The sequence below is a fragment of the Chryseobacterium lathyri genome, from assembly GCF_003290185.1.
GTDB lineage: Bacteria > Bacteroidota > Bacteroidia > Flavobacteriales > Weeksellaceae > Chryseobacterium > Chryseobacterium lathyri.
The window spans coordinates 1-57,671 of record NZ_QNFY01000001.1; the positions used below are offsets into that span (position 1 = coordinate 1).

The 57,671-nt window shown below is 39.0% G+C and carries 37 protein-coding genes (1 of these 37 running past the window's edge); 36 read left to right on the plus strand and 1 reads right to left on the minus strand.

Going from position 1 to position 57,671, the window contains the following annotated elements:
- Positions 1-409 precede the first annotated feature (409 nt).
- The 27 genes from DRF61_RS00005 (at position 410) to DRF61_RS00135 (ending at position 44,071) form a co-directional block, all read left to right on the plus strand.
- Entirely contained in the window at positions 410-1,135 is a 726-nt protein-coding gene (locus DRF61_RS00005) for an NUDIX hydrolase (RefSeq protein WP_111952731.1), read from the plus strand.
- A gap of 17 nt (positions 1,136-1,152) precedes the next feature.
- Positions 1,153-2,637 (plus strand): xylulokinase, encoded by a 1,485-nt coding sequence (locus tag DRF61_RS00010; protein WP_111952734.1) that lies wholly within the window; start codon positions 1,153-1,155, stop codon positions 2,635-2,637.
- Positions 2,638-2,745: 108 nt separating this feature from the next.
- Complete coding sequence (gene xylA / locus DRF61_RS00015) at positions 2,746-4,074, plus strand: xylose isomerase (RefSeq protein ID WP_111952737.1); 1,329 nt, start codon at positions 2,746-2,748, stop codon at positions 4,072-4,074.
- Between the two features lie 79 nt (positions 4,075-4,153).
- Entirely contained in the window at positions 4,154-7,012 is a 2,859-nt protein-coding gene (locus DRF61_RS00020) for a SusC/RagA family TonB-linked outer membrane protein (RefSeq protein WP_111952740.1), read from the plus strand.
- 11 nt (positions 7,013-7,023) lie between these two features.
- The gene (locus tag DRF61_RS00025; protein ID WP_111952743.1) at positions 7,024-8,973 is read left to right on the plus strand and encodes a RagB/SusD family nutrient uptake outer membrane protein; all 1,950 of its coding nucleotides are present in this window, start codon (positions 7,024-7,026) and stop codon (positions 8,971-8,973) included.
- An 80-nt stretch (positions 8,974-9,053) separates the two neighbouring features.
- The gene (gene uxuA / locus DRF61_RS00030) at positions 9,054-10,229 is read left to right on the plus strand and encodes a mannonate dehydratase (protein ID WP_111953575.1); all 1,176 of its coding nucleotides are present in this window, start codon (positions 9,054-9,056) and stop codon (positions 10,227-10,229) included.
- Between the two features lie 37 nt (positions 10,230-10,266).
- Complete coding sequence (locus DRF61_RS00035) at positions 10,267-11,082, plus strand: SDR family oxidoreductase (RefSeq protein ID WP_111952746.1); 816 nt, start codon at positions 10,267-10,269, stop codon at positions 11,080-11,082.
- A 117-nt stretch (positions 11,083-11,199) separates the two neighbouring features.
- Positions 11,200-12,618 carry a glucuronate isomerase gene (gene uxaC / locus DRF61_RS00040; RefSeq protein ID WP_111952748.1) on the plus strand — a complete coding sequence of 473 codons (1,419 nt, stop codon included), beginning with the start codon at positions 11,200-11,202 and terminating at the stop codon, positions 12,616-12,618.
- A gap of 4 nt (positions 12,619-12,622) precedes the next feature.
- Complete coding sequence (locus DRF61_RS00045; RefSeq protein ID WP_111952751.1) at positions 12,623-13,630, plus strand: sugar kinase; 1,008 nt, start codon at positions 12,623-12,625, stop codon at positions 13,628-13,630.
- A gap of 5 nt (positions 13,631-13,635) precedes the next feature.
- Positions 13,636-14,262 (plus strand): bifunctional 4-hydroxy-2-oxoglutarate aldolase/2-dehydro-3-deoxy-phosphogluconate aldolase, encoded by a 627-nt coding sequence (locus DRF61_RS00050; protein ID WP_157963348.1) that lies wholly within the window; start codon positions 13,636-13,638, stop codon positions 14,260-14,262.
- Positions 14,263-15,537 (plus strand): MFS transporter, encoded by a 1,275-nt coding sequence (locus tag DRF61_RS00055; RefSeq protein WP_111952757.1) that lies wholly within the window; start codon positions 14,263-14,265, stop codon positions 15,535-15,537.
- Positions 15,538-15,605: 68 nt separating this feature from the next.
- Entirely contained in the window at positions 15,606-17,324 is a 1,719-nt protein-coding gene (locus tag DRF61_RS00060; protein ID WP_111952760.1) for a glycoside hydrolase family 43 protein, read from the plus strand.
- Positions 17,325-17,437: 113 nt separating this feature from the next.
- Positions 17,438-19,063 carry a glycoside hydrolase family 43 protein gene (locus DRF61_RS00065; RefSeq protein WP_111952763.1) on the plus strand — a complete coding sequence of 542 codons (1,626 nt, stop codon included), beginning with the start codon at positions 17,438-17,440 and terminating at the stop codon, positions 19,061-19,063.
- Between the two features lie 88 nt (positions 19,064-19,151).
- Positions 19,152-20,039 (plus strand): alpha/beta hydrolase, encoded by an 888-nt coding sequence (locus DRF61_RS00070; protein WP_111952766.1) that lies wholly within the window; start codon positions 19,152-19,154, stop codon positions 20,037-20,039.
- A gap of 15 nt (positions 20,040-20,054) precedes the next feature.
- Positions 20,055-21,422, plus strand: a complete 1,368-nt coding sequence (locus DRF61_RS00075; RefSeq protein WP_111952769.1) for a glycoside hydrolase family 43 protein — start codon at positions 20,055-20,057, stop codon at positions 21,420-21,422.
- 6 nt (positions 21,423-21,428) lie between these two features.
- A complete protein-coding gene (locus DRF61_RS00080; RefSeq protein WP_111952772.1) occupies positions 21,429-23,372 on the plus strand; it encodes a glycoside hydrolase family 97 protein in 1,944 nt (647 codons plus the stop codon).
- Positions 23,373-23,600: 228 nt separating this feature from the next.
- Positions 23,601-26,129 carry a glycosyl hydrolase 115 family protein gene (locus DRF61_RS00085; RefSeq protein ID WP_111952775.1) on the plus strand — a complete coding sequence of 843 codons (2,529 nt, stop codon included), beginning with the start codon at positions 23,601-23,603 and terminating at the stop codon, positions 26,127-26,129.
- A 142-nt stretch (positions 26,130-26,271) separates the two neighbouring features.
- Positions 26,272-29,010, plus strand: coding sequence for a T9SS type A sorting domain-containing protein (locus DRF61_RS00090; protein WP_111952778.1), 2,739 nt, complete (start codon positions 26,272-26,274; stop codon positions 29,008-29,010).
- A 193-nt stretch (positions 29,011-29,203) separates the two neighbouring features.
- Positions 29,204-31,831, plus strand: a complete 2,628-nt coding sequence (locus DRF61_RS00095) for a glycoside hydrolase family 3 C-terminal domain-containing protein (RefSeq protein WP_111952781.1) — start codon at positions 29,204-29,206, stop codon at positions 31,829-31,831.
- 152 nt (positions 31,832-31,983) lie between these two features.
- Positions 31,984-33,957: an alpha-L-arabinofuranosidase C-terminal domain-containing protein gene (locus DRF61_RS00100; protein ID WP_111952784.1), complete on the plus strand. Its 1,974-nt coding sequence runs from the start codon at positions 31,984-31,986 to the stop codon at positions 33,955-33,957.
- Between the two features lie 247 nt (positions 33,958-34,204).
- Positions 34,205-35,902 (plus strand): ribulokinase, encoded by a 1,698-nt coding sequence (locus DRF61_RS00105; RefSeq protein ID WP_111952787.1) that lies wholly within the window; start codon positions 34,205-34,207, stop codon positions 35,900-35,902.
- Between the two features lie 211 nt (positions 35,903-36,113).
- Entirely contained in the window at positions 36,114-36,812 is a 699-nt protein-coding gene (locus DRF61_RS00110) for an L-ribulose-5-phosphate 4-epimerase (RefSeq protein ID WP_111952790.1), read from the plus strand.
- A 163-nt stretch (positions 36,813-36,975) separates the two neighbouring features.
- On the plus strand, positions 36,976-38,472 hold the full coding sequence (gene araA, locus DRF61_RS00115; protein ID WP_111952793.1) for an L-arabinose isomerase: 1,497 nt from the start codon (positions 36,976-36,978) through the stop codon (positions 38,470-38,472).
- 21 nt (positions 38,473-38,493) lie between these two features.
- A complete protein-coding gene (locus tag DRF61_RS00120; RefSeq protein WP_111952796.1) occupies positions 38,494-39,654 on the plus strand; it encodes an aldose epimerase family protein in 1,161 nt (386 codons plus the stop codon).
- Positions 39,655-39,657: 3 nt separating this feature from the next.
- Positions 39,658-41,385 carry a sodium:solute symporter family transporter gene (locus tag DRF61_RS00125; RefSeq protein WP_111952799.1) on the plus strand — a complete coding sequence of 576 codons (1,728 nt, stop codon included), beginning with the start codon at positions 39,658-39,660 and terminating at the stop codon, positions 41,383-41,385.
- Positions 41,386-41,472: 87 nt separating this feature from the next.
- Positions 41,473-42,117, plus strand: a complete 645-nt coding sequence (locus tag DRF61_RS00130) for a 3'-5' exonuclease (RefSeq protein WP_111952802.1) — start codon at positions 41,473-41,475, stop codon at positions 42,115-42,117.
- A gap of 46 nt (positions 42,118-42,163) precedes the next feature.
- Positions 42,164-44,071 (plus strand): DUF294 nucleotidyltransferase-like domain-containing protein, encoded by a 1,908-nt coding sequence (locus DRF61_RS00135; RefSeq protein ID WP_111952805.1) that lies wholly within the window; start codon positions 42,164-42,166, stop codon positions 44,069-44,071.
- A gap of 2 nt (positions 44,072-44,073) precedes the next feature.
- Here the strand turns inward: DRF61_RS00135 and DRF61_RS00140 are convergent, their stop codons facing one another.
- Complete coding sequence (locus DRF61_RS00140; RefSeq protein ID WP_111952808.1) at positions 44,074-44,760, minus strand: NUDIX hydrolase; 687 nt, start codon at positions 44,758-44,760, stop codon at positions 44,074-44,076.
- Positions 44,761-45,281: 521 nt separating this feature from the next.
- Between DRF61_RS00140 and DRF61_RS00145 the strand changes: the two genes are divergently transcribed.
- The 9 genes from DRF61_RS00145 to DRF61_RS00185 form a co-directional block, all read left to right on the plus strand.
- Positions 45,282-47,654: a glycoside hydrolase family 127 protein gene (locus DRF61_RS00145; protein ID WP_111952811.1), complete on the plus strand. Its 2,373-nt coding sequence runs from the start codon at positions 45,282-45,284 to the stop codon at positions 47,652-47,654.
- Positions 47,655-47,709: 55 nt separating this feature from the next.
- Complete coding sequence (locus DRF61_RS00150) at positions 47,710-49,617, plus strand: sialate O-acetylesterase (RefSeq protein WP_111952814.1); 1,908 nt, start codon at positions 47,710-47,712, stop codon at positions 49,615-49,617.
- A 77-nt stretch (positions 49,618-49,694) separates the two neighbouring features.
- Positions 49,695-51,149, plus strand: a complete 1,455-nt coding sequence (locus tag DRF61_RS00155; RefSeq protein ID WP_111952817.1) for an MFS transporter — start codon at positions 49,695-49,697, stop codon at positions 51,147-51,149.
- A 239-nt stretch (positions 51,150-51,388) separates the two neighbouring features.
- Positions 51,389-52,510, plus strand: coding sequence for an endo-1,4-beta-xylanase (locus tag DRF61_RS00160; protein WP_111952820.1), 1,122 nt, complete (start codon positions 51,389-51,391; stop codon positions 52,508-52,510).
- Between the two features lie 42 nt (positions 52,511-52,552).
- Positions 52,553-53,521 carry a glycoside hydrolase family 43 protein gene (locus DRF61_RS00165; protein WP_111952823.1) on the plus strand — a complete coding sequence of 323 codons (969 nt, stop codon included), beginning with the start codon at positions 52,553-52,555 and terminating at the stop codon, positions 53,519-53,521.
- Between the two features lie 148 nt (positions 53,522-53,669).
- A complete protein-coding gene (locus tag DRF61_RS00170) occupies positions 53,670-55,703 on the plus strand; it encodes an alpha-glucuronidase (RefSeq protein ID WP_111952826.1) in 2,034 nt (677 codons plus the stop codon).
- A 130-nt stretch (positions 55,704-55,833) separates the two neighbouring features.
- On the plus strand, positions 55,834-56,487 hold the full coding sequence (gene fsa / locus DRF61_RS00175; RefSeq protein ID WP_111952829.1) for a fructose-6-phosphate aldolase: 654 nt from the start codon (positions 55,834-55,836) through the stop codon (positions 56,485-56,487).
- Positions 56,488-56,491: 4 nt separating this feature from the next.
- A complete protein-coding gene (locus tag DRF61_RS00180; protein WP_111952832.1) occupies positions 56,492-57,340 on the plus strand; it encodes a transketolase in 849 nt (282 codons plus the stop codon).
- An 11-nt stretch (positions 57,341-57,351) separates the two neighbouring features.
- On the plus strand, positions 57,352-57,671 hold the start of the coding sequence (locus tag DRF61_RS00185; RefSeq protein ID WP_111952835.1) for a transketolase family protein. 637 nt of this gene lie beyond the right edge of the window; the window shows 320 of its 957 coding nt (coding positions 1-320); it begins with the start codon at positions 57,352-57,354; the stop codon falls past the right edge of the window.

The following is a 57,671-nucleotide window of genomic DNA, read 5'->3' on the forward strand; positions in this document are numbered from 1 at the left end:
TTCCTTAGCTGTGTATAGAAAAATCCTATGATATGATAACTTTTTACCTTTTAGGTTGAATAATTGTAAAAAATACACGTCTTAAATATATGGGTTTAAACAGAAAATGGACATTTTTCTTATAACTTTTTTAAAAAATATCAATAAAATTTAAAATTTTCTTATCATAAATTAGATAAAAATAAATATTAATTTTTTAAGTGTCAATTTAACATTTAAATAGCTATATATTAAGGTATTCTGAAATAATAATCATGAAATTAATGATAACCTTATCATATTTTTTACATCATTCTTATCATAAAAAAATGATATATAATCTATTGATATATAGCCTGTAATGTAGATTTTATTTTTTTTTCTCAATTGAATTTTTATATTTGTGATGTTACGCTAATGTTAATAAAAGATGAACCAGGATTTTATTCATACCTATGTTTCTGTTGATTGTGTGGTATTTGGATTTGACCATGACAACAGACTCAATATCTTACTTGTGCAACGTCATGTAGATGATGTACCAGTGGATAGGCAAAGAAAATTGCCGGGTAGCTTGATTTTCAGTAATGAAGATGTGGATGATGCAGCCCATAGGGTTCTTCATGAGTTAACAGGAATAAAAAAAATGGTTCTCAAGCAGTTCAAATGCTTTGCTGATCCATTTCGCGCAAGCAATCAGATTGATATCAAGTGGATGGGGACCGAGTATATGCATAATATCGACAGGATTATTACGGTGGCCTACCTTTCTCTATGTAAAATCGATCATAAAATTAACAGCACCAAATATGAAACAGTCGACTGGTATCCTGTAGATCAGGTCCCGGCATTACCCTTTGATCATAATAAGATCATTAATGAATCTTTAACAGAAATAAGAAGATGGATTGAGACCGATTTTTCTATTATTTTTGAATTGCTGCCGAAAAAATTTACGATAAGACAGCTGTACCAGCTGTACAGCGCGTTAAGTGAAAAACAGATCGATATCAAGAATTTTCATAAAAAAATTTCATCATTTAATTATATCATTCCTTTAGAAGAGATAGAGCAAAACGTATCGCACCGGGCAGCAAGATACTATCGGTTCGATGCCAAGATCTATAAGAAAAACAACACTAAACTAATTAAATAAATCCCCCTTTTCAAATTATGTATTTGCTAGGATATGACATAGGCAGTTCTTCTGTTAAAGTTTGTCTCATTGAGGCATCCAGTGGAAAAATTATTGCATCAGACTTTTCTCCAAAAAAGGAAATGAAAATCATGGCAGTCAACCCAGGCTGGGCAGAACAGAACCCTGCAGAATGGTGGCTGAATTTAAAGCTGGCACATGAATCTGTAATGCATGAATCCGGAATCAATCCTGAAGATATCAGAGGAATTGGTATTACCTGGCAGATGCATGGACTGATCCTGGTCGATAAAGACCAGAATTTGCTTCGTCCTTCGATTATCTGGTGTGACAGCCGTGCTGTGCCTTATGGTGAAAAAGCTTTTCAGGAAATTGGAACTGAGAAATGCTTATCCCATCTTCTTAATTCTCCCGGAAATTTTACAGCATCAAAACTAGCCTGGGTAAAGGAAAATGAACCTGAAATTTTTGAAAAGATTGATAAAATAATGCTGCCGGGAGATTATATTGCCATGAGGCTTTCCGGTGAAATAGGAATGACGATTGAAGGACTTTCTGAAGGCATATTCTGGGACTTTAAAAACAACTGTATTTCTGAGGACGTGATTAATTATTATGGAATCCCTAAAAGCTTTTTCCCTGAAATCATTCCTACTTTCGGTATCCAGTCAACGGTTTCTGCACCGGCGGCTCAGGAATTAGGATTAAAAGAAGGAACCCCAATTTCATACAGGGCAGGAGATCAACCCAATAATGCGCTCTCTCTGAATGTTTTCAATCCCGGAGAAATTGCTTCAACAGCCGGCACTTCGGGAGTGGTATATGGGGTGTTGGATAAATTGGAATATGATACCCTGTCACGGGTAAATACATTTGCCCATGTCAACTACAGTCCTGAGCAAACCAGATTGGGAGTTTTGCTGTGTATTAACGGAACAGGAATTTTAAATTCCTGGCTAAAGCATAATTTTGCAACCTCACTGTCTTCCTATGGTGATATGAATGATCTAGCATCCCTTTCCCCGATAGGATCAAAAGGATTAAGTATCATCCCTTTTGGAAACGGGGCAGAAAGAGTCTTGGAAAACAAAGATACCAGCTGTTCTATGCACGGGATTAATTTCAACATCCATACAAAAGGAGATATTCTGCGTGCGGCACAGGAAGGAATTGTCTTTTCATATGAATATGGAATGGATATTATGAGAAATATGGGAATGGACATCCAGGTGATCCGGGCAGGCAATGCCAATATGTTTTTAAGTTCAATTTTCCGACAGTCGCTTGCCAGTGTAAGCAATGCAGTGATTGAGCTTTACGACACAGACGGAGCGGTAGGAGCTGCCAGAGCTGCCGGAATGGGAATCGGTTTTTATGCAGATTCAACAGAGGCATTTTCATCCCTCGAAAAAATAGCAGTTATAGAACCTGAACCAGAAAAAAGAGAACAATATTTAGAAGCATACTCAAGGTGGAAACAGCATCTTAACGAAATCATTTAATCATCCTGCAACGAAGCTATTCATTGTACCTGCGGACCTATTAAATCAGCAGGCAGGGGATTCCTATATTAAATTATAAAGAACAAACTAAAAATAAAATCAAATAATATGAACATTTTAACAGAAACAAAAGCATTTTTTCCAGGTATTGAAAACATCAGATTCGAAGGTAAAGAAAGTAGAAACCCTATGGCATTCCGTTATTATGATGCAGATAGGATCGTGATGGGAAAACCAATGAAAGAATGGATGCGTTTTGCAATGGCATGGTGGCATACTCTGTGTGCAGACGGAAGTGATCCGTTTGGCGGAGCAACGATCCACCATCCTTGGGATATTGGCAATGATGCGGTTTCCAGAGCTAAACATAAAATGGATGCAGGTTTTGAATTCATGTCTAAAATTGGATTCCAGTATTACTGTTTTCATGATGTAGACTTAGTTGCCCCGGCAGATAACTGGAAAGACTATGAAAAAAACCTTCAGGCTGTTGTGGAATATGCCAAAGAAAAGCAAAAAGAATCTGGGATTAAGCTTCTGTGGGGAACAGCCAATGTTTTCACGCATGAAAGATACATGAACGGAGCTTCTACCAATCCAAATTTTGATGTGGTAGCCTGTGCAGGAACTCAGGTGAAAAATTCTATTGATGCAACGATTGCTCTCGGTGGCGAAAACTATGTGTTCTGGGGCGGTAGAGAAGGTTATATGAGTCTGCTGAATACTGAAATGAAAAGAGAAAAAGACCATCTGGCCCGCTTCCTTTCAATGTCCCGTGATTATGCCCGTAGTCAGGGCTTCAAGGGAACATTCCTTATTGAGCCAAAACCAATGGAGCCAACTAAACATCAGTACGATTACGATTCTGAAACAGTGATTGGCTTCCTGAGACATTACGGTTTAGACAAAGATTTTAAACTTAATATTGAAGTTAATCATGCTACCCTGGCGGGACATACCTTCGAGCATGAACTTCAGGTAGCAGTTGACGCAGGATTATTAGGAAGTATTGATGCCAATAGGGGAGATTACCAAAACGGATGGGATACAGACCAGTTCCCTGTGGATTATCGTGACCTGGCTCAGGCTTGGCTGGTACTTCTTCCTGCAGGAGGATTAGGAAATGGCGGAGTTAATTTTGATGCGAAAATCAGAAGAAATTCTACCGATCCGGAAGATTTATTTATCTCCCATATTTCTGGAATGGATGTTTTTGCCAAAGGATTATTAGTTGCTGCAGATATACTGGAAAACTCTGATTATAAAAAATTACGGACAGAGCGCTATGCTTCTTTTGATAGCGGTAACGGAAAAGCTTTTGAAGAAGGGAATCTTACACTGGAAGACCTTCAGAGAATTGCTCATGAGTTGGGTGAACCTCAGGCCAAAAGCGGAAAACAGGAATTGTTTGAAGCAATCGTGAACATGTATATCTAATAATTATAGAAGGCTTTCATTATAACACTAAGGATTTATTAATAGCCTTTCTATTAATGTAATATTAAAAATAATAATTATGAACAGATTTCATTTTGCTAAAACCAACAGGGCTGCGATATTTTTCGCCATGGCTCTGTTACCGTCAAGCTTAGCTTATTCTCAAAGTAAAAAAGATACTGTTGCCAAAGAAAATAAGATAGAAGAAGTTATTGTAATTGGATATGGGACACAGAAAAAAGAAGCGGTTACCGGGTCAGTATCGTCCCTGGGTGGTACTGCTCTCAAAGAAGTTCCTTCAGCCAATATAACCGATGCGATACAGGGACGTCTTCCGGGAGTTGATATTGGCAGAACCTCTACAAAACCCGGCGCTGTACAACAGATCCGTATTAGAGGAGAACGTTCATTAACAGGCTCTAATGACCCCTTGATTGTATTGGATGGAATTCCTTTTGTAGGTTCTTTAGGAGATATCAGCCCATCAGATATTAAAAGCTTGGATATTCTTAAAGATGCTTCTGCCACAGCGATTTATGGATCACGTGGTGCAAACGGAGTCATTTTAATAACAACAAACAGAGGATCAAAAGGTCAGAAAGCAAGATTTACCTATAACGGATATACTGGATTTCAGACTATTTTCTCTAAATATCCGGTGATGGATGGGCCTAAGTTTGCCAAATTACGTGCAGATGCCAAAATGTTTACCAACGCGCAAGATGAATTCAATGATATAAATACAGACTGGCAGGATAAATATTACGGTGTGGGGCTGATGATGAACCATGATGTAGGGGTTACAGGAGGAAGCGAAAAAGGGAATTACAACTTTGGTGTCGCGTATTTTCAGCAAAATGGAGTTGTCCCTTTGCAAAGTTATAAAAGACTTTCTATTAGGGGTTCCTTAGATCAGGAAGTAAGTAAGTTCATAAAAATAGGCTTCTCTACCAACTCAAACTTTTCTATCAACGACTTTAACGGCGTTAGCGGTGCCCCTATGTTAGGGTATTCGCCATTGGTTAGTCCCTATAAGGCTGACGGGAGTCCTAAAACTGTCATGTATAGTGCCATCGATCAGACGGCTCTCCAGACCAGAGGTATTCTCGAAAATCTAGGTGATACCTATGCTGACCGTACGAATGCTTTTAGCTCATACAATAACCTTTATGGAGAATTAAAAATACCAGGAGTTGAAGGTCTTAAATACAGGCTTAATGTTGGTCTTACCTATAGAAATTCAAATAGCGGAACCTATACAGGAACCGGTATACTCAATGTAAATCCTGCTACTGAGTCTTCGGCTGGAATCGGAAACTCGTTGACGACGCAGTGGGTTTTGGAAAATATCCTGTCTTATGACCGAACTTTTGGTAAACACAAAATTAGTGCAACGGCATTATATTCTGCGGAACAGACCAAGTATAACAGCTCTTACATATCAGCGAGAGATGTTCCTATCGATGCCTTTCAATACTTTAATTTAGGCCATGCACAAGGTGAGGTAACCATTGACCCAAATAATCAGGGATATTATAAAAGAGGCCTTATGTCTTTTATGGGAAGAGCCTTATATCAATATGATAACCGTTATATGCTTACGGCTACTGTCCGTTCAGACGGAGCCTCAGTTTTAGCGAAAGGGCACCAGTGGCATACCTATCCTGCAATTTCTGTGGGTTGGAATATTGCCAATGAAAACTTTCTTAAAGATTCAAAATATATCAATGTGCTTAAGCTGAGAGCCGGTTTTGGACAGACTTCCAACCAGTCTGTCGGGCCTTATACCACTTTTGGGAGTTTAAGTACGGTGCCTTATAATTTTGGAAATGAATTTGTCATCGGGAATTATGTAAATACAGCTTCAAATGCAAATTTGGGCTGGGAGTTTTCAAAAACCTGGAATTATGGATTAGATTTTACTTTATTCAACAGAATCATCAGCGGTACCGTAGAATATTATGTTACGAAGACAGAACAGTTATTGTTAAGTAAAGGGTTGCCATCATCCAGCGGTTTGGGATCTGTGACCGAGAACGTGGGAGCATCAGAGAATAAAGGTTTCGAAATATCTCTTAATGGTACTATTTTCAATAATCCTGATGGGTTTAGCTGGGAAGTTGGAGGTAATTTATATGCCAACAGAAATAAAATTACAGCATTAGCTTCCGGAACTGACAGAAACGAGGGGAATTTATGGTTTGTAGGTCATAATATCAATGCATTATATGATTACCAGTATATAGGTTTGTGGCAGCATGGAGATCCTTATCTGAGCGTATTGGAACCTGGAGGAAATGTGGGAATGATCAAAGTTTTATATACAGGTGGATACAATGCAGACGGAACTCCGACCAGAGCTATCGGGCCGGCTGACAGACAGATTATCGATACCAATCCGGATTTTATGGGAGGTTTCAATACAAGGTTAGCATATAAAAATATTGATCTTAGTGTGGTTGGAGCATTTCAGAAAGGGGGAGTGTTAATCAGTACACTATACGGCTCTTCAGGATATCTCAACAGATTATCGGGAAGAGGAAATAACGTGGATGTTGATTACTGGACTGAAGAAAATCCAGACGTGCGCTATCCGAAACCAGGTGGAATGATGAGCGGAGATAACCCGAAATACGGTTCAACTTTAGGTTTATTTGATGGCTCATACGTAAAAATAAGAACCATCACATTGGGGTACAATTTTAATAAAAATACCCTGGATGATTTAGGCGTAAGCAGTCTGAGACTGTATGTAACAGTACAGAATCCATTTGTTTTCGGTTCTCCTTATTACAGAGAATCAGGGATGGATCCTGAACCGAATTCGAGAGGGAATGAAAATCAGGCTGTAAACTCATACAAAAGCAATCAGCTGGTAATTGGTACGAATAATCCTTCTACAAGAAACTATATGATGGGGCTAAATCTAACCTTTTAAAAGAAAAAATCATGATCAATTTAAATAAAAAATTTATCGCTGCTCTGTTTTTAGCATCATTAACATTCAGTACAGGATGTAATGAGATATTGGATGAACAGCCAAGAGGTATTTATACACCGGAAGATTTTACTACAGAAAGAGGAATTACACAAGGGGTTACGTCTTTGTATAGACAACTGAGAATGCTGTATGGAAACGGCTACTTCTTAAATTCTACCATGACGGGTACTGATGAGGCAACCTGGGGAAAAGATGCCGATGGCAACTTTAAAGCTATGGATATGTCCAATAACGGGAATATTGACAGTTCAACTTTCCCAACAAGTATGGTGTGGGGATCTGTTTTTCCTGCCATCAATTCTGCAAATGGAGTTATACAAAATGGTCCGTTAATTAATGTATCCGAATCACTGATTTCAGAAGCAAGATTTTTCAGGTCATTTTATTATTTCTTACTGGTTCAGACGTACGGTGGCGCACCCCTTGATTTAGGTTCAGGAGAACTGGCCTTCAATATTTCGCCAACCACCACTTCAGTTAGAAATACGGTTTCAGAAGTTTACACAAAGGCCATTTTCCCTGATTTGATCAAAGCCATTGAAAATCTTCCTGCAAGCCCAAGAGTAACCGGCGGTGTTACCAAAAATGTTGCAAGATTATATCTTTCAAAAGCCTATTTAACGTATGCATGGTGGCTGCAAAATCCAAACAACATTCCAACCTATCCGGAGGCAACAAGAATAGATCCTGATGGTCACAATGCACAATGGTACTTCCAAAAAGCTTATGATATTGCATTAGATGGGATCAACAGTCCCGGACCGTATGCTTTACAGCCTACCTATTATAATTTAAATGTAGGATCAAATGACCGTAACAAGGAATGTATGCTGTATGCAGACCATACAGAGACAAGTGCTTATTATAATGAAGGGGTTATTCAGGCAAGTTACGGCGATGGCTGGTCTCCAAATAATTTTGCTGCCTGGATGATGACCTGGAATTACCCTAATATCAGAAGCAGTACTTCCAGTACATCCTGGTCTGCTGTCAGTTCTGTACAAAGAGCAGCTACACAAGATCTAGGGCGTCCCTGGACACGTATGGCTCCTACCATTGAAGTTATTAAAAATACGTTTGCTGATAAAACCAATGATTCCAGATATGACGGTACATTCGTTACGACCTACCGTGGTAACTGGGACAAAGCAGGGATGACTCAGACTACCCTGTATAATGCCAACAGTCTTCCCGTGCATCCTGGTGACCCTATTTTAACGTTTCTCAATGATGATTCTGCAGTGCCGGCTTATAGTTCCAATGCAGGGAATAGTAATATTGGAGCAGGAACGCTTCCGGGAAGAGCAGACTGGGTAGTGGCACCAAATGGAATCAGCAGAGTGGTATATCCTGGTATATGGAAAATAGGAACTTACCGTACAGATAACGGTAACGGTTTAGGCTATCCAAATCCAAGTTTAACCCGTCCGTTTGTAGCCGCTAAATTTTCAGAATTTTATTTCCTGGCAGCTGAGGCAGCAGTTAAAGGAGCTTCCGGATCTATGAGTCCTAGAGATCTTATTAATGTAATCAGAGCCAGAGCAGGAAAATGGGTTTGGAGTGTTAGCGGAAATGTTGCAAAAGTACAGGATAACAGTGCTGCAATGATTGCTGCTACACCCAATACCATTACCATAGATTACATTCTGGCAGAAAGATCCCGTGAGTATTATGGCGAAGGATACAGATGGTATGATCTGGTACGTACACAGAAGTGGGAAGAATATGCAGCTACTTATAAAATTGCAGGAACTGCTTACGGAGATCATACCCCGCAGACTGTAACGCGTAATATTCAGAAATTTCATTATCTGAGACCAATCCCTCGGGGGCAATTGGATGCTATGGAAGTCTCTGCAGATATCAAGGACAAATATCAGAATCCTGGTTACAATTAATATTATATGCATTCATGTTAACAGAAGCAAAGTAGGTGTTCTATTACACCTGCTTTGCTTTAATGAAAAAAATAAAATTTATGGAAAAAACCTGGCGTTGGTTCGGTAAGAAAGACAAAATAAAATTAGATATGCTCCGTCAAATTGGGGTAGAAGGTATTGTTTCTGCGCTTCACGATATTCCGAACGGAGAAGTTTGGCCGTTGAACGCAATTAATGATTATAAAAATTATATAGAAAGTTTCGGACTTCGCTGGTCTGTTGTAGAAAGTTTGGCCGTAAGTGAGGCCATAAAATACGGAGGCGAAAACAGAGATCAATTAATAGAAAATTATATCCAGAGTCTTGAAAATCTGGGAAAATCTGGAGTAACAACGGTTTGCTACAACTTTATGCCGGTTCTAGACTGGGCCCGTACAGATTTGTTTTATCAGTGGGAAGACGGCTCGTCATCATTATATTTTGATAAAGCTAAATTTGCTTATTTTGAAATTCATATTCTGCAAAGAAAAGGTGCAGAAAACGATTATAATTCAGAGATTCTTCAAAAAGTAGAACAATTAAAAAATACTTTAACGGAAGAAGATAACAATGATCTGATAGACTCGATCATTGTAAAAACACAGGGTTTTGTTAACGGAAACATCAAGGAAGGAGACCAGAATCCGGTAGCTATTTTCAAAAGTTTACTGGCATTATATGATGGTATTGATAAAAACCAACTCCGTCAGAATATGAAATATTTCCTTGAAAAAATAATGCCCGTTTGCGAAAAATGGAATATCCAGATGTGTGTACATCCCGATGATCCGCCGTTTTCATTGTTAGGCTTACCGAGAATCGTGACCAACGAAGAAGATATCGACTGGCTCTTAAATGCTGTCGATAATCCTCACAACGGGCTCACATTCTGTACAGGTTCTTTAAGTGCGGGTCTTCAGAATGATGTTCCGAAACTTGCCCAAAAATATGCCCACCGCACAAAATTTGTCCATTTAAGAAGCACTAATGTTTTTGAAAACGGAGATTTCATCGAAGCCCATCACTTGGGTGGAAGAGGAAAATTGATAGAGGTCATCCGGATATTTGAAAAAGAAAATCCGGACTTGCCTATGCGTATAGATCATGGAAGATTACTGACAGACGATATTGATAAAGGTTACAATCCCGGATATTCATTTCTCGGAAGAATGCTTGCATTAGGGCAAATCGAAGGAGTAATGGCAACCGTACAGTCAGAATTGCAAAGAAATTAAATCTAAGGTTTGCAATAAATTATTATAAAAAGTAAAAATGAACGAAATATTCAGCATAAAAGATAAAGTAGCCGTAATTACAGGCGCCTCAGGGGTGTTGGGTGGAAGTCTGGCTAAAAGTTTCATAGAAGCCGGAGCCAAAGTTGTAGCATTGGGAAGAAACCAGGAAACTCTGGACGCTCGTGTTAAAGAACTGACAGAATCGGGTGGTGATGCATTTGCCGTAGAAGCCAATGTAATGAATGTGGAAAGTCTTGAAGCTGCTTCAAAGACAATCCTTGAAAAATACGGTAGAATTGATATTTTGCTCAATATTGCCGGAGGAAATATACCTTCTGCAACATTAGCTCCCGACCAATCTTTTTTCGACCTGAAAATGGAAGCCTGGAACGAAGTAACCGATTTGAATATCAACGGAACCGTTTATCCAAGCTATGTTTTCGGAAAAGTGATGGCAGAGCAAGGAAATGGAAGTATTGTGAATATCTCCTCAATGGCAGCTTATTCTGCAATCACAAGAGTTGCCGGTTATTCAGCGGCAAAATCTGCAATTACCAATTTTACCCAATGGCTCGCTTCGGATGTAGCGTTGAAATTTGGCGATAAAATCCGTGTCAACGCAATTGCTCCCGGATTTTTTATAGGAGATCAAAACCGGGCGATTTTATTGAATCCGGATGGTTCTTTAACTGATCGAAGCAAAAAAGTCATCGCCAAAACACCAATGGGACGCTTTGGAAATGCAGATGAACTCAACGGAGCTGTCCAGTTTCTTTGTTCAGATGCTGCAAGTTTTATCACGGGTGCATTATTGCCTATTGACGGTGGTTTCAGTGCATTCAGTGGTGTTTAATATTAATATTATTTTTCTTCATACAGTAGTTACAAGGCCTTAGATGATTTTATAGATTTCAATTAAGGTCTTGTTTTTAAAGATTTTGACAAAATCAAATCACTTTTAAATTGAATAATGGCTCATTCCCTTAAAAATAAAGAAGTTTTCGGAGAATCGTTTTTGCTGGAATCGGCAAAGGCAGAAAATCTCTATTTCGGCTTTGCGAAAGAAATGCCGATTATTGATTATCATAATCATCTTGAGCCTGACGTGATTTCAAATAATCAGAATTTCCGTTCCCCGACAGCAATTTGGCTGGATGGTGATCATTACAAATGGCGGGCAATGAGAAATTTCGGTATTGATGAGCAATTCATTTCCGGCAAAGCTTCAGACTTGGAAAAGTTCAGAAAATGGTCGGAAGTGGTACCGTACACCCTTCGAAATCCTTTATTTCACTGGACCCATCTGGAACTTAAAAATCCATTCGGAATCAAAGAATATCTTTCCCCGAACAATGCAGATTCTGTTTATCAACAGATGAATGAAAGTTTGCAGACTTCAGATTTTTTGCCACAATCTATCATTCAGAATTTCAAAGTGGAAGCACTTTGCACAACTGATGATCCTGCTGATGATTTGGCTTATCATCAAGCATTAAAGAATAGCCGTTTTAAAGCCCAGGTTTTACCTGCTTTCCGACCGGATTCTTACATCAATATCAACAATCCGGAACAATATCTTTCAGGAATAAAAAAACTTGAAAATGTTTGTGGAATTTCAATCGAATCAGTTTCCGATTTATTAAATGCGCTTCAATCCAGAATTAATTATTTTGCAGAAGTAGGAGCCAAGGTTGCCGATCACGGGTTTGAATATTTTCCCGATACCACAAAATGGGATATAGAATTAGAAAACGAATTTTCAGAATTTTTAAAAGGAAATAATCCAAGATTCTCCAATCCGGAAGCATTGTGTGGCTACTTACTAAAAGAGCTTTGCAAAATGTACGCTGAAAAAGACTGGGTACAGCAGTTTCACGTGGGAGCAACCAGAAATAATAATTCTTTAATGCTTAGTAAGATTGGTATTAATGCTGGTTATGACGCAATCGGTGAACAATATTTTGCACAAAGATTGAGCATGCTTCTGGACGAACTGAATTCTACCGGACAACTTACCAAAACCATTATTTACAATCTTAATCCCACCTTCAATGAAGTTTTAGCGACACTTACAGGAAATTTTAATGAAGGTGGAATGAAGTCCAAAGTACAGTTTGGTGCAGCCTGGTGGTTTCTCGACCAATTAGACGGAATGAAAAAACAGATGAACACACTTTCCAACATTGGTCTCATCAGCACTTTTGTCGGGATGCTGACCGATTCCCGAAGTCTCCTGTCGTTCTCAAGACACGATTATTTCAGAAGGCTTTTGTGCAATATGTTCGGCAGCGAGATCGAAAGAGGATTGCTTCCCGATGACGAAGAATGGGTTGGGAAAATCATTCAGGACATCTGTTATCACAACACGAAAAATTATTTTGAAATTTAAGAGAATGCAAGATTCATTTTCCAATAAAATAGTATGTTTCGGGGAATTGCTTTTGCATTTCGCTCCGGATTCCGAAGGAAACTGGCTCAATGACCAACTTCTGAAGATTTTCGTGGGTGGTGCAGAATATAATGTAGCTGCAGCTCTTGCACAATGGAACAATCCTGTAAAACTTCTTTCAGCTTTGCCTGAAAATTTTCTGGGAAATCAATTGGAATCACAGCTCAAAAATAAAGGAATTGAGGTGCTTGCTGAAAAAAGTAACGGCAGAATCGGAACGTTTTACCTCTCTTCGGATGGCGATATGCAGAACGCTTCGGTGGTTTATGACCGTTTTCCTTCGGTTTTCACACAGTCGGATTTTAAAACATTTAGTTTCGATGAAATATTTTCAGAGGTAAAGTGGCTTCACATCAGCACCATTACGCCAGCATTGAGTGAAAATGCCTATCAGAAATGTATGGATTTAATGAAAGAGGCAGCGACAAGAAACATCACGGTTTCTCTTGATTTGAATTACCGTTCCGCCCTTTGGCAGAACGGAAATCCGTCTGCAAAAATTATTGCATTGATGCCTTTTGTCAATGTTCTGATGGGAAATATCTGGTCCATTCAACAATTTTTGGAAATTCCGATTGAATATGAATTAAATGGGAATTTTGAAGACAGAAATCTTCTGAAACAGGCTGAAAAATCAGCATTAGAAATTCAGAAAATATATCCAAATGTAAAGATGATTGCCAATACATTTCGGTTTACGAAGGGTGAAGAGGTTAATTATTTTGCGACTTTATTTGCTGATGAAAAACTTTTGATTTCTGAACATTATCATTCAACAACAATTGAGGAAAGAATAGGAAGCGGCGATTCCTTTATGGCTGCTTTGATTCATGGAACTTTAAAAGGAAATTCCTTACAGCAGATTTTAGAAGATGCTACAAAAGTCGCTTTCAAAAAACTTTTTGTAAAGGGCGATACCATTAATGACAGTATTAATATTGAAAAATTATGAAAGGAATGCTACAAAAAATAAAAGACCAGAAAATAGTTCCGTTGTTTTACAATGAATCGTTTGAGGTTTCAAAAAATACCGTAAAAGCTTTGTACGAGGTAGGAATCCGTGTGATAGAATATACCAACCGAGGTATTCAGGCATTGGAGAATTTTACTAAATTAAAAGAGATCTCAGCCAACGAATTTCCAGAACTTTTACTGGGAATCGGAACCGTGAAAAATATAAAGGAAATGGATGATTATGCCGATGCAAAAGCAGATTTCATCATTACACCTGTTATTAGCGAAGAACTGGTAAAACATTCTGTTGCAAAAAATATCAATTTAATTCCAGGATGTTTTACTCCTTCCGATGTCAATGTAGCCTTTCAGAACGGACTTCGGTTAGTGAAGATTTTTCCGGCAGATGCTTTAGGCAAAAATTATATCAGATCCATTCAACCTGTTTTTCCGGGAATGAATTTTATGCCGACCGGAGGCATCAATGCTGACTTTGATGACATTACAGAATGGATGAAAGGTGGCGCTGTTGCTGTCGGTTTAGGAAGTTCACTCGTCAGAACAGATTTTACATCAGAACAGCTCACAGAAAAAGTTCAGAACCTATTGCAACAACTTAATCAAAACTAAATGCAGGCTCCTAAAAACCGTAACATAAGATGGTTGATGCTGTCTTTGGTCTTTCTCGCCACCACGATCAATTATCTTGACCGTCAGGTAATGGGTTTACTGAAACCTGTTCTTGAAAAAGAGTTCAGCTGGGACGAAAAAGATTACAGCTACATTGTAATGGCATTCACGACCACTTATGCCATCGGATATCTTGCGATGGGAAGATTTATAGACAGGGTAGGAACCAAAATAGGGTATGCCGTTTCGTTGATTGTCTGGAGTCTGGCTTCCATAGGACACGGTTTTGTGAAAAGCACCGTTGGATTTATCATTGCGAGAAGTACACTCGGAATCAGTGAGGCAGGAAATTTTCCGGCAGCGATAAAATCTGTTGCAGAATGGTTTCCGAAAAAAGAAAGAGCTTTGGCAACAGGGATTTTCAACTCCGGAGCAACGGTTGGAGCCATTTTAGCACCGCTTCTTGTGCCGTTCATTCTGGGACATTACGGATGGCGGGAAACCTTCGTCTGGATCGGGGCTTTAGGTTTGTTATGGATTGTCCTTTGGTGGAGATTCTACAGCATTCCGGAAAAAACAAAAAAGCTGAGTAAGGAAGAATTACAGTATATTAAAAGTGATCAGGACGGAAAAACACAAGAACAGTCTAAAGTTCCGTTGTCTGAAATATTAAAATACAAAGTCACCTGGTCATTTGCCATCGGAAAAATCCTGACCGATCCAATCTGGTATTTCTTTATGTTCTGGCTGCCGGCTTATTTTTCAGACGTATTCAAGATGGATATGACAAAACCTTCTATTCCGTTGATTATCATTTACAGCGGAACCACGATTGGAAGCATCGGGGGTGGCTATCTTTCCTCATTTTTAATTAAAATAGGCTGGGCCATCGGAAGAGCCAGAAGTTTGACAATGCTCTTGTTTGCGTTGATGGTCGTTCCGGTGATGTTCTCAAAATATGTAGACAATATGTGGCTGATTACCATCATCATTGCTTTCGCCACTGCAGCGCACCAAGGTTGGGGAGCCAATCTGATGACAACAGTTGGAGATAAATTACCTAACAACTATGTAAGTTCGGTTATCGGTTTTGGCGGAATGCTCGGTTCGGCAGCAGGAATTATTTTTCCGCTTTTCATCGGAATTGTCTTGGATACCTTCAAAAAAGCAGGAAACATCAACGGCGGATACAACATCATATTTTTTATTGCCGGGGTTTCTTACGTTGCGGCTTGGGGAATTATCTGGTTGATCAACAGAAGAAAACCAATGTAAAGATCAAAATTCATTTTGGAAAAAAACGTAACACATTAAAAACTAAATAATAAACTAAAAAATATACTATGAGACAGAGAACAATGAATCCGATATTTTTGAAAAAGAAAACAACGTTGATGGCTGCTGTTGCCTTATTATCTTTTGCCAACGTGTCAGCACAGACTTTCTCAGACTTTTCCTATCGTGGAAATGATAAAATTTACACAAACAACCCACTGAAAGAAAATGAATTTTATTCTCCGATTCTTCAGGGGTGCTATCCCGACCCGAGTATTACCAGAAAAGGAGACGATTATTATTTGGTCAATTCTTCATTTTCAATGTTTCCTGGTGTTCCTATTTTCACTTCAAAAGATTTGGTCAACTGGAAACAGTTAGGGCACGTTTTGGACAGACCTTCCCAATTGAAAGTGGAAAAATCAGGTGTTTCACAAGGAATTTATGCTCCGGATATCAAATATAATAAGCACAACGATACTTTTTATATGATCACCACGCAGATTGCCAGTGGAATCGGAAATATGGTTGTGAAAACCAAAGATCCTGCAAAAGGCTGGAGTGAGGTGCAAAAGTTGAATTTTGATGGTATCGATCCTTCGATTTTCTTTGATGACGATGGCAAAGCTTATATCGTTCACAATGATGCACCGCCGAAAGGAACTGAGCAGTACAACGGTCACCGTGTGATCAAAATGTGGGATTATGATTTGGAAAAAGACCAGGTTGTAGCAGGTTCAGATAAAATTATTGTGAATGGAGGAGTCGATCTTTCCCAAAAACCGATCTGGATAGAAGGGCCACATTTATATAAAAAGAATGGAAAATACTTTCTGATGTGTGCAGAAGGCGGAACAGGAGGTAATCACAGCGAAGTTATTTTTATGTCAGATTCTCCGAAAGGCCCATTTGTTCCTGCAATGAATAATCCCATTTTGACACAGCGGTATTTTCCGAAAGATAGAAAAGATAAAGTGGATTGGGCGGGCCATGCCGATTTGGTGGAAACTCCGGATGGTAAATATTACGGTGTCTTTTTAGCTATTCGTCCGAATGTAAATAACAGGGTGAACAGTGGCCGCGAAACTTTCATTCTTCCTGTTGACTGGAGCGGAACGTATCCTGTTTTCCAAAACGGACTGGTACCAATGAAACCAAAATTAAAATTGCCGGAAGGTGTAAAAAATCAGACCGGACAAAATGGATTTTTCCCGAACGGAAATTTCACGTATAATGATAAACTGACCGAAAAAAAACTGGATTACAGATGGATTGCGATGCGCGGACCCCGTGAGAATTTTATCACTGCTACTAAGAACGGACTAAAAGTAACTCCTTTTGAGACCAATATTAAAGCATTGGCACCGGTTTCAGCATTATTTCACAGATTGCAGCACGAAGACTTTGAAACTTCTGTAACACTGGATTTCAAACCGAAATCTGAAAAAGAATTAGCAGGAATTACCTGTTACCAAAGTGAACGATTTAACTATGTATTCGGAATCACAAAAAAAGACAAAGATTTTTACATTGTTTTGGAAAGAACAGAAAAAGGAGAATCAAAACTGGTGGCCAGCGAAAAGATTTCGCTTTCTAAAACGGTCAGATTACAAGTCGTTGGTGAAAAAGATGAACATCAATTTAATTATTCTTTGGATGGCAAAAACTTCAAAAACCTTGGAGGTTCTGTTTCCGGAGATATTCTTTCTACCGATGTTGCAGGCGGATTTACCGGAAGTTTGATTGGTTTGTACAGCACTTCGTCTAATGATATTGTACCTAATTAACATTAAAAATGATAAGCTCCGGATTAAGCCGATTTTAATAACACAATCATCTGCCAAATCCATAAAATCGGCGAGAGAAAAAATTTAAATAACCAAGCAAAATTATTAAAGTTTTGAAAACTAAAAAATCGTTTTATATAGTTTCTTTTTTGGGGTTTATCGGGCTGAATTATTGTTCAGCCCAGGTAAATCCTGCTCAGAAGCCGCAGACGACAGCATTTACCAATCCCATTATCTGGGCAGACGCTCCGGATTTATCAGTGACCAGAAACGGGGATGATTTTTATCTTATCAGTACCACCATGCACCTGATGCCGGGAGCTCCGGTCATGCATTCCAAAGATCTTGTACATTGGGAAATGGCAAGCTATGTTTTTAATACGCTGAATGATAATTCTAAGTATGATTTACTTAACGGAACAGTTTACGGTCGAGGGCAATGGGCATCTTCCATCCGCTATCACAAAGGGAAATATTACGTTTTGTTTTCTCCGAACGATGAGCCTTTCAAATCCTATTTCTATGTAACAGATAATCCTGAAAAAGGCAATTGGAAACTCATTACCAGAACCCGACATTTTCACGATGCTTCTTTGTTTTTTGATGATGACAAGGTATATGTTTTTACTTCCAATAAAGTTTTTGAATTAAGTCCTGATTTTAAAGAAGTCATCGGAAATTCTGACGGAACTGTTGTTTTTCAGAAAGACTCTACGGAAACCGGACTTTTAGAAGGTAATCAGATTATTAAAAGAAACGGAAAATATTATATGATGATGATTTCCTGGCCTAAAGGTGAAAAGCGCCGTCAGGAAGTTTACAGAGCAGATAAAGTGACCGGACCTTATGAGAAAAAAATCATTCTGGAAGATAATTTTTTAGGATTTTCATATGCCGGACAAGGGGCTTTGATTGATGATAAGAACGGTAACTGGTATTCGCTTATTTTTCAGGACAGAGGTGGAGTGGGGCGTGTCCCGATTTTGATTCCTGTACGATGGGAAAACGACTGGCCGGTTTTGGGAAATAATGGAAAAATCCCTTTGAATGGTGAAGTTCCGCTTCCTCCGTTTAAACCCAAAAATAACATTGTAGAAAGTGACGAATTTTCTGGTGAAAAATTGAAAATCCAGTGGCAGTGGAACCATAATCCTGTAAACGAAGCCTGGTCTTTATCTGAAAGGAAAGGATTTATAAGGTTGAAAACGAGTCGGGTAGTGGATAATGTTTACGCTGCTCCGAATACATTAACGCAAAGAATGACAGGCCCGAAATCCAGCGCTGTGGTTGCTTTAGATTTAAGAGGAATGAAGGATGGTGATGTTACAGGTTTCAGTGCATTTAACGGCGATTCCGGCTTGCTTTCAGTTATAAAAGAAGGCAATCAGAAATTTATCACATTTTCTACCAGTGATGTCAGTCTTGATAACAAAACAAAAGCCATTTTAGGAGTGAGAAAAGAAGAAAAGAAGCGTTTTCCTCTCACTTCAGACACCGTTTATCTTCGTATTGAAGCTGATTTTAACCTTGGAAAAGATCTGGCGGATTTTTCTTACAGCACCGATCAAAAAAACTGGATGGTTATGGAAAAAGAATATAAAATGATTTTCGATTACAGAAGATTATTTATGGGTTCTAAATTCGCGGTTTTTAATTATGCCACAAAAAGTACAGGAGGTTTTGTAGATGTTGATTTTTTCAGAATAACGGATTCATTAAACATAAAATATATACGTTAGATAAGATCATATAAATGGTGAAATAATTACTAATCGTAATATTTTTTTATCCCAATTAATAAGTGTTAAAAATACAAATAAAAAATTCATGAATAAATCAGTTGTATTAGCCTTAGGTTTTATCTTGTCAGGAATATTTATTTCTGCACAAACTTTTGATAAACAGGTACCGCAAGGTTTTGATATTGAAAAGAAAGAAATTTCCCACGGGAAAATTGATACCGTAACCTATGAATCAAAAACGGTAGGAACCCAAAGAAAAGCTTTGGTATATACACCTCCGGGTTTTGAAAAAAAAGCTCAATATCCGGTTTTGTACCTGCTTCACGGCATTGGCGGAGATGAAAAAGAATGGTTCAGGAACGGAACCCCCCAAATTATTCTTGAGAATCTGTATGCACAGGGAAAGTTGACTCCAATGATCGTTGTTTTACCCAATGGGAGGGCGATGAAAGACGACAGAGCCAAGGGTGATATTATGGCAAAAGATAAAGTCGAAGCTTTTGCAACATTTGAAAAAGATTTGCTGAACGATCTTATTCCTTTCATTGAAAAAAAATATCCTGTAAAAAAGGACAGAGAAAACAGAGCAATAGCCGGACTGTCCATGGGTGGTGGACAATCCCTGAATTTTGGATTAGGAAATATAGACAAATTTGCTTGGGTAGGCGGTTTTTCTTCCGCTCCGAATACCAAAGAACCTCAACAGTTGCTTTCAGATCCTGCCAAAGCTAAAGAATTAAAACTCCTTTGGATTTCCTGCGGCGATCAGGACAGGCTGATGCCTTTTAGTAAAAGAACAAGTGATTATCTGACGCAAAATAATATTCCTCACATTTTTTATGTGGAACCGGGTGGTCACGATTTCAAAGTCTGGAAAAATGATTTATATATTTTTTCGCAGTTGTTGTTTAAGCCTGTTGACAAAAGCAAATTTTCTGAGTTTACCATTGTGCCCCAATCAGTAAAGAACTAATCTAAAATCAAAGTCATGAAGGAAAAGGTTTTAAAGTATGTTCTGAATATCGGATTAGTTTTAACAGGATTATCGCTCTCTGCCCAAAATCCCATCATTCAAACCGCTTATACCGCGGACCCGGCTCCGATGGTGTTCAATGACCGTTTATATGTTTACACCAGTCACGATGAAGATGATTCTACATGGTTTACCATGAACAACTGGAAGGTATTTTCCACCAACGACATGGTCAACTGGACAGACCACGGCGTTATCCTTTCCTACAACGATTTCGATTGGGCAAAACGTGATGCATGGGCAGCACAGTGCATCGAAAGAAACGGAAAGTTTTTTATGTACGTACCGATGATTTCCAAAACCAATAACAAAGGCGCAATTGGAGTTGCTGTTGCCGACAGTCCCTTTGGTCCGTTTCATGATCCGTTGGGAAAGCCATTGGTTCAGAGCGAATGGGGGGACATCGATCCTACGGTTTTTATTGATGACAATGGTCAGGCCCATATGTACTGGGGGAATCCAAAGCTTAAATATGTAAAATTAAATGAAAATATGATTTCCTATTCCGGCGAAATTGTTGAGGTTCCAATGACCGAAGAATCTTTTGGTAAAAGAGAAGGAAATCCCGAAAGACCTACCAAATACGAAGAAGGTCCGTGGCTGTACAAACGCAAAAATTTATATTATCTTTTCTGGCCGGGCGGTCCGCTTCCCGAGTTTATCGGCTATTCGACGAGTAAAAGTCCACAAGGTCCTTGGAAATATGGCGGAATCATAATGCCTGCGGAAGGAAAATCCTTTACCAATCATCCCGGAGTTATTGATTTCAGAGGGAAAACGTATTTCTTCTACCACAACGGTGCATTGCCGGGCGGAAGTGGATTTACAAGATCGGTAAGCGTGCAGGAACTTAATTTTAATAAAGACGGCTCTATTTCGCCTTTTAAAATGACCAACGGTATTACGGATGCCATTGCAAACGTCAATCCTTACGCATTCAATCAGGCAGAAATGATTGCGTGGTCAGAGAACGTAAAATCTTATCAGAACAAAGCAGCGGGAGTTTTCATTAAAGCAAAGAAAAATGGCGCTTACACCAGTGTAAAGAATGTTGATTTTGGAAAAGATGGCGCATCATCTTTTTCTGCCCGTGTTGGAACTACGCATAACAGCGGTGTCACAATGGATGTTCATTTAGACGGTTTAAACGGGCCGGTTGCTGCCACCATAAAAGTTCCTCTTACCGGTGGAGACGATCGATTCGAGACAGTTACGACTAATCTATCCAACAAAATTACAGGCATTCACAATCTTTATTTCGTGTGTAATGGTAAAGCGGAAAAAGATATCATGTTTTTCGATTATTGGATGTTTTCAAAATAATTTAAAATGAAAAAAGCAACACTTATATTTCTGTCATTAATAATTTTCTGTCTTTTATCAGAAGTTAAAGCACAAGTTGCTGAAATTTCCAGTCCGGACGGCAAATTGAAGCTGAATGTATTTTCAGAAGAAGGAAAAGCATTATACTCTGTAAGTTCTCAGGGAGAAACAATACTCGACAAGTCTCCGTTGGGGTTGATCACCAATGAATCTGATTTTTCTAAAAATTTAAAATTCATCAACAGCAAAAAAGATGTTGTTTCTAAAAAATACAGCAACAAAAAGATAAAAAAATCTGAAATTGAGTATAAAGCCAATACTTTGATGGTCAGCTTTATGAATGCAGATCAGTTCGATCTTGAAATTGAGTTTCAGGTTAGCGATAATAATATTGCTTTCCGTTATGAGATTCCGTCCATGAAAGACCATTTTAGTGCGGTTGTAGAGTCGGAAGTTACCGGCTATAGATTCCCGACAAAAACCACGACATTTCTCTCACCGATGATGAAGCCGATGAGTGGATTTGCCCGAACAGCACCAAGCTACGAAAGCGGATACAAAGCGGATGCAGAATTGGGAACAAAAGCCGACTATGGTTATGTTTTCCCCGGACTTTTCCATATCGGAAATGACGGCTGGGTTTTGCTTTCGGAGACTGGCGTGACGAGTTTGTACTGCGCTTCACATCTCAGCACCACCTCAGAAAAAAATCTTTATCAGGTAGCGTATCCAAATATGGCGGAAAACAACGGTTTCGGAAGTTCCGGAGCAGCGATTTCACTTCCGGGAAAAACACCGTGGAGAACCATTAGCATTGGAGATTCATTGAAACCGATCGTAGAAACTACAATTCCTTTTGATGTGGTAGAACCGCTTTACGAGCCTTCGCAGGAATATCAGTTTGGGCGTTCTACCTGGAGCTGGATATTATGGCAGGATGCAAGCATGAACTATGATGATCAGGTGAAATTCATAGATCTTGCCTCTTCTTTACAATATGAATTTATTTTGATCGATGCACTTTGGGATAAAAATATAGGGAAAGAGCGGATGAAACAACTCGTTCAGTATGCGAAATCCAAAAATGTGGGTGTGATGCTCTGGTACAATTCCAACGGAGCTGCCAACGATGCACCGATGGGCCCAAGAAACAAAATGAGCAATGCCGTAGAAAGGAAAAAAGAAATGAGATGGCTAAAGGAAGTCGGAGTAAAAGGCCTGAAAGTCGATTTCTTCGGCGGAGACAAACAGGAAACCATGCGTCTGTACGAAGATATTTTGTCTGATGCTAATGATTTCGGATTAACGATTATTTTCCACGGCGCCACTTTACCGCGAGGCTGGGAAGTGATGTACCCGAATTATGCGGGAAGTGAAGCCGTTTTAGCTTCGGAAATGCTCTATTTCTCAGAAGATGTCCGTAAGCAGGAAGCGTTCTTTGCAACCTTGCATCCGTTTATCAGGAATACGGTGGGAAGTATGGAGTTTGGCGGCACTTTTCTCAATAAATTTTTAACCCAATCAAACAAGGATAAAAATAAAAGACATACAACAGACGGATTTCAGTTGGCGACAGCGGTTTTGTTTCAAAATCCCGTTCAGATGTTTGCAGTAATGCCGAATAACCTGGCTGATGCCCCAAAATTCCAGATTGATTTTATGAAAGATGTTCCGACACTTTGGGATGAGACGGTTTTTATCGACGGCTATCCCGGGAAATATTCTGTCATTGCAAGAAGGCATCAGGATAAATGGTATGTTGTCGGGGTGAATGCAGAAAAAACGGTTAGAAAACTTAAACTTAATCTCCCGATGTTAGCAGGCAAAAATGTCGAACTTATTAATGATGATAAATCCGGAACCACATTTACAAAACAGATTTCTATCAATAAAAAAGGAGTATACGAAATTGAAATTCAGCCGAATGGCGGTTTTGTGTTGAAGAATTAATTTAGGAATAATTTGGGCAGCTTTATCCGCCCTCCGTTCCCGCTTTTTTGTTCCGCTTCGCTCCACAAAAAGAGCTCCACTCAGGTCGGGCTGCATGCGATTCGCTACAAAAGAACCCAGAGGGTTCAATATGAATAGCCATAGGTACAACCTGTGGAAAATAATAATCAAAATAAACCTTATAGGTTTTTAAAACCTATAAGGTTTCAATCAGATAAAGATAAGATTATGAACAGATTACCTATACTATTTTTCTTTGTACTGTTGTTGGGTGCTTTTGGTAATATACAGGCAACCGAACGGTTTATCACGACAGAAAAAACTAATGATGTTATTCTTCTGAAAGACAAATCAGTCAGAATTTCCCTGTATGCAGATGCTCAGATGGATGCAGGAATTATGAGAGCCGTAAAGAACCTCCAAACAGATTTTCAGAAAGTCACAGGCGAACAACCCAACATTCTGAATCAGATTTCCGGAACGACTTCTCCTTTAATTATCATCGGAACAGTCGGAACAAAATCTGTGATCGATGATTTAATCAGACAAAAAAAGATCGACGGGAAATCATTAATCGGGAAAACAGAAAAATACGTCATCCAGAATATCAGCAATCCATTTCCCGGAGTTTCGGAAGCTATTGTGATTGCCGGAAGTGACAAAAGAGGAACCATCTACGGAATTTATGAAGTTTCGCAGCAGATTGGCGTTTCACCCTGGCATTACTGGGCGGATGTTCCGGTTGAAACGAAAGAAAATTTATATTTCAAAAAAGGAATATATACCGATGGAGAACCTGCTGTAGAGTACCGCGGGATTTTCCTGAATGATGAAGAACCATCTCTTGGCAGTTGGGCTAGAGCCACTTTTGGAGGTATTAATTCAAAATTTTACGAAAAAGTTTTTGAATTGATCCTTCGCCTGAAAGGCAACTACATTTGGCCAGCCATGTGGGGAAAAGCATTTTATGACGATGATGCTTTGAGCGGGCCATTAGCCAACGAAATGGGAATCGTAATGGGAACTTCTCACCACGAGCCGATGGCGCAGGCGCAGACCGATTGGCACCGGTATATCAAAAGAAATAACCTCCCGAATGTCTGGGATTATTCCAAAAATTCTAAAGTTTTGCAGGAATTCTGGAAAGCCGGAATTGTGAGAAGCAAAAGCTGGGAAAAACTCATTACTGTTGGAATGCGTGGCGATGGTGATGAAGCAATGGGAGAGGGAACCAATATTTCTTTACTTGAAAAAATCGTAAAAGATCAACGCAAAATTATTGCTGAGGTAACCGGTAAAAAAGCGGATAAAACACCTCAGATTTGGGCTTTGTACAAAGAGGTTCAGGATTATTACGATAAAGGCATGAGGGTTCCGGATGATGTTATTTTGCTGTTTTGCGATGATAACTGGGGCAACGTGAGAAAGCTTCCGGATCTTTCAAAACCCTTGCATAAAGGCGGTTACGGAATATATTATCATTTTGATTACGTAGGTGGACCGAGAAATTCTAAATGGATCAATATCAGTCCCATACAGAGAGTTTGGGAGCAGATGAATCTTTCGTACGAACATAAAGTCGACAAAGTCTGGGTAGTCAATGTGGGCGATTTAAAGCCAATGGAATTTCCGATCAGTTTTTTCCTTGAAATGGCCTGGAATCCCAAACAGTTTAACGCTAAAAATCTTCTTGACTATACCGAAAAATGGGCAGCACAGCAGTTTGGTGAGAAACATTCAAAGGAAATTGCCCGAATGATTAATCTCTATGCCAAATATAATCGAAGAGTTACCCCTGAAACGCTTGACAGTAAAACATTCAGCCTCGAAAATTATAATGAATTTGAAACAGTACTGAATGACTACAGATCATTAGCAGTGGATGCTTTACGTTTAAAAGACCAGATTCCGGCAGAATATCAGGATGCCTATTATCAGTTGGTTCTATACCCAATCGATGCGTGCAGCAATTTATATGAAATGTATTATGCAGTGGCTAAAAATAAAGAACTGGCTGCCAAAAATGATATTCAGGCAAATTTTTACGCAGATAAAGTGAAGGAATGTTTTGAAAGAAATGCTTATCTCGACAATAAATATAACAATGAAATTGCCAAAGGAAAATGGACGCATATGATGGATCAAATGAAGATAGGATACAAAGCCTGGTTCGACGGAAAAGTAAATGTAATGCCTGAAGTGATCTATGTTTCTGAAGCAGACACTCCGAAAGATAAAATATTTGCAGAAGAAAACGGCTATGTTTCCATAGAAGCGGAAAATTTTGCGAGAATGAATAATTCGGACAGGATTCATTGGGAAGTGATTCCTGATTTCGGGAAAACAAAATCCGGGATAACGACTTTTCCCCAGAATGCTTACCCGAAATCCGATGAAAATATCTATCTGGAATATGATATTAATTTTAAATCTAAAGGTGAAGTTGAAGTTCAGCTGCTTTTAGCTCCGACTTTAAATTTCAACCATAACAAAGGATTGCGTTATGAGATTTCCTTCGATGGAGGAAAACCTGAGACTGTCAATTTCAATGGACATTACCGTGGAGAATTGGGAAAATGGCAGTCGGAACACATCATTAAATCGGTGACAAAGCATCAGATTTCACAACCAGGCAAACATACGTTAAGATTCAGGATTCTGGAGCCGGGAATTGTTTTAGAGAAAATACTAATTGATACGGGAGGCCTTAAACCAAGTTATCTGGGAGCTCCTCAAAGTGATTATTCAGAAAAATAAATGAAGAGGGTAATTGTTGAAAATTGATGATGGTGAATTTTATGAAAGGATAATTTTCAGAGAGAAGCTGAAATAACTACTTAGCGATCATCATAAATCTATTCATTAGACACATTTAACATCAGAATTAAAACTTATTACTATGAAAAAAATCTTCAAATTAATACTTGTAATGATTACGGGTATTGCAATTTCAGTACAGCTGAATGCACAAAATCTACAGGCAAAAGTAAAAATTGATAAGAATATTGCTTATCAGAAAATAACAGGCTTCGGCGGCTTTGTCTGCAGTCCACAGTTTGGATACAACCATATGACTACCACAGAGATCCAAAAACTTTGGGGTGCAGGCAGTGAAGGAGGGTATAATATCATGCGCCTTTATATTCCCGAACAAAGCAGTAATTGGAGTGCAGCTCTGGCAACAGCTCAGCTCGCCAAATCTATGGGACTGACTATATTCGCAAGCCCGTGGACAATGCCGGCAGCATGGAAAACCAATAACCATGTCAATGCTGTGTATACTGATACGAACGGTGTTCAGCAAATCGGCTATCTGAAACCTGAAAATTATCAGGATTATGCTTTGTATCTCAACAGTTTTGTAACTTATATGCAAAATAATGGGGTAACATTAGATTACATATCTATACAAAATGAACCCGATGAAATGGCGCAGTATCAAGGCTGTATCTGGACGCCAACACAAATAGCCACCTTTGTTAAAAATTATGGCCACCTTATCAACTGTAAGGTAATAGCACCCGAAAGTGTTGGTTTTACAGATAATTTTGCCAATGCATTCTTAGATCCCGCGGTAATGGCGAATTTTGAGGTGTACGGAGGACATCAATACGGTTCGATGCAGTCTGTGTACAAGCAGTTTCAGAATTATAATAAAGAAATATGGCAGACAGAATATCTGATCAACTGGAATTCTTCAAGTAGTTCGGCTCCACGGGATTTCGTCTGGAATACGGATGGTTTCACTTTTGCAAGAAGTGTAAATAATGCATTGCTTGGAAATGTAAATGCGTGGATTCATTATGCCTCAAAAAGATTTTATGGGCTGATGGGGGATGGCTCATACGGAACTGTTGCCGGAGATATGACCAAAAGAGGATATATTTTATCCCAATATGCCAAAAATACTACGGGAAAAACCAGAATTGATGCCAAATGGGAAACCTCAAGCGGAACTTTGGAAGGCTCTTCTTATATTTCGCTGGACGGAAACCAGATCACCCTTGTTGTTATCAATTCTTCTTCCAGCACATATGATCTTAAAGTTGATCTGCCATTCTTTACAACTTCAGGAATACAGACAACCACTTCACAATCTGTGAATATAGCTTCATCACCTTTCTCTTTCAGTACGGCGAGTTTCCGCCCCACAGTTCAGGTGAGCCCTTCGAGTGTAATGACTTTTGTGTTTAATAAAAGTGGCGACAGACCGGTATCATTCATGACGGGAGGTGATGTTCATTATAATAAAATTGAAACTCAGGTTCCAACCAATTCATCGTTTGGTACTAATTATCAACTGAGCGGAAAAACGGTTACATTCTACAATTCCACGCCGCTAATAAGCTCAAATACAGATGCCAACAGCGGATATTTAAATTTGGATGACCGTTACAACAAGTTAATTTTTAATGTACTAAATTATACAACAAGCAACTTGCCGACTTCATCCAATACGACATTGTATTATGTTGATAGCAACGGAACGGTAAGATCTCATAATTATGGCAGTGTAGCATTTCCTGCTCCGGGTTCCGGAAGTTTCAATCTGGTATTTGATATTTCCAGAACGGTTCTTCCGTATGGCTGCAAAGGGATTATCGGGCTTCGAAGCGGAAATTACAGCTCAATTCTCACCCTGACTTTGGGTGATGTTTATTTCAATGTTGGTAATGAAAGAGCTTCAAAATTTGCAGCGGCTTACTCTCTTACAGACAGCAGTCTTATGGATGCCCTCGAAAATGAATATTATACATCTATTGATTTCAGAGACGTTACAGGAAATACTTCTACAGACACCTGGAGCAATGCTTCTGCCAACCGGAACAGTATTTTTTATGTTAACGGAAGCGTTAGCAATAATAATATAAATGTAATTTCAGGCAATTCCTGTCAGAATCTGACTCTTTCGGATTTGGGCAAAGATTTTCAGGTGCCTTTTGGCTTTACAGCAAGTTCTGCTACGTACACAAGAACTTTTAATGGGTACGGGATCGTTCTTTTACCTTTCCAGTCAGCCATTCCTTCCGGAGTTACCGCATACATGATGCAGCCCGGTTCCGGAAATGTGGTTTGTTCACAGATTTCCAACGGGATAATTCCTGCAAATACTCCTGTGTTGATCAATGCTACAGGAAGCAAGACATTCACAGGATCAGGTGCTGTATCTACACCAAAAGCAATTACGGTCAACCAGATAAACGGCGTTTATCAGTCTGTAAAAGTAGCTGCAGGAGGATATGTGCTGAAAACAGAAAGCGGAGTGACAGGTTTTTATAAGGTAACGGCGGGTAACGAGCCCTCAGTCAGTCCTTTCCAGGGATATCTTACTGAAAATAATACCTATACCAACAACGTTCTTCCGTTAAGTTTTGCTACACTTAAGACTGATGACGTAATCACAGCAAAAGAAGAGATTTTCCTCTATCCAAATCCTGCCAAAACAGAAATTTTCATTGACTGGAAATCGGATGATGCATTCTATTCTATCAATAATTCGAGAGGAAGCATAACTAATAAGGTAAAGCTAACCAAAGGAAGAAACAGAATTGATGTTTCAAAACTTCCGGCAGGGCTTTATTTTATTGAAATATCCGACTCAGGAAAAAGTATTAAAAGTAAATTTATAAAACAATAATCCCAAAGAGATTATATTAAAAATTCCTTTAAAAAGGTTACCGCCTTTTCAGGTAACCTTTTTACTTTAAATTAAGTGTACTATATACATTTATTAAAATAGAATCTTATCTTTGTCTTTATCACATTGAAAAACAATATTCAATGGTAATAATCAAAATGTTTTAACAGAATATTGCTTTAAAATTAACCATATGAACAAAATTTTATTAACCCTGTCAGTTGTAGTCTGTACCTTTAGTTACGCTCAGAATTTCAAATATTCGTTTCAAAACCCCGGTCTTCCGGTTGAGCAAAGGATTGAAAATCTTTTAGGGTTATTAACGGTTGACGAAAAGATTGGAATGATGATGGACAATTCCAGGGCTGTCCCAAGACTTGAAATTCCCGCTTACGGTTGGTGGAACGAGGCGCTTCACGGTGTTGCCAGAGCAGGAACGGCTACTGTTTTCCCGCAGGCAATCGGTATGGCAGCAACCTGGGATGTTTCAGAGCATTTCAAAACTTTTGAAATGATTTCTGACGAAGCCAGGGCAAAATACAATAAATCTTTCGATGAAGCTCATAAAACCGGACGTTATGAAGGTCTTACATTCTGGACCCCCAATATCAATATTTTCCGAGATCCAAGATGGGGAAGAGGTCAGGAAACCTATGGAGAAGATCCTTATTTAACCTCTGTTTTGGGCGTTGCTGCTGTAAAAGGTTTGCAAGGAAATGATCCTAAATACTTTAAAACCCATGCCTGTGCCAAGCATTTTGCCGTTCACAGCGGTCCGGAATGGAACCGGCATTCCTATAATGCTGAAATTTCCAGGAGAGATCTTTATGAAACCTATCTTCCGGCTTTTAAAGCACTGGTTTTAGAAGGAAATGTGAGAGAAGTGATGTGTGCCTATAATGCTTTTGACGGCCAGCCTTGTTGTGCCAACAATACGTTGCTTAATGAAATTCTTCGTGGTAAATGGAAATACGACGGAATGGTGGTTTCAGATTGTTGGGCTTTGGCCGATTTCTATCAGGAAAAATACCACGGAACACATCCTGACGAAAAAACAACCGCTGCAGATGCATTAAAACATTCAACAGATTTGGAATGCGGAGATACTTACAATAATCTTAACAAATCTCTGGCAAGCGGATTAATTACCGAAAAAGACCTCGACATTTCGATGCGCAGAATCCTCAAAGGGTGGTTTGAATTAGGGATGCTCAATCCCAAATCGTCTGTTCACTGGAACAATATTCCTTATTCTACGGTAGATTCTAAAGAACATAAAGAACAGGCATTGAAAATGGCTCAAAAATCTATTGTACTGATGAAAAATGAGAAAAATGTTCTGCCTTTAAATAAGAATATTAAAAAAATTGCTGTTGTCGGTCCCAATGCCGATGATGGAATTATGCAGCTCGGAAATTACAACGGAACACCTTCTTCAACGGTGACAATTTTAGATGGAATTAAAGCTAAATTTCCAAATGCTGAAATCATCTATGAAAAAGGAAGCGAAATAGTAGATCCGTCGTCCAGAACAACTCTTTACCAGAATTTTGTAAGCCAGAAAAACGGTGAGAAGGGAATGAAGGTTGAATTTTTTAATAATAATGAATTCAAAGAAAAACCGGTCAATACTTCGGTCAATACAACGAGGATTTCCTACAGCAGTTTTGGGGGAACTCAACTTGCGCCGGGAGTGTCCAGAGAAAATACGTCAGCAAAAATATCAGGTATTTTTAAAAGCAGTTATTCTGGTGAAGTGATATTTTCTGCTGCAACATCGGATATGTACACGCTTTTGATTGACGGTAAAGAGATCGCTACCAGAAAAGGGCCGGATGCAAGACATCCTTCTGAATTTCCGGTGAAAATGGAGAAAGGGAAGGAGTATCAGATAGAATTTCGACACAGCCAGAAAGGAAAATATGTAAGCATTGATTTCGAAGTGTACCGAAAAGATCCGGTGAATTTTAATTCAGTAAAAGAAAAAGTAAAAGACGCTGAGGTAATTGTTTTTGTCGGCGGATTGTCCCCGAGCCTTGAAGGGGAAGAAATGATGGTTAATGCAGAAGGTTTTAAAGGTGGTGATAAAACTTCAATAGAGCTTCCGAAAGTTCAGCGTGAACTGTTAGCAGAATTAAGAAAAACAGGAAAACCTGTTGTCTTCGTACTGTGCACGGGAAGTGCGCTTGGTTTGGAGCAGGATGAAAAAAATTATGACGCTCTGCTGAATGCCTGGTACGGCGGTCAATCCAGCGGAACTGCTGTTGCCAATGTTTTAGCGGGAGATTACAACCCTTCCGGAAAATTACCAATTACTTTTTACAGGAATCTTGAGCAATTGGATAATGCACTTTCGACAACGAGTAAGCATCAGGGTTTTGAGAATTATGATATGAAAGGCAGAACCTATCGCTATATGACCGAAGATCCTTTATATGCATTTGGTCATGGTTTAAGCTATTCAAAATTTGCCTATGGCAATGCTAAATTGAGCAAAAACAGCATTAATTCTAATGAGAAAATCACGATAACAATTCCGGTTACCAATACTTCAGAAAGAGATGGCGAAGAAGTGGTGCAGGTGTATGTCAGAAGAAATAATGATCCTTTAGCGCCCGTAAAAACGCTGAGAGCTTTTGAAAAAAAATTGATTAAATCTAAAGAAACAAAAAACATCCAGCTAAACATCTCTGAAGAATCTTTTAAATTTTATGATGAAAAAGCAGATGATCTAGTTTCAAAATCAGGAGATTATACCATTTTCTACGGAGGAACTTCAAAAAATTCAGATTTAAAAAGTATCCAGTTGAAAGTCAAGTAAACTATTCTCAATGTAGGAAACCTTATAGATTTTTAAAACCTAAGGTTTATCAATAAATAGAAGAATAATACATTCAATTTAAAAGTTCACGATTATAGATGCCCCACTGACTGTAGTCGAAGTGTTTATCTGGACAATCAAAAATAGTATCAATGAAAACAAAAAATAAAATTTTCACCATTCTTCTTTCAAGTTGCGTTGCATTTTCATCAGCGCAAAACTCAAAATTTACTTTAGATCTTGATGGAACTCCTACCAACATTAAAATCCAGCCGACAATGTATGGGATTTTCTTTGAAGATATCAATTTTGCAGCCGATGGCGGTATTTATGCCGAATTAATCAAAAACCGAAGCTTTGAATTCGATGAACCCTTGACGGGCTGGAAACAGCAAAATACACAAACCCTTTCTCATAATCTGGATTCCGGGTTTTTGACCATTTATTCTGATCATTCCAAAACCAATAAAAACTACGCTAGAATTACCGTTCACAACGATAAAAAGTATATACTGGAAAATGAAGGCTTCCGGGGAATCGGACTTCATAAAGATGCTAAATATGATTTCAGCTTTGATTTAGAAAATGTATCTGGAAATATTTCTGCGGTCAATGCGAATTTGGTTGACGAAAAAGGAATGGTAATTTCTACAGTTCCGATAATCATCAAAGGAAAAGGATGGCACAAATATTCGGCTGTTTTTTCTCCTTTAGGAACGGTAGAAAAAGCAAAACTGCAGATCACTTTTACAGGAAACGGCGTTATAAATATGGATATGATTTCCCTCTTCCCGCAAAATACCTGGAAAGGAAGAAAAGGTGGCTTAAGAAAAGATTTAGTTCAGAAATTATACGATTTACAGCCTGGATTTCTGCGTTTTCCGGGAGGTTGCATTGTGGAAGGCAGAACACTTGCTGAAAGGTATCAGTGGAAAAAAACATTGGGAAATGTAGCAGACAGAGAATATCTCATCAACAAATGGAGTTCAGGTTTCCCGCATCGCCTGACTCCCGATTATTACCAATCGTTCGGATTAGGTTTTTATGAATATTTCCAGCTTTCTGAAGATTTGGGAGCCGAGCCTTTACCGATTCTTAGCTGTGGAATGGCCTGCCAGTTTAACACAGGTGAGCTGGTAAACCTTGAAGAATTAAACCCTTTTGTTCAGGATGCTTTGGATTTAATTGAATTTGCCAACGGTGATGTCAATACGAAATGGGGAAAAATACGTTCAGAAATGGGACATCCCAAGGCTTTTAATATGAAATATATTGGCGTCGGAAACGAACAGTGGGGTGAAGACTATATCGAACGGTACAAAATTTTTGAAAAAGCCATTCATTCAAAATACCCCGATATTACAATCATTTCCGGAAGCGGACCATTGCCTGACGGAGAATTTTTCGAATACGGCTGGAAAGAGCTTAAAAAGCTCAATGCACAGATTGTCGATGAGCATTATTACAATTCAGCAAAATGGTTTCAGGAAAATGCTGCGAGATACGATAAATATGATAGAAACGGGCCTAAAGTTTTTGCAGGTGAATACGCAGTTCAGTCGGTAAAAACAGTAAGTCCGGACAATAAAAATAACTGGGAATCGGCATTTTCGGAAGCCGCTTTTATGACAGGGCTGGAAAGAAATGCGGATGTGGTAACCATGACTTCTTATGCGCCGCTTTTTGCACACGCCGATGGCTGGCAATGGACTCCGGATTTGATTTGGTTCAATAATCTGCAGTCATACGCAACTCCCAATTATTATGTTCAGAAGTTATTTTCGAATAATAAAGGGACTGATTTACTGAAGATTTACCACAATAAGACCCCGGTCAGTGGACAGGATAAACTCTATGCAACCGCAGTAAAAGACAGTGAAAATAATGAGGTGATCATTAAAATTGTCAATACAGACAACAAGACGGCATTAATAGAAATTAATCCTAAAAATATAAAACTGGGACAAAAACTGACAAAAACGGTCTTAAAAGCTCCTACACTTTCTGCCGAGAATAATTTTAAAACAGAAAATATACAGCCTGTTGAAGATAATTCAGTCATAAAAAAAGGGATATTTTCAATGGAAATTCCTGCTTATTCGCTGGTTGTTTTAAAGATTAAATAAGCCTCAGATACGAACATAGAAATAAAAAATAAAATTAAGTGTATTTTATACATTTATTTAAAATAGAATCTTATATTTGTTTTATCTCAAGAACAGAAATGTAATGGATTTATTAAGGCTTAATTAAAAATGATTCTTTTTAGTCATCAAATTAAACCTAAGCTTAAACATTTAGCATTAGAAATCTCACCCAGAGCTTGTCGAAGGGGTCTATCAAAATATTGTTAAAACTTAACTCATTATATAAATGAAGAAATATGTTATCGGACTGGATTATGGTACAGATTCCGTTCGTGCTGTACTGATTGATACAGAAAACGGTGCAGAACTGTCTACATCAGTCAGCTACTATCAACGATGGAAGCAGGGAAAATTCTGTTTGCCGGAAAAAAATCAGTTTCGCCAACATCCTTTAGACCATATTGAAGGTTTGGAACAAACCATTTCTAATGTAGTAAAAGAAAGCGGAGTGGCACCGGAAACTGTTGTAAGCATCTGCATTGATACTACAGGTTCATCACCACTTCCTGTAAACAAAGAAGGAATAGCACTGGCTTTAATACCCGGATTTGAAGAAAATCCCAATGCAATGATGGTTTTATGGAAAGATCATACCTCTATTCATGAGGCTGAAGAAATTAATCATTTGGCAAGAAGCTGGGGCGGTGAAGATTACACCAGATTCGAGGGCGGAATTTATTCTTCCGAATGGTTTTGGGCAAAAATTCTGCATATCAACAGACAGGATGAAAAAGTGAAAAATTCCGCTTACAGCTGGATGGAACACTGTGATTATATTACTTTTCTGCTTTCCGATCATCAGGATCTGGCGACATTCAAAAGAAGCCGTTGCGCAGCGGGTCATAAAGCAATGTGGCACGAGTCGTGGAATGGACTTCCGTCTAAGGATTTCCTTGGGCAGCTGGATCCGTCTTTAGCTGAGCTTCGGGACAGATTATATGATAAAACCTATACTTCCGATGAGATTGCAGGCAGTTTAAACGAAGAATGGGCGGCTAAGCTGGGACTGACAACCAATACTGTGATTGCCGTAGGAACTTTCGATGCCCATTCAGGAGCCGTCGGCGCAAAAGTTGAAGAGAACACCCTCATTAGGATTATGGGCACGTCCACCTGTGATATTATGGTTGCTCCCAACGAAATCATCCTGGATAAAACCGTAAAAGGTATTTGCGGACAGGTGAACGGTTCTGTTATTCCAGGACTGATTGGTCTGGAAGCCGGTCAGTCCGCATTTGGAGATCTTTTGGCATGGTATAAAGACATTCTCACTTGGCCAATTTATAATGTGCTTATGGATTCTGATAGTATCGATGAAGATCAAAAGCAACGCTTAAAAGAAGAAATAGAAAATAATCTCATCCGCAATCTTACTTTGGAAGCTGAAAAAATTCCACTTTCCGAAACAATTCCTGTTGCCCTGGATTGGATCAACGGAAGAAGAACACCAGATGCGGATCAGCAGTTGAAATCAGTAATTTCCGGGCTCTCTTTGGGAACAAAAGCACCTCATATTTTCAAGGCTTTGGTGAACGCCATCTGTTTCGGATCCAAAAAAATTGTCGACCGTTTTGAAGAAGAAGGCGTTAAAATCAATAAAGTAATCGGAATTGGCGGCGTCGCCAGAAAATCCCCGTTTATTATGCAGACATTGGCAAATGTCCTGAATAAGCCGATCGTCATAGCGGCATCTGATCAGGCTCCGGCTTTGGGAGCCGCGATTTATGCGGCAGTTTCGGCAGGTATTTATCCGACTGTTCAGGAAGCAAGCCGTAAAATGGGCTCCGATTTCGAAGCTGAATATTTTCCTCAGGCAGATCAGGTTGAAAAGTATGCAGAATTAATGAACCAGTATCAGATTCTCGCCGACTTTACTGAAAACAATATGAAATCAAAAAAGAAGGTGATCGCTGGCAGTTTATAGTTGATAGAAATTTTTAACCTAGGAGTGCACTGCGTGAAACGAGGGACTAGATTCATCGATTCAAATAAAAATAAATAAGGGATAATTCAACAGGACAGCCTTGTCAAGGTTCAAAACCTTGACAAGGCTGACGGAAATCAATAGGAATGGGCTTTAGCCCGAAACAAAGACCTGTAATTTTAAAATTATTTAATCATTTAATAAAAATAAAATGAGCATCTATAAAGAACTTCAGAGAGAGTGTTACGAAGCCAATATGCAGTTGGATGCTTTGAAGCTTGTCGTGTATACCTTCGGAAATGTAAGTGCCGTTGACCGTGAAAAAGGAATTTTTGCGATCAAACCAAGCGGTGTTCCTTATGAGATTCTAAAGCCTGAAGACATTGTGATTTTAGATTACGATGCCAATGTGGTGGAAGGAAAATTAAGGCCGTCATCCGATACCAAAACCCACGCTTACCTCTACCAAAACTGGGAAAGCATTGGCGGAATTTCTCATACTCACGCGATCTATTCGGTAGCTTGGGCCCAGGCACAGCTGGATATTCCGGTTTTCGGAACCACACATGCAGATCATTTAACAGCAGATATTCCCTGTGCACCGCCAATGCACGATGATTTGATCGAGGGAAACTACGAATACAATACCGGAATCCAGATTCTCGATTGTTTCAGAGAAAAAAAATTGTCTTACGAAGAAGTGGAAATGATACTCGTTGGAAATCACGGACCTTTTACCTGGGGCAAAAATGCTGATAAAGCGGTTTATAACAGTAAAGTTCTGGAAACAGTTGCGGAAATGGCCTATCTCACCCGGCAGATCAATCCCAATGCAGTTCGGTTGAAAGATTCCCTCATCAAAAAACATTACGAACGAAAACACGGAAAAAATGCCTACTACGGACAGTAAATGACATTAGTCATGAAAATTTTTTTATTAACGGAAAGCAAACCTATAAGGTTTAATAAAACAAATTATTTAAACAGAACCCGAAGGGTTTAATATCAATAGCCGTAGGTAAAACCTATGGTAAAATATATAACAATTATTTATCAATTATCATTTATATTATATGTTAACACCTCTCAATACCAAAGAAATCTGGTTCATCACAGGAAGCCAGCATTTATACGGACCTGAAACATTAGCGCAGGTTTCTGAACACTCAGGAAAAATTGTTGAAGCGCTCAATAGATCTTCATCAATTCCTGTAAAAGTGGTTCTGAAGCCAACCGTAAAAACTACAGAAGAAATTTTTGAAACGCTTACAGCTGCCAATTTTGCAAAAGATTGTATTGGAATAGTGACCTGGATGCACACATTTTCACCTGCAAAAATGTGGATTCGCGGATTGACGGCTTTACAAAAGCCAATGCTGCATCTACATACACAGTTCAATCAGGATATTCCCTGGTCTACAATGGATATGTATTTTATGAACCTGAACCAGGCTGCTCACGGTGACCGTGAATTTGGGTTTATGGTAAGCCGTCTTCGTAAAAACAGGAAAGTAGTTGTAGGACACTGGGCAGAGGAAAGAGTTCAGAAACAAATCGGAGAGTGGAGCCGTGTTGCAGCAGGCTGGAACGATTGGCAGGGAGCGAAATTTGCCCGTTTTGGAGACAATATGAGGTATGTAGCCGTTACAGATGGTGACAAAGTAGAAGCGGAAACAAAATTCGGATTTTCAGTAAATACCTGGGGAATCGGAGATTTAGTGAGCGTTGTCAATGCTATTGGTGAAGGTGAAGTAAAAACTTTAATTGAAGAATATGAAGCTTCTTACAAAATGGCAGATTCTCTGCTTTCGGGAGGAAGCAACAGAAAATCACTTGAAACTGCTGCGAGGATAGAATTAGGACTGGAAAAGTTCCTGAAAGACGGAAATTTCAAAGGTTTTTCAGATACTTTTGAAGACCTTCACGGATTGGAGCAGCTTCCTGGAATTGCTGTTCAAAGGTTAATGGAAAAAGGCTACGGTTTTGCCGGAGAGGGCGACTGGAAAACAGCAGCTTTAGTCCGTGCAATGAAAACAATGGGACAAGGTCTGGAAGGCGGAAACGCATTTATGGAAGACTATACTTATCATCTCAATCCTGCAAATCCCTCAGTTTTAGGTTCCCATATGCTGGAAATTGACCCTGTTTTAGCGGTTGATAAACCATCCTGCGAAATTCATCCGTTGGGAATTGGAGGCAAAGCAGATCCTGTCCGTCTGGTTTTCAATTCCAGAGGAAATATTGATTCTCTGAATGCTGCTCTTATGGATTTCGGAAATCATTTCAGACTGTTAATCAATAAAACAAAAGCATTGGAAATTACCGAAGAATTACCAAAACTTCCTGTAGCAAGAGTTCTTTGGAAACCACTTCCGGATTTGTATACAGCTGCAGAAGCATGGATTCTGGCTGGTGGAGCACATCATACGTGCTATAGTGAAAACATCAGTGCAGAGCAGTTGGAAGATTTTGCGGAGATTGCAGGAATTGAATCCCTGGTTATTGATGAAGATACAAAAATCCGTGATTTTAAGAACAGTCTTCGCTGGAATGAAATTTATTATCGTTAATCTTGCAATACTATTCAAACTATGAAAATAATAAACTATAATCTGATTATTGTTGCAGTTTTATGTATTCTCGGATGCAGCAAAAAAGAAAACATTAATCAGCCTCAAAAAGAAAATATGGAAAAGATACAGGTTTCAGATTATGGAGTGACTGCAAAAGGCGATTCCATTAAAAAATACACCTTAACCAATAAAAACGGGATGAAAGTGGAAGTCATCAATTTTGGAGGAATTATCACCTCATTGACAGCTCCTGATAAAGATGGTCACTATGAAGATGTCGTTTTAGGCTTTACAAAGCCTGAAGATTATTTCAACGGAAATCCGTATTATTTTGGAGCATTGATCGGACGTTTTGGAAATAGAATAGCCAACGCGAAATTCATTTTGGAAGGCAAAACCTATGATATTGATAAAAATGACGGACCAAACAGTCTTCACGGTGGAAAAGAGGGTTTTCACACCAAATTCTGGAACATTGAACCTGTTAAAGGTGCGAAATTTCCAACTATAAAGCTGACTTACACGAGTGCAGACGGCGAAGAAGGCTATCCGGGAAAATTATCTACAACGGTATTCTACACATTGACAGAGGACAATGCATTGGAGATTTCTTACGAAGCAACGACGGATAAAGCAACATTTGTTAACCTTACTCAACATTCATATTTCAACCTTTCAGGGAATTTTACAAAAACGATTACTGATCACGAACTGCAAATTAATGCAGATAAATTTTTACCTGTCAGTGAAACGTTGATTCCAACCGGTGAACAAAAACCTGTAAAGGGAAGTCCGTTTGATTTCACGGTTTCAAAACCAATCGGAAAAGACATCAATGTTACAAATGATGATCAGCTGAAAAAAGGAAAAGGTTACGACCATAACTGGATTCTGAATGGAAACGGAATGAGGAGCATCGCAAAAGTCTATCATCCTGAGTCAGGAAGAGTGATGGAAGTTCTTACGGATGAACCGGGTGTTCAGTTCTATTCCGGAAATTTTCTTGATGGAAAGTTTGACACGAAAACAGGAGGGAAAAATGAATTCCGAACAGGCTTTTGTTTAGAAACCCAACATTTTCCGGATTCTCCAAATCAACCTTCTTTCCCTTCAACAGAACTTAAGCCGGGACAGAAATATCAGACTAAAACGATTTATAAATTCTCAGTTAAAAAATAAATTATGGGAAACTTAGCAACTATTGATATCATCATATTTCTGATTTATTTTGTGGTGGTAGCCGGTTACGGAATTTGGATCTACAACAGGAAAAAATCTGCAGCTACAGGCAGTAAAGATTATTTCCTGGCAGAAGGTTCACTTACCTGGTGGGCGATTGGTGCCAGCCTGATTGCGTCCAATATTTCGGCCGAACAGTTTATAGGAATGAGTGGTGAAGGATTCTTCGTAGGCATTGCTGTCGCAGCTTACGAATGGATTGCAGCCATTGCATTGATTATTATTGCGGTCTGGTTCATTCCTATTTACCTTAAAAATAAGATTTATACGATGCCCCAATTCCTTGAAACCCGTTACAACAAATCGGTTTCACTGATTATGGCGGTTTTCTGGCTGTTTCTGTATGTGATTGTAAACCTGACCTCCATTCTTTATCTGGGAGCTTTGGCCATTGATACATTGCTGGGCGGAGATAATCTTCATATCATTATGATTGGGTTACTGCTCATGGCCTTGCTGATTGGTCTGGGAGGAATGAAAGTAATCGGGTACACCGACGTTATTCAGGTAGCGGTTTTAATTATCGGAGGTTTTGCCACGGTTTATATGGCTCTTCAGATTGTTGACCAGAGAATTAACGGAGCCGCTGTAGGAAATGCTTTCGCAGGTTTCCAGACATTAATTAAAGAAGCACCACAGCATTTTAAGCTCATTCTTGATAAACCGACTACAACCACCACAACTCTGGCAATGCCGGAGAACGTGAATGTTCAGAAATATGTGGTTTTACCTGGATTGGCAATGTACTTTGCTGGTCAGTGGATTGTTAACCTGAATTATTGGGGATGTAACCAGTACATTACGCAGCGTGCTTTGGGAGCAGATCTAAAAACGGCAAGAACCGGAATTTTGTTCGCGGGATTTTTAAAATTATTTATGCCGATTATCGTGATGCTTCCGGGAATTGCAGCCTATGTTTTATATACGAAAGGGCATCTGCCAGGTTTCAACGGTGTAAAAGATGGCGCCTATTCAGCCATTTTAGGCTTCTTGCCAACAGGGCTGAAAGGACTTGCGGTTGCAGCGCTTACTGCAGCAATTGTAGCATCTTTGGCAGGAAAAGTAAACAGTATTTCGACCATTTTTACTTTGGATATCTATAAAAAATATCTGAAAGCAGATGCTACCGAAATCCAGATGGTAAGAACAGGACGCTGGGCAATCATTATCGCCATGTTTGTGGCTCTGGCATTTACATGGACAGATGTCCTGGGAATTGGAGGAGAAGGTGGTTTCACATTCATCCAGAAATATACCGGATTTATCAGTCCCGGAGTTTTTGCTATGTTCCTCTTGGGAATGTTCTGGAAAAGAACAACAGGAACGGCAGCTTTGGTAGGCGTTCTTCTTGGCTTTTTACTGGCTATTTTCTTCAACAGTTTTGCAGTAGATATTTTCGGGAAAGAAACCTGGCTATACACTGCTTTTACCTATGAAAAATTAGAAAACGGAGTCGTTCATACGATCACGGAAATTCCATTTTTGATTAATATGGGTTGGTCATTCTTTATTACAGTTGTTGTTATGGTTCTGATCAGTTTGGCAGGTCCGAAAGTAAATCCTAAAGCTTTCGCTATAGATGCAACCATGTTTAAAGTAGATTCCAGAACATTGGTTATGATTGTAGTAACAGTTCTTTTACTGACTGCACTTTATGTGAGATTCTGGTAATTAATAAATAATTTATAAATAGGATGTCATGATTGGCATCCTATTTTTGTTAAAGAGTCTGATGATTTTGTAATTTTAAATAAAGTTTTGAAAAAATATCTCCTTTTTATCGATACCGAAACAACAGGAATTCCGAAACGTTGGAATCTTCCTTATTCTGAAACAGACAACTGGCCATCAGCAGTTCAGGTTGCATGGATCTTGTACGATGAAACCGGGAACAAAATTAAATGGGAGAATTTTTATATTTATGATGAAAATTTAAAAATCAGTGCACAGTCGGTTAAAGTACACGGGATTACCAAAACGTTTTTGAGTAAAAACGGACAGAACCGGAAATTGGTTTTAGAAAAGCTTTCGCAAGATATACAGCAATATCAGCCGCTCATAACCGGACATTTCACAGAATTTGATATTCACACGCTAAGCTGTGATTATTACAGGGCAGGTTTGGAAAATCCTTTTCAAAAAAGTTATTTTTACTGTACGATGCTCAAAAGCAAAGGCTATGCTTTGAATCCTGAAGCAGATTACTTCCGGCTACCACAGCTTTACGAGTTTCTTTTTAATGAAAAGATGGAACGCTCTCACGATGCTGTGATTGATGTAGAAATGACAGCAAAATGCTTTTTTGAGATTCGTTCCCGTGGAGAAATTTCAAAAGATGAACTTCAGAATATCCATCACAAAATTGAAAGTAAATTGAAATTTTTAGATAAAATCAATAAGTAAATGAAATAATTTATTAATCTGAATATATGCCACCTATTTAATCATTATGGAAGAAAAAATTATTTCGCTATTAAAAGTAACAAAACCTTTTAATCTTCTGCCTGAAACGGTTCTTGTCGAAATCTCTGAATCGCTTACAAAAACTGAGTTTTCTAAAGATACATTGGTGTTTCGTCAGGAAGTAACCGAGATGAGAGGGGTTGATATTATTTCATCTGGAGAATACGAAACTTTCTTTTTCGATGCTGCAGAAAACAAAAGATGTCTGACCAGACATTATCCGCCTTACTGTTTCGGCGGAATTTCAGTTGTTCTGAACCGGGTCCGTGCACTAAAATCTGCGATAGCTAAAAAAGGAACTGTGGTTTACACCTTACCCAGAAAGGAGTTTTATGAATTATGCAATGCCTACGACAGCTTTTTTCATTATTTCACTTCAGATTTTGGTATAAAAATGCTGGATGAAGAGTTTTCGCACTTTGTGAAAACCCCGGCTACTTTTGAAGAAAGTTATTTTGCTGCCGATCAGCTGTATTCCAGAAAAATAGAAGGCATCGCTTACAAAAGTATTGTGTCATGTGAAGAAAGCACACCCGTTTTTGAAGCCGCTAAAATGATGGCAGCCAACAAAGTGAGCTGTATTTTTATCAGGAAGTCACAGAGTGACGAGATTATCGGTTATGCGACAGATATTACTTTACGGGATAACGTCATCGCCCGCTGCCTGGATTCAAGAACAGCCATTTTGGAGGTAATGGATAATCCAATTGTCAGTATTTCCAGTGATGCTTACCTGTATGAAGCGGTTCTGATGATGTTTAAAACCAAAACAAGATATCTTCTGGTAAAAAATAAAGATGAATATGTAGGCTTCCTTAGCAGAAACCGTTTGCTGAGCGAGCAGGCGCAGAGCCCGTTGGTGTTTATCCAGTCTGTAAAGCAGGCAGAAAATACGGAAGAGCTCCGCAAAAAATGGAACCAGGTACCTGATATCATCAATCAGCTTTTGGGTAGGGGAGTTCACGGTGAAATTGCCAGTCAGGTTATTACCACCATTGCAGATACAATTACAGGAAAAGTGATAGAAAAGGTCATCAGACAGATAGGAGAGCCGCCTGCCAAATTTGCCTTTATTGTCACAGGAAGCGAAGGAAGAAAAGAGCAGACGCTGAATACCGACCAGGACAATGGAATTATCTATGAAGACAAAGCCAACGAAGACCGGGAAATGGTAAGGGAATATTTCCTGGATTTTGCCAGAAAAGTTTCCGACGACCTCAATACCATTGGTTTTGAATACTGCAAAGGTGGCTTCATGGCGAGCAATCCCAAGTGGACGCATTCTCTTTCTCACTGGAAAAGAAATTATACCCAATGGATTGAAAAATCTCTGCCTGAAAGTGCGATGAATTTTTCCACATTTTTTGATTTCCGTTTTATTTACGGTGATGACGCTATTGTCCGTGAGCTGAAAACTTTTATCAAAGAAAAACTGGCTTCGCCCAATCAGCTGTTTTTTGCCCATATTGCTAAAAATGCACTGCAGTATGAACCACCATTGACCTTTTTTAAAAGAATAAAGACCCAGACTATCGGAAAATCAGAAGTCTTCGACATTAAAACGGCGATGTCTCCAATTGTAGATCTGGTTCGGGTCTACGCGCTGGAAAATCAGCTCGAAATTGAAAATACTGGGGAAAGAATGAAAAAATTAAAGGAAATCGGAATTTTCACACAGCAGCAGTATAATGAGATGCATCAGTCATATTATTATCTGATGGCGCTCCGGCTTAAAAACCAGGCCAATCAAATCAATATAGATAAAAAGCGCCCTGATAATTATGTGGAAATTAGTAAACTTACTAAAATAGAAAGAGTAACACTGATCGAAATTTTCAAGACCATTGCCAATTTTCAATTGGGAATCAAAGTGAAATTTACCGGAAATTTCTAAGACTAAATTTTAAACATAAAGCCTTCCGAGATCTTCTTACTGTATTTCTCTTCATCAAAAGTGTAGAGAAAAGATCCTTTTTTAGACGAGTTCATATCTTTTTCATTAGTTTTTACAAGAACATCCAAAGCATTGATTTTGCTGGTAAAATTCCGTTTGTCATATTTTTCATCAAAAATAGCTTCGTAAAGATTCTGAAGGTCTTTCATGGTGAATTTTTCAGGGAGAAGCTCAAAGCCAATCGGCCTTGTCGTTGCTCTTCTTCTCAGTCTCAAAACAGCATCTTTTACCATTGCGTTATGATCAAAAATAAGATCGGGACGGTCTTTCAGATCAAACCATTTCGCACTGTATTTTTCGTTGATCTGAATATTGTCCTGGATATTGATTAAAGCATAGTATGAAATCGACATAATTCTGGCAGTAGGCTCCCGGTCAACTTCTGTGTAAGCTTTCAGTTGTTCAAGGTAGATGTTTTCAAGTCCGGTCAGAGCATTCAGAACACGGTTGGCAGCCTGATCGGAATTTTCTTTATCATCAACAAATCCTCCCATCAGTGACCATTCTCCCTTTTTGGGCTCGAAATTTCTTTTTACCAGAAGAATTTTAAGGTTTTCTCCACCAAAACCAAAGATAATACAGTCTACTGCGACAAGATGTTTGGGATAAGTAAGATAATTTTCTTCCATCAAAATGATTTTAAACAAAGTTAATTCTTTTAATGTAGATTTAATATGAAAAATTAATAAATGTATGTTAAACACTTTATATTTTTCTTAATACTCATTTTGATGATTTGTAGTTTCAAATAGTATTTTGGGGAATTATTTTCATCATTTAAATGAATTATTTGTTGAAATAATGGTAAATCCTATATGAATGCAATGTTAAAAATATGTTAAAATTTTGATCCGGTATTTCATTCTGCTTTTTTTCAGGGTTATTATTAAAATACGATAAGCCCGGATATAATTTTTTTCCGGTTTTTATAAACACACGATATGTATTTTGATAATGACAGGATTACATTTATTTAATTGATATTCTATAGTTTGTCTATTCTTGTTTTTTATGATAAGGTAAAGGTTTGTAAAAGTTTTTTTACTTATTTCAAAATGCGTTTTCAAAAGGACATATTGCTAAACGGGGAAAACTGTTTGCTATCTGGATACTTTCTTTTATTTTAGAAATGTAGAAATAACATTTATTAATGAACAAAAAATCACTGATAGTACTTCTGGGCTTTACTACGGCTTTTGGACAAGTAAAGAAAAATGTTAGCTACTTTCCGCTCAACAAGGTTCATTTGTCCGAAAGTATTTTCAGCCGGGCGATGCTCACGGATGAGAAATATATCCTGGCAATGGATGCAGACCGGCTTCTGGCACCCTATCAGAAAGAAGCTGGACTTAAACCCGGCAAAGAGAACTATCCCAATTGGGAAAATACAGGATTGGATGGTCATATCGGCGGTCATTATGTGTCTGCTTTGGCATTAATGTATGCTTCTACAGGTGATTCAAAAATAAAGCAGCGTCTGGATTATATGATTGATGAGCTGGAGCGTTGTCAGAATCTTTCAGGAGACGGTTATCTTTCGGGAGTTCCGAATGGTAAAAAAATCTGGAAGGAAATTGCCGGCGGAAATATCCGGGCAGCAACTTTCGGTTTGAATGACCGTTGGGTTCCTTTATATAACATTCACAAGATATATTCGGGTTTACGTGATGCCTATTGGTATGCGGACAGTGGGAAAGCAAAACAAATGCTCATCAGGCTCACGGATTGGATGGCTGAAGAAGTTTCCGGACTTTCCGATGCACAGATTCAGGACATGCTGCAAAGTGAACACGGCGGTCTGAATGAAGTTTTTGCTGATGTTTACGACATTACAAAAAATGAAAAATATCTAAAGCTTGCCCGCCGTTTTTCTCATCTTGCGATTCTGAATCCACTGCTGAATGGCGAAGATAAACTCACCGGCATCCACGCCAATACACAGATTCCGAAAGTGATTGGATTTAAACGCATTGCCGATTTGGAAAACAATAAAGAGTGGAGCAATGCCGCCGATTTTTTCTGGAACAATGTTACGCAGAAAAGATCAGCTGTTATCGGAGGAAACAGTGTCAGCGAGCATTTCAATCCGACCAGTGATTTCAGCGGAATGATTAAAAGTATTGAAGGTCCCGAAACCTGCAACACCTATAATATGCTTAAACTCTCCAAAGAATTGTACGCAGCCAATCCAAAATCATCTTATGTGGATTATTACGAAAAGGCTCTGTACAATCATATTCTTTCCACACAAAATCCCGGAAAAGGTGGTTTTGTCTATTTTACACCGATGCGTCCCGGTCATTACAGAGTGTATTCCCAGCCGGAAACCAGCTTTTGGTGCTGCGTAGGTTCCGGAATGGAGAACCATGCCAAATATGGTGAAATGATCTATGCGTATTCTGATGAAGATCTGTATGTAAACCTGTTTATTCCTTCCGTTTTAAAATGGTCTGAAAAGAAAATAATTCTGAGACAGGAAAATAATTTCCCGGAATCACCATCTACGAAACTAATCTTTGATGTTGTATCAGCCTCAAATATCAATTTAAAATTAAGAGCGCCGGAATGGTCAGATGCCTCTCAAATCAACATTTCAGTAAATGGTAAACACATCAATGTGCCTGTGAATGCTGAAGGGTATTTTAGTATCAAAAGAAAATGGAAAAAAGGAGACGTGGTCGAGATGAAAATGCCGATGCATCTTGCCGCAGAACAGCTTCCCGATCATTCAGATTATTTTGCGTTTAAATATGGCCCGGTTGTTTTAGCTGCCAGATACGGAAAAGAAAACCAGGACGGACTTTTCGCCGATGACAGCAGGGGTGGACATATCGCGCATGGTCCACAGATTCCTTTAAATGAAATTCCAACTATTTTAGGTACTTCCGCTTCGGTTTTAAATCATTTGGAAACGGTTAAGGGAAAAGATTTGACCTTCAGATTGAGTGGTCTGTATCCCCAGAATAAATTCAGTAACGGACTGGAATTAGTTCCATTTTATAAGATTCATGAAGAGCGCTACATCATTTATTTTCCTCAGGCAGATCAGGATAAGATTGAAAAGATTCAGAAGCAGAAAGCTAAAGAAGAAGAGGAAATCCGAAAGCTTGACAGCATCACTTCAGATAAAGTTCAGCTGGGTGAGCAACAACCGGAATCAGATCATTTCATCGACAGCAAAAATTCCAATACCGGTTATATGGAGGACCGCCATTTCCGTGAGGCAAAAGGCTGGTTCAGCTATCAGATGAGAAACAAAGATAAAAAGGCAAAGTATCTTTATCTTCTTTATTTCGATGCCAATACCAACCGAACGTTGAATGCGGAAATTAACGGAATCAAGGTAATTTCTAAAAATTTCGACGGAAAACTAGGCAGCTCTCCACAATCATTATTAATTCCAATTCCCGAATCTGAAAGTCGTAAGGAAGTTCTGACAGTAAAATTGAATTCAGGTGAAAAATCCCTTACCCCGAAAATCATCGAAGTCAGATTGCTGAATCAAATACCAAATAAAAACTAAACAAGTCTTGTCAAGTTTTTAAACCTTGAGAAAACTACAAAATATTCCAATCCATATGAACAATAGATTTAACAAAATTTTAAGCTTGCTGCTCTGTATATTCTGCATTTTCATTGAAGCTAAAATCAGGCTTCCCGCATTGGTTTCAGACGGAATGGTTCTGCAGAGAAACCAAAAGCTGAATGTTTGGGGAAAGGCTGATGCCGGAGAAAAAGTAGAAATTAAATTCATCAATAAAAAATATAGCACAACCGCCGACCAGGCCGGAAACTGGAAAATTCAGCTTCCGGAGCAGAAAGCAGGCGGTCCTTATACAATGACCATTAATGAAATGACATTGAAGGATATTCTTATCGGCGATGTCTGGCTGGCTTCAGGACAATCGAATATGGAACTTCCGATGCGCAGACTGACACCGCTTTATGCAGATGAGATTAAAAATGCAAATAATCGGAACATCAGATTTTTCACTGTTCCACAAAAATATAATTTTAAATCACCTCAGACCGAGCTTGATGGCGGCAGGTGGGAAGCAACCAATCCACAGACGATTCTTAATTTTTCCGGAGTTGCCTATTTTTTTGCGAAAGAATTAAGTGAAAAAAACAAAGTTGCCGTTGGAATTATCCACACCAGTTTGGGTGGTTCACCAATCCAGGCCTGGATGGATGAAAATTCCCTGAAAAAATATCCTGAATATCTTGACGAAGCCAAAAAATGGCAGAATGACGGTTTAATAAAATCTACAGAATCTACCGAACAAGCGTTAAGCAAAGCTTGGTACACAGAACTCGACCAAAGCGATATCGGATTTAATCAACATTGGGAAAACTTCGACCTAAACGATTCTGATTGGAAGACGATGCAGATCCCCGGTTCTTGGGAAGATAAAGAGGGTTCTTTTGAAGGTTCGGTTTGGTTTAGAAAAGAAATTAATTTAACCAAAAATCAGGCAGGAAAAGCCGCCTTTTTAAATTTAGGAAGAATAAAAGATGCTGATGTCACCTACATCAACGGAACAAAAGTCGGAAATGTAACCTATGAATATCCGCCTCGCTGGTACAATATTCCGGCAGGTATTTTAAAAGAAGGCAAAAATGTCATTGCCGTAAGAATTACAAACGGAAGCGGAAAAGGGCAGTTCATTGCTGACAAGCCTTACTATCTTGATATTGATGGAAATAAAATCGATTTAAAAACCGAATGGAAATATAAAATCGGGGCTAAAATGGAAAAAATGGCTCCCGGACAGACCTTCATCCGTTGGAAACCGACAGGGTTATACAATGCAATGATTCACCCTTTAATCAATTATAATATCAAAGGGGCGATTTGGTATCAGGGCGAAAGCAATACCGGAAAACCAAAAGAATACGGGGACTTGCTGACCACAATGATTCTGGACTGGCGAAACAAATGGAACCAAAAAGATTTGCCATTTTTCACCGTACAGCTGGCCAATTTTATGGAACCGAAAAACCAGCCTGTCGAAAGTAATTGGGCAGAGCTCAGAGACCAGCAACGTCAAGTTTCGCTGAAAGTTCCAAACACAGGACTTGCCGTAATTATTGATTTAGGAGAGTGGAACGACATTCATCCGCTTGATAAGAAAACAGTGGGAGACAGACTGGCTTTACAGGCATTAAAAGTGGCATACAGAAAAAATATCACGGCAGACGGACCGGTGTACCAGTCAAGGAAAGTGGAAGGAAATAAAATTATGCTCTCTTTCAGACCCGGAACAGATGATTTTGAGCCTGTTTCAGAGCTGAAAGGTTTTGCTGTCAAAAGTGAAAACGGTAAATATGAGTGGGCAAAGGCCAAAGTGGAAGGTAATAAAATAATGGTTTGGAACGATGATGTAAAAGAACCTTTCGCTGTTCGCTACGACTGGGCAGATAATCCCGACGGAAATTTGAAAAACAAAACAGGACTTCCTGCATCACCATTTACTACTGAATAATTACTAAACCAAACATATAATAAAGGCGGATTTTATTCTATGATCTGTCAGTCTATAAATCTTTTTATCTAATTCATATGAACAATCCATCCCAGAAAATATCCGTTGTTGAGAAAATCGGCTACAGTTTAGGAGATTTAGCGGCCAATCTGGTTTTTCAGACGCTTGTAACGTATTTAGCTTATTTTTACACAGATATTTACGGATTAAAAGCGGAAGATGCATCCATTATCACCCTTACTGTAGGCTTATTGGCAGGTTTTGTATTCAACCCGGTGATTGGTGCTTTGGCAGACAGAACACGGACAAAATGGGGGAAATTCCGTCCTTGGATTGTACTGTCCGCAATTCCACTGGGTGCAGCGGCACTTTTTGCATTTAGCACACCCGATTTTTCGTATAAGGGAAAAATGATTTATGCGGCAGTTACTTACTCTCTTTTACTATTGCTTTATGCCGCTAATAATTTACCTTATGCTGCTTTGAGTGGCGTGATAACGGGAGATATGGGTGAAAGAAATAGTATTTCTTCCTACCGTTTTGTTGCCGTTATGTTTGCACAGTTTTTTGTTCAGGTATTTATGCTGCCCATTATTTTATCTGCAGGACATGGTGATAAAGCAGCCGGAATCGAAGTTGTAATGACCTGGCTCGCCATTATAGGAACGGTCATGTTGCTGATAACGTTTTTTACAACCAAAGAAAGGGTGATTCCAAAACCGGAACAGGAATCGACTTTGGGCGCTGATTTAAAAGATTTAAAGAAAAATAAGCCATGGATTATCATGTTGATAGTTACCGCATTGATTTTCATTACACTCGCGATGAAAGGTGGCTCATATGTCTATTATTTTAACAACTATGTAGATGAAGCATCACTTCAGCAATTTATATCACCAATTACGAATTTCTTCAATTCCATTGGGATGAATTTCTTTGGAGAAGATCCACGGTCAGCAGGTTTCGGGCTCTTCAATGCAGGCGGGATTATCATGATGATTGTAGGGATTGCTTTTTCCAAAAAATTTGCTGACAAATATGGTAAGAAAGACGCATTCATCGCCTCATTATTTATTTCAACGTTATTCGTACTGGCATTTATATTTTATCCGCCAAAATCGGTAGGGTTGATGTTCCTGTCACAGATTTTACACGGTTTCTTTTACGGAATCGGAACCCCTTTACTTTGGGCGATGATTGCAGATGTGGCAGATTATTCCGAGTGGAAAAATAACAGGCGCGCAACAGCCATTATTTTCTCTGCGATGATGGTCGGCTTAAAGGTCGGCTTGAGTATCGGAAGTTCTTTGGTTGCATTGATTATCGGAAAATACGGTTACATTTCGTCAGAAGGTACGATAAGCGTGATACAGCCGGAAACTGTTTCCGCAGGAGCAAAAATGCTGGTCAGTGTATTTCCTTCCATTCCGTTCTTTTTAGCGTGCGGGTTACTGATGTTCTATGAAATCAACAAAAAAATGGAAATCAAAATCGAGCAGGATTTGAAAGAAAGAAGAAAATCAACAGATTAATCAATTATATTTTTTGGACAGCTGATCCGGCTTCCACTCCCGCTTTTTTGTTCCGCTTGCTTCACAAAAAGAGCTCCGTTCAAGCCGGGCTGCGAGTGATTCGTATTCAAAAATCTTGACAAGATTAATTGGAATCAATAGGAACGGGCTTTAGCCCGTTTAATACAAGACAAGGAAAAAGGCTTTAGCCAAAATTTATAATAAGTTTCGGCTAAAAGCCAAATGAAAATAAAAATTTTATGAAAAAAATAGTAGCATTATTAGGAATTTTAACTTTGACTGTCTCGTGCAAGACAGCAAATACGGCAACTTCAAATGATTCTCTGAAAAACGCATTCAAAAATAAATTCTACATCGGAACAGCAATGAACCTTCCGCAGATTCACGAAACAGAAGTAAAATCTGTTGAGATCATTAAAAATCAGTTCAGTTCCATTGTAGCGGAAAACTGTATGAAATCTATGTTCCTGCAACCACAGGAAGGTAAATTCTTTTTTGATGATGCTGACCAGTTTGTGGCTTTTGGAAAGAAAAATAAAATGTTTGTCATCGGCCATACGTTGATCTGGCATTCTCAGCTGCCAAAATGGTTTTTCGTTGATAAAGACGGGAAAGACGTTTCTCAGGAAGTCCTTAAGCAGAGGATGAAAAATCACATCACCACGGTTATAAGCAGATACAAAGGCCGCGTGAAAGGCTGGGATGTGGTTAACGAAGCTATCATGGAAGACGGTTCTTACCGGAAAAGTAAATTTTACGAAATACTAGGCGAAGAATTCATTCCGCTGGCATTTCAGTACGCGCAGGAAGCTGATCCGAATGCGGAATTGTATTACAATGATTACAACGAATGGTATCCCGGAAAAGTTCAGACCGTCAGCAAAATGGTACAGAACCTGAAATCCAGAGGGATCCGCATTGATGGTGTTGGGATGCAGACTCACGTGGGTCTCGATACGCCAACACTTGACGAATATGAAAAAGCAATTGTAGCTTATGCAGCAAACGGAGTGAAGGTTAATGTTACCGAAATGGAGATCAGCGCACTTCCGTCACCTTGGGGAACTTCTGCCAACGTTTCAGATACCGTGGAATATCAGGCAAAAATGAATCCCTATAAGGCAGGGCTTCCCGAAAATATAAAAGCAGAATGGGAAAACCGTTATCTGGATTTTTTCAGATTATTCCTGAAGCATCAGGATAAAATCAGAAGAGTGACCTTGTGGGGCGTTACTGATGCCCAATCTTGGAAAAATGATTTCCCGGTAAAAGGAAGAACCGATTATCCATTACTTTTCGACCGGAACGATCAGACAAAACCTGTGGTGGAAAAAATCATTCAGTTAACAAAAGAAAAATAAATCTAATATCTAGTTTCTAAAATCTAACTTCTAATTAAAGCAATGAAAAAATCAAAATATCTATTCCCGAAAGATTATATGGCAGACCCTTCTGTGCACGTTTTTGAAGGCAAATTGTACATTTACCCGTCCCACGACTGGGAAAGCGGAATGGAAGAAAATGACAACGGAGATCATTTTGATATGAATGATTACCACGTTTTTTCTCTCGATGATGTAGAAAACGGCGAAATTACAGACCATGGTGTTGTCCTTTCTGTAAAAGATATTCCGTGGTCAGGAAGACAGTTGTGGGATTGCGATGTGGCGTTCAAAAACGGTAAATATTATATGTACTTTCCGTTAAAAGATAAAAATGACATCTTCAGAATTGGGGTTGCCGTAAGCGACAAACCTTACGGACCGTTTATTCCGGAGAAACACCCGATGATGGGAAGTTACAGCATCGACCCTTGTATTTTTGAAGAAGATGGAAAATATTATATGTATTTTGGTGGAATCTGGGGCGGGCAGCTGCAACGTTATAGAAACAACAAAGCCCTTGAATCCGCGGTTCTTCCCAATGAAAATGAACCGGCAATTCCTTCAAAAGTAGCTTTGTTGAGTGACAATATGCTGGAATTCGGGGAAGAACCAAAAGATGTTCTGATTCTTGATAAAGACGGTAATCCTTTGCTTCACGGTGACAGACACCGTTTCTTTGAAGCTTCATGGATGCACAAATACAATGGCACCTATTATTTTTCATATTCTACCGGCGATACGCATTTGATATGTTATGCAACGGGAGACAATCCTTATGGGCCATTTACTTTTCAGGGAGAAATTCTGACGCCTGTTGTTGGATGGACAACCCATCACAGTATAGTTGAATTTAAAGGAAAATGGTATCTCTTTTTCCACGATTCTGTTCCGAGTGAAGGAAAAACATGGCTCAGAAGTATGAAGGTAATCGAACTTGAATATGACAGCAATGGTAAAATTAAAACCATTGAAGGTTTAGAAGAATAATCTATAAAAAGTCCCGAAGAGACGATTTAACGAAGGATAGGATGAAATCCTATTATCAATAGGAACGGGCTTTAGCCCGTTTAAAGATGAAGAGATACAATTTGGCTTTAGCCAAAACTTATTTAAACAAAAATTAAAAGAAAATCTAATGCGCTATTTCCGACTGTACATCCTATTATTTCTAATGATTCCATTAACGATTTTCGCAGAAGACGGAAGTCAGCTTTGGCTTCGGTTTCCGGCAAAAAATGGAGTGTCCTCAGACAAAATTATTTCCAAAGGAAACAATCCGACTTTAAATATTGCCAAAAAAGAATTGATGAATCATTGGCAGGGACAGGCTGTGGAACTTCGTACAGATAAATCATTAAAAAATCTGAAAGGTGGTTATACAATAAAATCAGTTCAGAACAAATTGGTCATTTCTGCTGAAAAAGAAATCGGATTGTTGTATGGAGTGTATCATATTTTACGTTTACAACAGACAAAATCTGCATTGACAAATCTTAATATTACCGAAAAACCTTCGTATGATGTCAGAATTCTCAACCATTGGGATAATCTGGACGGGACGATTGAGCGTGGTTATGCAGGACATTCACTTTGGAAATGGGAAGATTTACCGGATACAATTTCCCCGAGATATGAAGAATATGCAAGAGCCAATGCCTCAATAGGAATTAATGCAACTGTTCTCAATAATGTGAATGCATCACCCAATATGCTCCGTAAAGACTATCTTGAAAAAATAAAAATTCTCGCAGACATTTTCAGACCTTACGGCATCAAGGTATACCTCTCAGTTAATTTTTCGTCTCCAAAAGTTTTAGGCGGACTTCAGAACTCCGACCCTTTAAACAAAGATGTTCAGAAATGGTGGAAAGATAAAGCCTCAGAGATTTACAAATTAATTCCGGATTTTGGAGGTTTTTTGGTGAAAGCCAATTCCGAGGGACAACCCGGACCTCAGGATTATGGAAGAACACATGCAGATGGAGCCAATATGATGGCAGACGTTCTGAAGCCTTACGGAGGAATCGTAATGTGGAGAGCTTTTGTGTATAGTCCCAGCAAAGAAGACCGCGCAAAACAAGCCTATCTGGAATTCGTTCCCCTTGACGGGAAATTCAGAGATAATGTTATTGTTCAGATTAAAAACGGACCTGTTGATTTTCAGCCCCGTGAAGCGTTTAACCCACTTTTTGGAGCACTGAAGAAAACTTCTGAAATGGTTGAGTTTCAGATTACTCAGGAATATTTAGGGCAAGCCAATCATCTGGTTTATCTCGCTCCATTGTTTAAGGAAACACTGGACAGCGATACTTATTCTGACGGAAAAGGTTCTACGATTGCTAAAATTACGGACGGAACGCTAAGACCTGCGAAAATTACGGCTATTTCTGCGGTTTCCAATATCGGGGAAGATAAAAACTGGACGGGTCATCATTTTGCACAGGCCAATTGGTACACTTTCGGACGTCTGGCGTGGAACCACGATCTGACTTCTGAACAGATTGCTGAAGAATGGATTAAAATGACGTTTACCGATAATGACAAATTCCTCAGTCCTGTGAAAGAAATGATGCTGACATCAAGGGAAACGGCGGTGGATTATATGATGCCTCTTGGTTTGCACCATATCTTTGCAGGAATGCACCATTATGGACCTGAACCTTGGGGCGATTACAAAGGAACTAGAGCAGATTGGTCGCCAGTTTATTACCACAAAGCTGATGCAAATGGAGTAGGTTTTGACAGAACTAAAACCGGAAGTAATGCAGTTTCAGATTATTTTCCTCCTTTGAATGAAGTGTATGGAAATATCAAAACCTGCCCCGAAAACCTGATTCTCTGGTTTCATCATGTTCCGTGGAATTATCAGATGAAAGATGGCAAAACTTTGTGGGAAGAATTATCTTATAAATACGATACAGGCGTTAAAAATGTACGCGAATATCAAAAAGTCTGGGACAAAATGCAGCCTTATGTTGATGAAGAACGATTCCAGAACGTTCAATCAAAATTAAAAATTCAGGCAAAAGATGCCGTTTGGTGGAAAGACGCGTGTCTGCTGTATTTTCAGACCTTTTCGAAAATGCCGATTCCTTATGACATCGAGCGACCGGTTCACGAACTGGAAGATTTAAAGAAAATTAAGCTCAATATGGGACATCATAATTAGAATGGCTAGTTAAATTCCCAGTATTCAATTTATCATTAAACTAAATCTCATCTTGATTATAATGAGCAAAATTTGCTCATTTATTTAATTAAGTGTAATTTTAACACTTATAACCTTAACAATTTATTTTATGAAATTTTTTATAGACACGGCGAATCTTGCTATGATTGAAGAAGCCAATGCTTTGGGTATTCTGGATGGCGTTACAACCAATCCGTCTCTGATGGCAAAAGAAGGGATTTCCGGAAAAGAAAATATTCTTAACCATTACCTTAAAATCTGTGATATCGTTGATGGCGATATAAGTGCCGAAGTTATCGGAATTGCTTATGACGAAATGATTCAGGAAGGAGAGGAGCTGGCAGCCCTGCACCCGCAGATCGTGGTAAAAGTTCCTGTTACTAAAGACGGAATTAAAGCGATCAAATATTTTTCACAAAAAGGAATCAGAACAAATTGTACTTTAATTTTTTCCGCCGGACAGGCACTTTTAGCTGCGAAAGCAGGAGCAACGTATGTTTCACCATTCTTGGGCAGGCTGGATGATGTTTCTACGGACGGTCTGAATTTAATTGAAGAAATCAGAACCATTTATGATAATTTCGGATTCGAAACGCAGATTTTAGCGGCTTCCGTAAGACACAGTATGCACATCATCAATTGTGCAAAAATAGGTGCAGATGTTGTTACCTGTCCTTTGCCACCCATTTTGTCATTGCTAAAACATCCGTTAACAGACAGCGGTTTGGAACAGTTTATCAAAGATTCACAAAAAATGAAATAAATATATGCAGCACGATATTTCAAAACTCAAAAATATCGCTTCCCAGGTAAGAAGAGATATTGTAAGAATGGTTCACGCCTGCCAATCCGGTCATCCCGGAGGTTCGCTCGGGTGTGCCGACTTTTTGGTTGCTCTTTATTTTGATGCGATGAAAAGAAAGGAAGGATTTGATATGAATGGAAAAGGTGAAGACGTATTTTATCTTTCCAACGGCCATATTTCTCCGGTTTTTTATAGTGTTTTGGCACATGCGGGTTATTTTGATAAGTCAGAATTAGCCACTTTCAGAAAGCTGAATTCAAGACTGCAGGGACACCCCACCACACACGAACATCTTCCCGGGGTCCGTGTTGCATCAGGCTCTCTTGGGCAGGGCATGTCAGTGGCCATTGGTCACGCAGTTGGTAAAAAGCTGGACAAAGATGAAAATTTAGTGTTCACGCTCCACGGTGACGGCGAACTGCAGGAGGGGCAGAACTGGGAAGCCATTATGTACGCTTCTCACAATAAAGTAGATAATCTCATTGCGACAATAGATTACAACGGCCAACAGATCGACGGACCCACTTCAAAAGTCCTTTCTCTAGGCAACCTTAAAGCCAAATTTGAAGCCTTTGACTGGAAAGTTCTTGAAGTGGAAAATGGAAATGATATGGACGAAATTCTTAGAGTTTTATATGAAGCGAAGTCGTTGACAGGACAAGGACAGCCTATTTGTATTCTGCTAAAAACCGGAATGGGCTATGGTGTAGATTATATGATGGGAAGCCACGCCTGGCACGGAAAAGCGCCTAATGATGAGCAATTGGCAAAAGCATTAGACCAGCTTGAAGAAACTTTGGGAGATTATTAAACAGATATCAAATGAAAAAATATACTTATACAGAAAAAAAAGATACCAGAAGCGGTTTTGGAGCCGGTCTTGCAGAATTGGCGGACAAGAATTCTGATGTCGTAGCTCTTTGTGCAGATCTTATCGGTTCCCTGAAAATGGAAAAATTTATTGAAAAGGCACCGGAGCGTTTTTTCCAGATCGGAATTGCAGAAGCCAATATGATTGGTATTGCAGCAGGTTTGGCCACAGAAGGCAAAATTCCATTTACGGGAACCTTTGCCAATTTTTCTACCGGAAGAGTGTACGACCAGATTCGTCAGTCGGTGGCTTATTCCGGCAAAAACGTGAA

What these genes read in the sequence shown, in the direction of transcription:
- fsa (WP_111952829.1), top strand. Translation starts at nt 55,834, where the DNA reads ATGAAATTTTTTATAGACACGGCGAATCTTGCTATGATTGAAGAAGCC.
- DRF61_RS00135 (WP_111952805.1), top strand. Translation starts at nt 42,164, where the DNA reads ATGGAAGAAAAAATTATTTCGCTATTAAAAGTAACAAAACCTTTTAAT.
- DRF61_RS00125 (WP_111952799.1), top strand. Translation starts at nt 39,658, where the DNA reads ATGGGAAACTTAGCAACTATTGATATCATCATATTTCTGATTTATTTT.
- DRF61_RS00025 (WP_111952743.1), top strand. Translation starts at nt 7,024, where the DNA reads ATGATCAATTTAAATAAAAAATTTATCGCTGCTCTGTTTTTAGCATCA.
- DRF61_RS00145 (WP_111952811.1), top strand. Translation starts at nt 45,282, where the DNA reads ATGAACAAAAAATCACTGATAGTACTTCTGGGCTTTACTACGGCTTTT.
- DRF61_RS00160 (WP_111952820.1), top strand. Translation starts at nt 51,389, where the DNA reads ATGAAAAAAATAGTAGCATTATTAGGAATTTTAACTTTGACTGTCTCG.
- DRF61_RS00165 (WP_111952823.1), top strand. Translation starts at nt 52,553, where the DNA reads ATGAAAAAATCAAAATATCTATTCCCGAAAGATTATATGGCAGACCCT.
- DRF61_RS00100 (WP_111952784.1), top strand. Translation starts at nt 31,984, where the DNA reads ATGAAAACAAAAAATAAAATTTTCACCATTCTTCTTTCAAGTTGCGTT.
- DRF61_RS00045 (WP_111952751.1), top strand. Translation starts at nt 12,623, where the DNA reads ATGCAAGATTCATTTTCCAATAAAATAGTATGTTTCGGGGAATTGCTT.
- xylA (WP_111952737.1), top strand. Translation starts at nt 2,746, where the DNA reads ATGAACATTTTAACAGAAACAAAAGCATTTTTTCCAGGTATTGAAAAC.
- DRF61_RS00105 (WP_111952787.1), top strand. Translation starts at nt 34,205, where the DNA reads ATGAAGAAATATGTTATCGGACTGGATTATGGTACAGATTCCGTTCGT.
- uxaC (WP_111952748.1), top strand. Translation starts at nt 11,200, where the DNA reads ATGGCTCATTCCCTTAAAAATAAAGAAGTTTTCGGAGAATCGTTTTTG.
- DRF61_RS00170 (WP_111952826.1), top strand. Translation starts at nt 53,670, where the DNA reads ATGCGCTATTTCCGACTGTACATCCTATTATTTCTAATGATTCCATTA.
- DRF61_RS00050 (WP_157963348.1), top strand. Translation starts at nt 13,636, where the DNA reads ATGCTACAAAAAATAAAAGACCAGAAAATAGTTCCGTTGTTTTACAAT.
- DRF61_RS00055 (WP_111952757.1), top strand. Translation starts at nt 14,263, where the DNA reads ATGCAGGCTCCTAAAAACCGTAACATAAGATGGTTGATGCTGTCTTTG.
- DRF61_RS00090 (WP_111952778.1), top strand. Translation starts at nt 26,272, where the DNA reads ATGAAAAAAATCTTCAAATTAATACTTGTAATGATTACGGGTATTGCA.
- DRF61_RS00070 (WP_111952766.1), top strand. Translation starts at nt 19,152, where the DNA reads ATGAATAAATCAGTTGTATTAGCCTTAGGTTTTATCTTGTCAGGAATA.
- DRF61_RS00080 (WP_111952772.1), top strand. Translation starts at nt 21,429, where the DNA reads ATGAAAAAAGCAACACTTATATTTCTGTCATTAATAATTTTCTGTCTT.
- DRF61_RS00075 (WP_111952769.1), top strand. Translation starts at nt 20,055, where the DNA reads ATGAAGGAAAAGGTTTTAAAGTATGTTCTGAATATCGGATTAGTTTTA.
- DRF61_RS00140 (WP_111952808.1), bottom strand. Translation starts at nt 44,760, where the DNA reads ATGGAAGAAAATTATCTTACTTATCCCAAACATCTTGTCGCAGTAGAC.
- DRF61_RS00035 (WP_111952746.1), top strand. Translation starts at nt 10,267, where the DNA reads ATGAACGAAATATTCAGCATAAAAGATAAAGTAGCCGTAATTACAGGC.
- DRF61_RS00085 (WP_111952775.1), top strand. Translation starts at nt 23,601, where the DNA reads ATGAACAGATTACCTATACTATTTTTCTTTGTACTGTTGTTGGGTGCT.
- DRF61_RS00060 (WP_111952760.1), top strand. Translation starts at nt 15,606, where the DNA reads ATGAGACAGAGAACAATGAATCCGATATTTTTGAAAAAGAAAACAACG.
- DRF61_RS00095 (WP_111952781.1), top strand. Translation starts at nt 29,204, where the DNA reads ATGAACAAAATTTTATTAACCCTGTCAGTTGTAGTCTGTACCTTTAGT.
- DRF61_RS00120 (WP_111952796.1), top strand. Translation starts at nt 38,494, where the DNA reads ATGAAAATAATAAACTATAATCTGATTATTGTTGCAGTTTTATGTATT.
- uxuA (WP_111953575.1), top strand. Translation starts at nt 9,054, where the DNA reads ATGGAAAAAACCTGGCGTTGGTTCGGTAAGAAAGACAAAATAAAATTA.
- DRF61_RS00020 (WP_111952740.1), top strand. Translation starts at nt 4,154, where the DNA reads ATGAACAGATTTCATTTTGCTAAAACCAACAGGGCTGCGATATTTTTC.
- DRF61_RS00110 (WP_111952790.1), top strand. Translation starts at nt 36,114, where the DNA reads ATGAGCATCTATAAAGAACTTCAGAGAGAGTGTTACGAAGCCAATATG.
- araA (WP_111952793.1), top strand. Translation starts at nt 36,976, where the DNA reads ATGTTAACACCTCTCAATACCAAAGAAATCTGGTTCATCACAGGAAGC.
- DRF61_RS00005 (WP_111952731.1), top strand. Translation starts at nt 410, where the DNA reads ATGAACCAGGATTTTATTCATACCTATGTTTCTGTTGATTGTGTGGTA.
- DRF61_RS00180 (WP_111952832.1), top strand. Translation starts at nt 56,492, where the DNA reads ATGCAGCACGATATTTCAAAACTCAAAAATATCGCTTCCCAGGTAAGA.
- DRF61_RS00155 (WP_111952817.1), top strand. Translation starts at nt 49,695, where the DNA reads ATGAACAATCCATCCCAGAAAATATCCGTTGTTGAGAAAATCGGCTAC.
- DRF61_RS00010 (WP_111952734.1), top strand. Translation starts at nt 1,153, where the DNA reads ATGTATTTGCTAGGATATGACATAGGCAGTTCTTCTGTTAAAGTTTGT.
- DRF61_RS00150 (WP_111952814.1), top strand. Translation starts at nt 47,710, where the DNA reads ATGAACAATAGATTTAACAAAATTTTAAGCTTGCTGCTCTGTATATTC.